Source organism: Scytonema sp. PCC 10023 (assembly GCF_963920835.1).
Lineage (GTDB): Bacteria > Cyanobacteriota > Cyanobacteriia > Cyanobacteriales > Nostocaceae > Kalymmatonema.
In genome coordinates, this window is sequence record NZ_CAWUDP010000035.1 from 1 (window position 1) to 57,671 (window position 57,671).

The 57,671-nt window shown below is 44.2% G+C and carries 49 protein-coding genes and 1 pseudogene (1 of these 50 running past the window's edge); 19 read left to right on the forward strand and 31 right to left on the reverse strand.

Annotated elements, in window-relative coordinates; genetic code table 11:
- From ACM0OZ_RS21195 to mnmH, 9 genes are all read right to left on the reverse strand, one after another.
- On the reverse strand, positions 1-745 hold a 745-nt coding region (locus ACM0OZ_RS21195), incomplete at its 3' end, for an AMIN domain-containing protein (protein ID WP_414584797.1).
- 191 nt (positions 746-936) lie between these two features.
- A complete protein-coding gene (locus ACM0OZ_RS21200; protein ID WP_414584798.1) occupies positions 937-1,512 on the reverse strand; it encodes a hypothetical protein in 576 nt (191 codons plus the stop codon).
- A gap of 72 nt (positions 1,513-1,584) precedes the next feature.
- Complete coding sequence (locus ACM0OZ_RS21205; RefSeq protein ID WP_414584799.1) at positions 1,585-3,765, reverse strand: cation:proton antiporter; 2,181 nt, start codon at positions 3,763-3,765, stop codon at positions 1,585-1,587.
- 248 nt (positions 3,766-4,013) lie between these two features.
- The gene (locus ACM0OZ_RS21210) at positions 4,014-4,460 is read right to left on the reverse strand and encodes a hypothetical protein (RefSeq protein WP_414584800.1); all 447 of its coding nucleotides are present in this window, start codon (positions 4,458-4,460) and stop codon (positions 4,014-4,016) included.
- Between the two features lie 554 nt (positions 4,461-5,014).
- Positions 5,015-5,527, reverse strand: a complete 513-nt coding sequence (locus tag ACM0OZ_RS21215; RefSeq protein WP_414584802.1) for a hypothetical protein — start codon at positions 5,525-5,527, stop codon at positions 5,015-5,017.
- Between the two features lie 120 nt (positions 5,528-5,647).
- Positions 5,648-6,373, reverse strand: coding sequence for a GDSL-type esterase/lipase family protein (locus ACM0OZ_RS21220; protein WP_414584803.1), 726 nt, complete (start codon positions 6,371-6,373; stop codon positions 5,648-5,650).
- A 76-nt stretch (positions 6,374-6,449) separates the two neighbouring features.
- Positions 6,450-7,337 carry a lysostaphin resistance A-like protein gene (locus tag ACM0OZ_RS21225; RefSeq protein ID WP_414584804.1) on the reverse strand — a complete coding sequence of 296 codons (888 nt, stop codon included), beginning with the start codon at positions 7,335-7,337 and terminating at the stop codon, positions 6,450-6,452.
- Positions 7,338-7,789: 452 nt separating this feature from the next.
- Positions 7,790-8,455, reverse strand: a complete 666-nt coding sequence (gene nfi, locus ACM0OZ_RS21230; protein WP_414584805.1) for a deoxyribonuclease V — start codon at positions 8,453-8,455, stop codon at positions 7,790-7,792.
- A 279-nt stretch (positions 8,456-8,734) separates the two neighbouring features.
- Positions 8,735-9,805, reverse strand: a complete 1,071-nt coding sequence (gene mnmH, locus ACM0OZ_RS21235; RefSeq protein WP_414584806.1) for a tRNA 2-selenouridine(34) synthase MnmH — start codon at positions 9,803-9,805, stop codon at positions 8,735-8,737.
- A gap of 408 nt (positions 9,806-10,213) precedes the next feature.
- Here mnmH and ACM0OZ_RS21240 point away from each other — a divergent pair, with 408 nt between their 5' ends.
- Positions 10,214-11,290, forward strand: coding sequence for a hypothetical protein (locus tag ACM0OZ_RS21240; RefSeq protein WP_414584807.1), 1,077 nt, complete (start codon positions 10,214-10,216; stop codon positions 11,288-11,290).
- 228 nt (positions 11,291-11,518) lie between these two features.
- A complete protein-coding gene (locus ACM0OZ_RS21245) occupies positions 11,519-12,484 on the forward strand; it encodes an aldo/keto reductase (RefSeq protein ID WP_414584808.1) in 966 nt (321 codons plus the stop codon).
- 126 nt (positions 12,485-12,610) lie between these two features.
- Here ACM0OZ_RS21245 and ACM0OZ_RS21250 read toward each other — a convergent pair whose 3' ends face one another.
- Positions 12,611-13,906: a DNA cytosine methyltransferase gene (locus tag ACM0OZ_RS21250; RefSeq protein ID WP_414584809.1), complete on the reverse strand. Its 1,296-nt coding sequence runs from the start codon at positions 13,904-13,906 to the stop codon at positions 12,611-12,613.
- Between the two features lie 616 nt (positions 13,907-14,522).
- Here ACM0OZ_RS21250 and ACM0OZ_RS21255 point away from each other — a divergent pair.
- Entirely contained in the window at positions 14,523-15,566 is a 1,044-nt protein-coding gene (locus ACM0OZ_RS21255; RefSeq protein WP_414584810.1) for a calcium-binding protein, read from the forward strand.
- A 315-nt stretch (positions 15,567-15,881) separates the two neighbouring features.
- Here ACM0OZ_RS21255 and ACM0OZ_RS21260 read toward each other — a convergent pair whose 3' ends face one another.
- Positions 15,882-16,580, reverse strand: a complete 699-nt coding sequence (locus ACM0OZ_RS21260; protein ID WP_414584811.1) for a response regulator transcription factor — start codon at positions 16,578-16,580, stop codon at positions 15,882-15,884.
- Between the two features lie 353 nt (positions 16,581-16,933).
- Positions 16,934-18,031, reverse strand: coding sequence for a response regulator (locus ACM0OZ_RS21265; RefSeq protein WP_414584812.1), 1,098 nt, complete (start codon positions 18,029-18,031; stop codon positions 16,934-16,936).
- A gap of 266 nt (positions 18,032-18,297) precedes the next feature.
- Here ACM0OZ_RS21265 and ACM0OZ_RS21270 point away from each other — a divergent pair, with 266 nt between their 5' ends.
- Together ACM0OZ_RS21270 and ACM0OZ_RS21275 are read left to right on the forward strand one after the other, a co-directional pair.
- Positions 18,298-18,645, forward strand: coding sequence for a PAS domain S-box protein (locus ACM0OZ_RS21270; RefSeq protein ID WP_414584813.1), 348 nt, complete (start codon positions 18,298-18,300; stop codon positions 18,643-18,645).
- A 137-nt stretch (positions 18,646-18,782) separates the two neighbouring features.
- Entirely contained in the window at positions 18,783-20,618 is a 1,836-nt protein-coding gene (locus ACM0OZ_RS21275; RefSeq protein WP_414584814.1) for an ATP-binding protein, read from the forward strand.
- A gap of 195 nt (positions 20,619-20,813) precedes the next feature.
- On the opposite strand, the gene lpxB is transcribed toward ACM0OZ_RS21275, so the two are convergent.
- The 6 genes from lpxB to purC form a co-directional block, all read right to left on the reverse strand.
- A complete protein-coding gene (gene lpxB / locus ACM0OZ_RS21280) occupies positions 20,814-21,983 on the reverse strand; it encodes a lipid-A-disaccharide synthase (RefSeq protein WP_414584815.1) in 1,170 nt (389 codons plus the stop codon).
- 184 nt (positions 21,984-22,167) lie between these two features.
- Positions 22,168-22,986 carry an acyl-ACP--UDP-N-acetylglucosamine O-acyltransferase gene (gene lpxA, locus ACM0OZ_RS21285; RefSeq protein WP_414584816.1) on the reverse strand — a complete coding sequence of 273 codons (819 nt, stop codon included), beginning with the start codon at positions 22,984-22,986 and terminating at the stop codon, positions 22,168-22,170.
- A 217-nt stretch (positions 22,987-23,203) separates the two neighbouring features.
- The gene (gene fabZ / locus ACM0OZ_RS21290; RefSeq protein WP_414584817.1) at positions 23,204-23,740 is read right to left on the reverse strand and encodes a 3-hydroxyacyl-ACP dehydratase FabZ; all 537 of its coding nucleotides are present in this window, start codon (positions 23,738-23,740) and stop codon (positions 23,204-23,206) included.
- 117 nt (positions 23,741-23,857) lie between these two features.
- A complete protein-coding gene (lpxC, locus tag ACM0OZ_RS21295; RefSeq protein ID WP_414584818.1) occupies positions 23,858-24,715 on the reverse strand; it encodes a UDP-3-O-acyl-N-acetylglucosamine deacetylase in 858 nt (285 codons plus the stop codon).
- A gap of 126 nt (positions 24,716-24,841) precedes the next feature.
- Positions 24,842-27,625 (reverse strand): BamA/TamA family outer membrane protein, encoded by a 2,784-nt coding sequence (locus tag ACM0OZ_RS21300; RefSeq protein ID WP_414584819.1) that lies wholly within the window; start codon positions 27,623-27,625, stop codon positions 24,842-24,844.
- 239 nt (positions 27,626-27,864) lie between these two features.
- Entirely contained in the window at positions 27,865-28,602 is a 738-nt protein-coding gene (gene purC, locus ACM0OZ_RS21305) for a phosphoribosylaminoimidazolesuccinocarboxamide synthase (protein WP_414584820.1), read from the reverse strand.
- A 409-nt stretch (positions 28,603-29,011) separates the two neighbouring features.
- Between purC and ACM0OZ_RS21310 the strand changes: the two genes are divergently transcribed.
- Positions 29,012-29,272 (forward strand): hypothetical protein, encoded by a 261-nt coding sequence (locus ACM0OZ_RS21310; RefSeq protein ID WP_414584821.1) that lies wholly within the window; start codon positions 29,012-29,014, stop codon positions 29,270-29,272.
- Positions 29,273-29,320: 48 nt separating this feature from the next.
- Here ACM0OZ_RS21310 and ACM0OZ_RS21315 read toward each other — a convergent pair whose 3' ends face one another.
- From ACM0OZ_RS21315 to ACM0OZ_RS21325, 3 genes are all read right to left on the reverse strand, one after another.
- Positions 29,321-31,969: a GAF domain-containing protein gene (locus tag ACM0OZ_RS21315; RefSeq protein ID WP_414584822.1), complete on the reverse strand. Its 2,649-nt coding sequence runs from the start codon at positions 31,967-31,969 to the stop codon at positions 29,321-29,323.
- Positions 31,970-32,052: 83 nt separating this feature from the next.
- Positions 32,053-33,186 (reverse strand): glycosyltransferase family 4 protein, encoded by a 1,134-nt coding sequence (locus tag ACM0OZ_RS21320; protein WP_414584823.1) that lies wholly within the window; start codon positions 33,184-33,186, stop codon positions 32,053-32,055.
- Positions 33,187-33,806: 620 nt separating this feature from the next.
- Positions 33,807-34,961 (reverse strand): NAD-dependent epimerase/dehydratase family protein, encoded by a 1,155-nt coding sequence (locus ACM0OZ_RS21325; protein ID WP_041036122.1) that lies wholly within the window; start codon positions 34,959-34,961, stop codon positions 33,807-33,809.
- Positions 34,962-35,329: 368 nt separating this feature from the next.
- Here ACM0OZ_RS21325 and ACM0OZ_RS21330 point away from each other — a divergent pair, with 368 nt between their 5' ends.
- The 3 genes from ACM0OZ_RS21330 (at position 35,330) to ACM0OZ_RS21340 (ending at position 37,788) form a co-directional block, all read left to right on the forward strand.
- Positions 35,330-35,680: a hypothetical protein gene (locus ACM0OZ_RS21330; protein WP_414584824.1), complete on the forward strand. Its 351-nt coding sequence runs from the start codon at positions 35,330-35,332 to the stop codon at positions 35,678-35,680.
- Positions 35,681-35,786: 106 nt separating this feature from the next.
- Positions 35,787-37,298: an AAA family ATPase gene (locus tag ACM0OZ_RS21335; RefSeq protein WP_073629683.1), complete on the forward strand. Its 1,512-nt coding sequence runs from the start codon at positions 35,787-35,789 to the stop codon at positions 37,296-37,298.
- A 139-nt stretch (positions 37,299-37,437) separates the two neighbouring features.
- Positions 37,438-37,788, forward strand: coding sequence for a DUF1257 domain-containing protein (locus tag ACM0OZ_RS21340; protein ID WP_015113818.1), 351 nt, complete (start codon positions 37,438-37,440; stop codon positions 37,786-37,788).
- Between the two features lie 215 nt (positions 37,789-38,003).
- On the opposite strand, the gene ACM0OZ_RS21345 is transcribed toward ACM0OZ_RS21340, so the two are convergent.
- Both ACM0OZ_RS21345 and ACM0OZ_RS21350 read right to left on the reverse strand, forming a co-directional pair.
- A complete protein-coding gene (locus ACM0OZ_RS21345; protein WP_414584825.1) occupies positions 38,004-38,816 on the reverse strand; it encodes a MerR family transcriptional regulator in 813 nt (270 codons plus the stop codon).
- Between the two features lie 19 nt (positions 38,817-38,835).
- Positions 38,836-39,249: a VOC family protein gene (locus ACM0OZ_RS21350; RefSeq protein ID WP_414584826.1), complete on the reverse strand. Its 414-nt coding sequence runs from the start codon at positions 39,247-39,249 to the stop codon at positions 38,836-38,838.
- 200 nt (positions 39,250-39,449) lie between these two features.
- On the opposite strand from ACM0OZ_RS21350, the gene thrB reads away from it, so the two are divergent.
- From thrB to ACM0OZ_RS21365, 3 genes are all read left to right on the forward strand, one after another.
- On the forward strand, positions 39,450-40,448 hold the full coding sequence (gene thrB, locus ACM0OZ_RS21355; RefSeq protein ID WP_414584827.1) for a homoserine kinase: 999 nt from the start codon (positions 39,450-39,452) through the stop codon (positions 40,446-40,448).
- 470 nt (positions 40,449-40,918) lie between these two features.
- Complete coding sequence (locus tag ACM0OZ_RS21360) at positions 40,919-42,532, forward strand: NAD(P)H-quinone oxidoreductase subunit 4 (RefSeq protein WP_414584828.1); 1,614 nt, start codon at positions 40,919-40,921, stop codon at positions 42,530-42,532.
- Between the two features lie 968 nt (positions 42,533-43,500).
- Complete coding sequence (locus ACM0OZ_RS21365) at positions 43,501-43,782, forward strand: hypothetical protein (protein WP_414584829.1); 282 nt, start codon at positions 43,501-43,503, stop codon at positions 43,780-43,782.
- Between the two features lie 388 nt (positions 43,783-44,170).
- On the opposite strand, the gene ACM0OZ_RS21370 is transcribed toward ACM0OZ_RS21365, so the two are convergent.
- The 7 genes from ACM0OZ_RS21370 to ACM0OZ_RS21400 all read right to left on the reverse strand — a co-directional run bounded on the left by ACM0OZ_RS21370 (position 44,171) and on the right by ACM0OZ_RS21400 (position 50,845).
- Entirely contained in the window at positions 44,171-45,577 is a 1,407-nt protein-coding gene (locus tag ACM0OZ_RS21370) for a hypothetical protein (RefSeq protein WP_414584830.1), read from the reverse strand.
- Positions 45,578-45,643: 66 nt separating this feature from the next.
- Complete coding sequence (locus ACM0OZ_RS21375) at positions 45,644-46,177, reverse strand: pentapeptide repeat-containing protein (protein ID WP_414584831.1); 534 nt, start codon at positions 46,175-46,177, stop codon at positions 45,644-45,646.
- Between the two features lie 362 nt (positions 46,178-46,539).
- Positions 46,540-46,773 carry a hypothetical protein gene (locus tag ACM0OZ_RS21380; RefSeq protein ID WP_414584832.1) on the reverse strand — a complete coding sequence of 78 codons (234 nt, stop codon included), beginning with the start codon at positions 46,771-46,773 and terminating at the stop codon, positions 46,540-46,542.
- 270 nt (positions 46,774-47,043) lie between these two features.
- A complete protein-coding gene (locus ACM0OZ_RS21385) occupies positions 47,044-47,298 on the reverse strand; it encodes a TIGR03643 family protein (protein ID WP_414584833.1) in 255 nt (84 codons plus the stop codon).
- A gap of 212 nt (positions 47,299-47,510) precedes the next feature.
- Complete coding sequence (ftsH3, locus tag ACM0OZ_RS21390; protein ID WP_041036156.1) at positions 47,511-49,352, reverse strand: ATP-dependent zinc metalloprotease FtsH3; 1,842 nt, start codon at positions 49,350-49,352, stop codon at positions 47,511-47,513.
- A gap of 107 nt (positions 49,353-49,459) precedes the next feature.
- Positions 49,460-50,251, reverse strand: a complete 792-nt coding sequence (locus tag ACM0OZ_RS21395; protein ID WP_414584873.1) for an aminotransferase class IV — start codon at positions 50,249-50,251, stop codon at positions 49,460-49,462.
- 366 nt (positions 50,252-50,617) lie between these two features.
- On the reverse strand, positions 50,618-50,845 hold the full coding sequence (locus ACM0OZ_RS21400) for a hypothetical protein (RefSeq protein WP_083630829.1): 228 nt from the start codon (positions 50,843-50,845) through the stop codon (positions 50,618-50,620).
- A gap of 61 nt (positions 50,846-50,906) precedes the next feature.
- On the opposite strand from ACM0OZ_RS21400, the gene ACM0OZ_RS21405 reads away from it, so the two are divergent.
- Entirely contained in the window at positions 50,907-51,056 is a 150-nt protein-coding gene (locus ACM0OZ_RS21405; RefSeq protein WP_143173019.1) for a DNA-binding protein, read from the forward strand.
- Between the two features lie 100 nt (positions 51,057-51,156).
- Here the strand turns inward: ACM0OZ_RS21405 and ACM0OZ_RS21410 are convergent, their stop codons facing one another.
- The gene (locus tag ACM0OZ_RS21410) at positions 51,157-51,948 is read right to left on the reverse strand and encodes a hypothetical protein (RefSeq protein WP_414584834.1); all 792 of its coding nucleotides are present in this window, start codon (positions 51,946-51,948) and stop codon (positions 51,157-51,159) included.
- A gap of 216 nt (positions 51,949-52,164) precedes the next feature.
- Between ACM0OZ_RS21410 and ACM0OZ_RS21415 the strand changes: the two genes are divergently transcribed.
- From ACM0OZ_RS21415 to dxs, 6 genes and pseudogenes are all read left to right on the forward strand, one after another.
- Entirely contained in the window at positions 52,165-52,296 is a 132-nt protein-coding gene (locus tag ACM0OZ_RS21415) for a hypothetical protein (protein ID WP_414584835.1), read from the forward strand.
- A gap of 756 nt (positions 52,297-53,052) precedes the next feature.
- Positions 53,053-53,796, forward strand: coding sequence for a polyprenyl diphosphate synthase (uppS, locus tag ACM0OZ_RS21420; RefSeq protein ID WP_414584836.1), 744 nt, complete (start codon positions 53,053-53,055; stop codon positions 53,794-53,796).
- A 42-nt stretch (positions 53,797-53,838) separates the two neighbouring features.
- Positions 53,839-55,041: a family 2 encapsulin nanocompartment cargo protein terpene cyclase gene (locus ACM0OZ_RS21425; RefSeq protein ID WP_414584837.1), complete on the forward strand. Its 1,203-nt coding sequence runs from the start codon at positions 53,839-53,841 to the stop codon at positions 55,039-55,041.
- Between the two features lie 112 nt (positions 55,042-55,153).
- Positions 55,154-55,871 (forward strand): annotated as a pseudogene (locus ACM0OZ_RS21430) (hypothetical protein).
- 100 nt (positions 55,872-55,971) lie between these two features.
- Positions 55,972-57,393, forward strand: a complete 1,422-nt coding sequence (locus ACM0OZ_RS21435; RefSeq protein ID WP_414584838.1) for a family 2B encapsulin nanocompartment shell protein — start codon at positions 55,972-55,974, stop codon at positions 57,391-57,393.
- Between the two features lie 67 nt (positions 57,394-57,460).
- Positions 57,461-57,671, forward strand: the start of a protein-coding gene (dxs, locus tag ACM0OZ_RS21440) for a 1-deoxy-D-xylulose-5-phosphate synthase (RefSeq protein WP_414584839.1). It continues 1,736 nt past the right edge of the window; the window shows 211 of its 1,947 coding nt (coding positions 1-211); the start codon lies at positions 57,461-57,463; its stop codon lies off the right edge, out of view.

Consider the following 57,671-nt stretch of genomic DNA (forward strand, 5'->3'; position numbering starts at 1 on the left):
AGTTACTTGGTGGCTGAGGCGGATTGTACACAGCAGATGGTAAGTTACCTGGTGGTTGAGGCGGATTGTACACAGCAGATGGTAAGTTACCTGGTGGCTGAGGCGGATTGTACACAGCAGATGGTAAGCTACCTGGTGGCTGAGGCGGATTGTACACAGCAGATGGTAAGTTACCTGGTAGAGATGGCAAGTTTCCTTGAGGTAAATAGGTACCGTTACTCGCAATTAAGGGACGTAATACCCAACGGTTGGGATTTTCTCTAGAAACGGGTTGCAGTTGCACTTGGTTTGGATTGATGACAGTTCCTGGTGCTAAATCCATGACAATACGAGTAACATCTGCGTTGAGTTGGGAAACGCGAATGGTTCGGATTGCTCCAGAAAAATTTTGCTGAGTGGGAATTCTACCCAACTTAGTACCAGGTAAATCTATAACAATGCGCGGGGGTTGAGCGAGGTAAAAGTGGCGGGGCTGTGAAGCTGCTGAGAGCGACATTTCTAGTTGTAACGCCTCTGGGTAAAAGCGCCAATCTTCCAGTCTGGCTACTGGCGCTACATAACGATTAGCTTTTTTAACTACTGGCGCTGCATTACGATTAGTTTTTTTGGTACTATTGCCAGTTTCAAGGGCGTACACGCTTAAAGTGTTGCCGTAAAGCATCGTTGCATACAAGCTAAACAAGCAAACCCGAAACAGATAGTTGCAAAACCGGAAAAAATGCTTATTCATTAATCGCTTATCCATACTCCTCACTGCTCCAGAAAACTCATCCACAATTGTCTATGAATGACAACTGTTTTTTTTGCTTGTCGCTTCTACCAGAGGTGTCGGATGGTAGTACGCTCAAATATAGGGCGAATGCCCTACTACTCCCGAACCGCCAGAAGAATACCTATTTTTTAACCGCACGAGGCGCAGAAATTAACGATTTATCGTTAATGACTGTTTGACTGCTCAGATTGTTCATTTTCCTTTTGTGATATTGCTGTTAATCCAATTGCTTTGGAAGTGCCACTCACATTTATTTCTCCTCTTAAATCTTCTTTATCCGTCAGTTGGATTTGTATATTAACTGGAATAGAGGAATTATCTTTATGGCTGATTTTTGCTTGTGTTTGAGAAGTTTGAAGATTACATAAGATGTACCTGGGAGCTTTTCCAGATAAACTCAATTGTCGATTTTCAAGTCTACCTGTTAGAGAAGAGGTAGTTTCAGATAAGTTAGAACTTTTGGTGTGAGAACTAGCTGGAAGTAAAAATCCATTTAAGTAAATTCCTGACTGTTGAAGATTTAATATTAGGACATTTGATTGATCGCATATTGGTAATTTTTCATTGAACACAAGACCATAACGACTTTTCATTGCAGGAGGTGCTTTGAGGTTGCTTTCTCCATAAGCAGTTACGACTTTAAACAAAAGTAAAACAGAACTGATGGCTACACCATAAAAGGTTAAATATTTCAAGTTGAAATGATGCATAATAATAGAAAAAGAGTGTGATTTCAACACAAAAAAAATGATGAATTATGAATGCTGAATAATGAAAAATAAAATTACCTTATTTCATAATTCATCATTTATCTAACTTTTGACTTCTGATTTATTGTTAGAAAGTACTGAGGCTAGGTGAGAGGTGAATTGACTGTAACGACGGGTAATAAGCAGTGAGGAGCGACACTTAATAGCTAGTTCATCTGTGTATCGTCCTAGGGTATGACGTTCGATACCCCAAGCGCGGCTAGTACCAGCAATGGTGAGGTCAACGGCTTCTGAGGCTGCGACTACGGCTTGAATTGGCTCTGTGGCTTCGACCGTTTTGATGTCAATGCGATCGCGTAAACTTTGAGGCATTTGCTCCATGATGGTGCGAAACTCGTAACTGAGTTCATTTTTGACTTGATTATCTTCCACCACGTGTAAAATCACTAAACGACAAGTTGGGCGGTTGACTAGCAATCTCAGAGCAAGTATGAGTGCTAAATCATCATGAATGTTTGCTGAATAAGGAACCAACAAGCTTTCTAAACGCTCTTCTCCCCGATCTATAAACACCGCTACATCCACTGGCGCAGTAGTGAGAATTTGACCAACTCGTCCACCTAAGCGATTTTGACTAAAAGCTGGGCGGTGCCATCCCATTAGAATTAAATTAACTTGTTTAAGTAAGGAAATCTGTGCTGTTTCCCGTGCAACATTGTTTGATATGCGAACAATTGGATGTACGTACGAGCCTGCTTCTGATGGTTCTAGACGTGAAATCAATTCTTCTAGCTGTTGGCGGCGCTCTGCAATCAGTCTATCTGCTTCTAGTGGGGTACTTTCAAAAGCATAGTCTTCTTCGAGTTCAATCAAACTCAGGGGATAAATAACGGCGGGTTGTTGGTAGTTTACAGCAATTGCTACAGCTAACTGCATCAAACCTTTTTGGCTACTGGGATTTGCCACTGGAACCAAAATTCTGTAAGGACGACTGTGAGGATCCTCATCAGTACAAGTGTCTATACCTGTTTCTTCTGGTTCTTGCTCAACCATATCTAACTTAATAAGCTTTTTCGGATAAGTTAGCTCTAGCAGTGGCGAGGTCATAAATGTTGTTACCAATGCCATAATCACCAGCATGGTAAACAGTAGCGGCGAAATGACTCCGAGACTCAGACCAATATTTAGTACGATAAGCTCAGTCAAGCCGCGAGTATTCATTAACCAACCAAGTGCTGAGGCTTCTCGGTTATCTATGCCACTGACGCGAGCTGCTACATACGTGCCAACGTATTTACCTATGATTGCTACTGCTAGCACAGCAAGGGACAGCGCCCATAATTCAGGACTATTTAGCAAACCAATTTGCGTCCGCAGACCACTATAAGCAAAGAATACTGGTAGCAGAAATATCAGTACAAAATCTTCAGTTTTGACTGCTATTTCCCGCACTAAACCTGCATCCTTGGGCATGGCTGCCCCTAGTAAAAACGCTCCAAATATCAGGTGAATGCCGATCAGTTCGGTAATGAGGGCAGAAGCGACTACTCCTACATAAATCAAAGCTAGGACAAATTGGCTGAGGCGTCTGATGCGGCGGTAGTACTTGGCAAGGCGTTGCAAGAAAGTTCGCCCCACTGTCACCATCAAACCGATGTATATCAGGGAATAGATGATCGTAGGGATAGCTTTAACAATGCTACCAGTATGTGCAACGGCGATCGCCACCGCCAACAAGCACCAAGCGGTCACATCATCCACTGCTGCACAAGTGAGCGCCAAAGTTCCCAAACGAGTTCCTTGCAAGTTGTTCTCAGTAATAATACGTGCCAATACCGGAAAAGCGGTAATCGACATTGCCGCACCCAAAAATAAAGCAAATGCGGTAAACGATACACTTGCATTGGAAACTAAAGGATACAGCAGTAGCGCTAGCAGCGTTCCCAGTGAAAACGGTACTAAAATACTGACGTGAGACGTTAATATTGCTACTTCTAAATTGCCACTCAGGTATTTGGGGTTTAACTCTAACCCAATCAAAAACATGAAAAATATCAGCCCTACCTGAGACAGCACATTGAGGAAGGGAATTGTTTCAGGTGGAAACAAGGTAGCTGCTAACCCCGGAGCAACCAAACCAAAAAGAGATGGTCCGAGCATAATCCCAGCAACAATCTCTCCAATAACGAGTGGTTGGTTAATCCACCGGAAGGCAAGCCCTACTAGGCGTGACAGTCCAATAACAATCACTACCTCAACCAGAACAAGAACAACTGTGTGCATGTTTTCCTTACAAGCGACTATCCGGTGTTCCTAAGATGATTCTTCATATCGCTGAAATATGTCAACCTTCTTAGGCTAAATTCGGATGTTTTAGTGCTTAGATTAAATGTTAATTGTTATTAACACACGGTTCAAAATATCATCGGTGATTTGCTGTTATTTTTATTTTTATATATATAAATTATTACGGATTGTATGAAGCAGTCAATAACTGTGTAGCTGTGCTGTTTAGGAACTACACTGAGAACTTAATTTTCTGCTTGGCTTGCCATCAGTTCAGATTTATCATAACTTGTGCCATGCAGTAACAACGCAACTAATGGCGAAGAGAATTGACATTGATCGGTTGGGAATTTTTGCTCCGGTTGCCAGTATGATTGGAGCTTTACCGAACTACCATTGTGTATCTTTGAACCTTGATACCCCGACTTATTGAGCCGATACGTTGCAAAGATGGTGCGATCGCTCGTATATGCCCACAGGGGTTTCTTGAAGCAAACCCCTCTCCCCAAATCGGAGATTTGCCCCAACCAAGCGAAGCGAAGCTTGGTTGAGGCATAAGGCATGGCGATCGCCCTATGTCCCTCACCGTGGGCACCAATCGCTCCAAACAGTGATACTTCTAAGATCACAATTGCTATCATTTCAAAAACGACATAAGTATCAGCCAGGTGAATTGTTTGAGTTGGCAGCAAATATTATTTAGCTTGTCCTAGTGCTGAAATCTCTTTTACCAATTTAACCGCTAACATCGCATAAACCTAATTCTCTAAATGAGATCCATCATCTGAAACTTCACTTCCTCCACTTCCATAACCTGGCAAATTTAGAGTCAAAATTTTCATTTTAGTTTCCGATGTATGAGAGGCAAGGTAAGTTTTTATAGCTGCCTCTGGTTGTATACCTAAGGTCTTTGGCGGGTGAATTAAGAAAATCATTGCATTAAAAGCAGCCAACCGTATATTAGCAAGTGTTTGGTGAACAGCTTCAGTATACTAAAAATAGAAGTAATTAAAGCTATAAAGGCGATGAAGTCACTTGTTTGCATCGATTTGTTTTATTAGGATACTAATCTTGAAATTTCAAGAATAAACCTAAAAACCTAATAAAATTTAAACATACCTTTATGAGATAATTTTTGTTAATTGCTGCTCCCTAAAATTTTGGCAATTGTTGACACCGCACCAAAGGGTACAGCAACGGTGTTGAGTGAATAAAATATCATCTAGGTATTGAGCCGACACCGAAATCAAGATTGTGAAATTGACTCGGAACCAACAAAGACCGTTGGAATGGCCATCACCATCAACATTACTAAGTTAGCAACCCAAAACAACACAACAACGCCAAAACCTACCAATGTCAAAGAGGAAAATGTTAATTGCGTGAATCCATCCAGCAGTTGCCATAACCGAAAAGCTGTGTAGAAAAAACCAATGGGTACAACAATACTTGGCACCAGCCAGCGACTAAAGACACTTTCACAGATAAGTTGCACGGCTACTATCAATAAGTAACTCCCCCAGAATACCCATGAAGATGGTTGCCTCCAAGCCAGAACTAACAAGCAGATAGGTAATAAAACTCCAACAACCAAGGCTAACTTGACCCACCACCGCAGAAATTGCCATTGCTTCTGACTAAACCCAATTTCTGCCGTAAAGGGTAAACGTCGAGCTTTCACGCCGAAACCATAGCCAATAGCTAGACTTGTTGCAATCAGAATAAAGAGCGTAAGAATCAATCCATTATTAACTGCCATCTGCTCTTACACCTAACACGCTTATTCTACGAGTCCCACAATCCTATTGGTGCATATTATACTGTTTTCCGCAATAAGCTGACATACAACAAAATGGACAACTTTAAAGCAGTGATATCCCTATGACGAAGTGAGTTGGTAGGAGGAACTGTAATTGTAGGAAGCAAAAGCTTCCCAATTCATCACATCCTCTAACAGAGTTTGATACCCTAGCGTATTAGGGTGTAGACCGTCGTTGCTTATGCGTTTGACTCTCCAAGCTTCACCGCGATTTATCCATTGCTGGAAAATATCGAGATAAGGAATCCCGCGTTCGGTGCAAGCGACTTTAATAGCTTCTTTGTAGCGGTACTGATCGGCATGATTGTAGTACAAACAATCCAGAAACGGCATCTTAGCTTCATCAACTGGGACCATTCCTACAAATAAAACTGGACATAGTTGCTGCGCCTGATCAAGCAAAGATGCAATTTGCGATTCAAAAACGGCAAAATCTGTATAGTTTCGTCCATTTGGACGACCTAACCGTGCTGAATCATTGACTCCTACCGACAGGATAATCAAGTCGGGAACCTGGTTTCGCAGTTCGCCCCGATGGCGAAATTCCACTTCTAGCCTTTGCGCTACTTGCAGGATGCGATCGCCCCGCACCCCCAAATTATAAAGAATATGACCTGCGCTGCCAGGTACCATCCAACACCGTCGTAGTCTCTCGACCCAGCCACCTCCTTCTGGATCGCCAAACCCATATATTAAACTATCTCCTAGCGCGACAATCTTTAGAGGCTGGGAACGTTTTGGCACAACTGACAGATGCATTGAGGAATTTGCTTCAAATGTCTGCATCTTTAAAATATATATTTTATATCTCTATAGAATTCTATACATATCTATACCATTGAGCATCACTTTTCTTGTTCTTTCATGACTCTTTTTGAAAAGAGTTGATGAAGTAAGGGACGGGTGCATTTTTGCGCGGCCAGTTTTGAGAGAGGAAGCGTACCAGCACAGGTAGTGAGAGAACTATAAACAGGATACCGAACCACAAGCTATAACGTAATTGTTCTAACCTGTTCACGGCTGAGACAGTTTTTGAGCCATTTGAGAACAGTTCCATTACCACTACAAAAGAATTATTCAAAGCATGGCAGGCGATCGGCACCATCAGTGAGCGTGTCTTGATATATAACAGCCCCAAAACCATTCCAACCATAGACAAACCCACGACATTCGCGTGCCCAATTCCGAACAACAGCGACGAACCCAGCAATCCTGCTCGAATACCCCACTTGCTTGCCCAGCGCTGCAAAATAATCCCCCTAAAAAGGAATTCTTCAGTAATTGGCGCAACCACCATCAACACGATAGCTCCCAGCAGGTTGAACAACACTGGCGCATTTCTGTAAGGTGTTGGGTTGTTGGCAATGTCGCGTAAGATTGCTTCTATAAACGATGGAGCCAGTAATGACAGTAGGTAAAACAGTACGAGGTAGGAACCCATGGAAAACAGGAGCAACAGAATAACTAAGCCTACCATCGGCAACCACCTATGGTTGCTTGGCAAACGACCGACTACATACCCCAGGTTAACTCCTAAGCGCTTAAAATCTGCCAATGTCCAAAGGCAAAGTAACCCGAACAGGAAGATGTAAAGGATTAAATTCAAAACTTGAGGGTTGAATTTTAAACCACTAGTCGCTTGAATCGCTCCTAGCCCAATCCCAAGAACGATAGATATGAGTAAAAGCCGCAGCAGCAAAGAGCGAACCTTGAGATGGAGAAATGGATGATTGATATTTTCAGAATTCATCTAAAAAACTCCAAGAGTGTGGAAACCTTGTGTCTTCAGACCAAGGAGAAAACACGACGCGGGAACTTTAGTTCCCATCAAAACGTCTAGGAGATTACGGTGAAATAAGCAACAGCAGAACAACGCACTCTTATCCAAAGCTCCGCTAGTAACCGAGTTAGGCAACGAGCGCCAACGAAGAATGAGTCTTGGGGTGTGGAGCGTAGTTCCGTTCTAGTTAACCGTAACCGCGCCTGAAGTTCCGCGAACAACATGAGTACGTACCTTTATTACGAGTAATGTTGGGAGGGGGACAAAGCCCCTAGCCTTTAGGCAGGGGAATGATTACAAATTATGAGGATACTATGCGTATGTGTAGCGATCGCCTGCAAGTTCTTGCATCTCACCTACTAGTGTGACTGATTTAGCACCCACTTCAACCATTGTCCACAAGAACTTCGCTACTTTTACCGTTATTTGTTAGACGCTAGTTTATCGGCGATGCGTGTTGTTTCTGGCAACCGATATTTTGTTGTGCAACGCAATACGTAATCAATTGCTGTTGGTAGACTGACTTTATGACCGCTAGAGACGTAGATTGGCTTGACTCCTACTCGCGTCCGTAAAACTGCTCCAATTGTTTCTCCTCTATGTATTAATGGTTGCCAGCTACCTCGTGTGTCTGGGATCTCCTCATGCTTACCAACTAATAACGATTTTGCTACACCAATTGTAGGCATATCCACAATTAATCCTAGATGACAAGCTATGCCAAATCTTCTAGGATGTGCGATTCCCTGTCCATCACATAAGATAATGTCTGGTATTGTTTTAATCTTTTCGAGTGCGTCTAAGACTGCGGGTATTTCTCGAAATGAAAGGAACCCAGGGATGTAGGGAAATGTTGTAGGACGGCGTGCGAGGCTGGTTTCTTGCAGCTGCAAATCAGGAAAACTTAGCACTGCTACAGCTGCACGACTAATCGTACCATCTGCTTCAAAACCCATATCTACCCCTGCTACGTACTGCACAGGTTCTTTGAGTTTGTCTTCAGTTATGACCTCATCTTTTAGCTTTTCTTGAATTTTGATAGCTTCATCTACTGTCAAAGACCAAGCATGACGTTGAGAAATTTTCATATTTATAGCTTGAGTTTAAATTTTGTGGCTGGCAAAATTGTGAGTAATAAGGGTATATTTACGGTTATGATGACATAATAAAAATAATTTCGCGCAAAGCCGCAAAGGCGCAAAATAGTATAGCAGTCCTAAATGATTCGTGAGATTCTCTGTTTATCTTTTCTTGGCGCTCTTGGCGTCTTGGCGGTTTATTCACGAAAAAATTCTCACAACTCAAATAGGATTGCTATATAAGACAGTATTACGCATTTCATACTATTTATATTTGGTAGATCTGCTTTACAAATTTGCTGTCACCTGATTTGGCAAAAGAGAATTTAACAAACTATTAAAACTGGGATTCGATAAATCAGGTATGGATAGCGATCGCTCTACTTTTGTAAAGTCCCGTTTCATGGATTTACTATACGTTGGATCGTAGTGGAACTGTAACATATCTTGTACGAATAATTCCCACTTCTGAGCATCAATCAACTGATACCATTCGCTTAATTTTTCTTTTCCATAGTAGGGTTTCAGTTTTCCTAGCTTGGCTTTTAAAATATCAGGATGAGTTGTTAAATGTGGGTATTCTTGTAAGAGAAACTGGACTCTTTGGGCAATAGGTAACTGAATTTCTACACAGCTAGCCTGTTTCATTTTCTCCCAAAAAGACTGAGGTAGATAAACTTTTCCAATTTTGTTGCTTTCTGATTCTAACCACACCGTTTCAGCAGGATTAAAGCTTTGCAGTTGTTGCAATAACAGGGATTCAAAATATTTTTGAGAAGGTTGGGGTGAAGGTTTCCCTTCCCATTCTTCGCCAAGCAAAGAACCGCGATGGTTAGCTAAAGCTTCCAAATCTAAAACTTGAGCACCATACTGGCGCATTCGGTGCAGAATATGGGTTTTACCACTGCCAGTGAGACCGCATAATATCTGGTAAGTGAATTTTTCTGGCAAATGTTTTAATTGCTCGCGGACATACGCGCGATAAGTCTTGTAACCGCCTTCAAGTAACGTTACCCGCCAACCAATTTGCGTCAGCACCAAAGCCATACTATTGGAACGTTGTCCACCCCGCCAGCAGTAAAGCAAAGGATGGTAGTCCTTTTGTTTTTCAGCAAAATGTTGAGTGAGATGTTGGGAGATGTTTTTTGAAACCAAAGCAGCACCGATTTTCCGAGCGGTGAAGGGGCATACTTGTTTGTATATCGTTCCAACCTGGGCGCGTTCTGCATCATCCAGCACTGGTAAATTAATCGCACCAGGGATGTGATCTTCCGCAAATTCGCTGCTTGAACGAACATCAATTATTTCACTGTATGTTTCTGTCCAAGGTTGCTGAGTGTATCTGGGTAAAGGTGGCATTAAGCAATTCTAAATTCAAAATTCATGCATTGAGAAAGCCTGTTTCTCTTCCTCATTGTCTTTAGATGCTGTGCAAATTAAATGTGCATCATCTTTCTCGATTTTGACACTTCCATAACTTGATGTGTGGAAAGGTATAATTTTGCTCTTTTCGGCAATTCTTTTTAAAATCAAACTTGAGACAGATGTAATTATCTTTAAAATTTACTATCACTCCCATTGGTTGCTTATTGGCAGCGTAGTATTATTGAATGCAATAACGAGGTTTTATGTTCGAGATGATACAGCAAAATCTGAAAATGGTAATGTCTGAGAAATTCATGTAATGAAAGTGCATGCACTTTCACTACCTGTCTTTTTCTAAAAGCGCAGAAATCAGTTCACTTAAGTAAATAAAGTAGGTGTGAGATGAGATTTGGATTACCCACATGGTTTCCTTACCCCAATGCTTGGTTAAACGCTTTGATACTATCGATGTTTATGACTGGGTTGTTAGCCTTGACGAGACGTAGCAACGGTTTGGACTCCTATTTCGCGAAATGGTCAGACAACCCAGAACTGTTGACTGTGCTCGTAATATTGTTACTAATATTACCAATACCTGCGATCGCCTTTTTCCATCACTTTTTTATCGGTCGCCTCATCCCCGCCATTCCAGGAGAACGGACAAACAACATCAAGGGATTAGTTCCTGGACTCATAAGTTGGTGGGAAAGTTTATATAGCTGGCTTGTGTTTGTCCTCTCTACTCTGATTGCAATATTGCTTTCAACTCCTTTTTTACCTCTATTTCAACTCAACTACGAAAAAATTTTTGACACCTACAACCAACCTCACAAAAATCTGCAAGCAATTTTTGCTATTTGCTGGATAATCAGCGCTGCTATTTTTTACCAAATCGAGTATTTATTTAAGTACCGTCTGATTTTTGCTGATGCTTTTAATAGTGAACCAGAAAGCACCCCGGAAAAAATTGATGAAGCAACAAGTGTAAAACCGGAAAATAATCAGCAGAGTGAAATCAATGTAACTGAAATTCAAACAAATGACCAAACATCGCCGAAAAAGCCAACTATGGTTGACTTGATTGTTAAATATCGCAAGTTACCCAAAAGAGTTTTCACACTTGTTTTGATTTCTTTAATATCTTTATGGATATACTTGTTTACTAATTTGCCAGAAGTTCAACAAAGTATGTCATATGTCAATCAATCTCTGGAAAAGCGATTAGAAGCAACTCCTGAACCTACTCCCAAAGATGATACTTTTGGGAAGGCAATTAACAAAGGTAAAATTGCAGCTCAACTAACAAAGTCAGCACAAACTACAGATGAGTGGAAAATAGTTGTCAAACGGTGGGAACAAGCAATTAGACTTTTGGAAGAAGTTCCAACTTCTAGCGACAATTATCCAATGGCGCAGCAAAAAATTTTGCAGTATCAACTTCATCGGGATTTTGCTATAAAAAATGCGACATTAAATTAGTAAATTTCAATAGACCTCTTGCATCTCTTTGATTCCATCTGTGTCCATCTGTGGTTAATTATTCTTTTTTTTGGAATGAATGCAAGAAGTCTAATGTCAGGAAGAAATTTCACAGAGACGCGAAATTTCGCGTCTTTATTTTGTGATAAAAACAGTGCGATCGCTTAACGTAGGGAATTCCTTAGGTAACATACAAAAAGAACACCGGATTTACTCTTGAAGCAAACTATGTCAGGAAACACGACGCGGCGTAACTTCCTCATCACTAGTGTTGCGGTTGCAGGCGGTGTAGTAGGAGCATCTGCTTTGCAACAACAAGCAGCTGACACTGCTACATCACCAGCGACGATGCTAGAACGAGTGCTGGGACGTACAGGAGTGAAAGTCCCCATTTTTGGGTTGGGAGGAGCTGGTCAAACGCCACTCTCCTGGCAAGGAAGAGAACGTGATGCTGTGGCAATTATTGAGAAAGCGCTTGACCTTGGCATTCGTTACTTTGATACTGCTGCTGGTTATGGACCAAGTGAAGATTATTTCGGGAAAGTACTACCACCCCATCGCTCAAAAATTTTTCTAGCAAGTAAAACAGATAAAAGAGACCGTGATGGTGCATGGCGGGAATTAGAAAGAAGTCTCAAACGTCTGAAAACAGATCATCTTGACTTGTGGCAATTGCATCACGTTTCTTTCCGCGAAGAACTCAACACCATTTTTAGTTCAACTGGTGCAGTGAAAGCTTTAGAAGAGGCGATGCAGCAAAAACTCGTCCGGTTTGTTGGCATAACCGGACATCATGATCCACAGGTGATTGCTGAAGGATTGCGTCGCTATCCCTTCCACACAACGCTTATCCCTGTTAATGCTGCCGACAAACACCACCCACGTCCATTTCTGCCAGTCGTTCTTCCTTTAGCACAACAAAAAAATGTCGGCGTGATTGCTATGAAAGTACCAGCTTATGGTCGGTTGTTCAAACCAGGCGGATTGGATGGTATGCAGCAAGCTATGGGATACAGTTTGTCCCAGCCTGGTGTTCACTCTTGCGTTATTGCGGCGGAAACGGTCAAGCAATTGGAAGAGAACGTGAATGTAGCCCGGGCTTTCCAACCTCTTAGCAATAAGGTATTAGCCGCAATTGAGCAGCGTACTGCCGCAGTTTGGGAGGATGGCACATTTTTCCGGGCTTGGACATAGTATTCACTTTGGGTGTGTTAGCGCGGTTCCTAAAGCACCCTACAGCTTACTCGTAAATCCTGTAGTTTTTTAAATCTGTTTCGGAAATTTGCTCTGCGAGGACTAGCCTGTAGTGTTTTTCTTGTACTACCTTGACTTTCTCGCTCTTGATTCTATAATTTGCGGATTTACCCCATAATATCTAGCTGCTTGAGACATATCAAACATTAGTAAATTTTCGTTTCCTAACTCTTGTATCATTCCAGGTTTAGATGGACATACACCAAGAACTTTAATAATTTCTGACGCTACTGCCTTAGCTAATAACGGAGGAACAGAATTTCCTATTTGTCGAAATCCATGCCATTTTGTTACATGAAATCTGAACCAGTCCGGATAAGAATGTAAACGCGCAGCTTCTCGCACAGTAATACATCTTGGGGTAAATGGGTGAATTGGTCTAGCAGAAGTAAAAGCTCCTCTATTACTAGCAGTTCCTGCTCTAAGTGTATTGCATATTCCTTCAGGAGCAAGTTTATAAAAGCGGCTGACAGGTTCTGTTTTCCCACCGGGAGTAGACTCAAACCTTTTGATAGAATCTAAAGTATGCTTTGTTCTTAAACTTGAGGTGAGCATTCTATAGTCATATTTACGCTCATATGAATAATCGTTATCTGTGGAGCAAAGACCACGAAGTTGTCTTCCGTAATCACTTGGCTTCCCAAAGTCTGCAATTACCCAATCTTTTTCAAAAAGCTCAATATAATCTTCGACTTCAGGTAAATCACCAATTGCATCCCAAACTGTTGGACTTAATGGGAGTTGGTTATTTAACGCTGCTTTCTTTGATTTTGCCAATCTAGTCATTGGCTCGGGATAATTTGGTAATTCCAAATCCTGACGACAACCTAGCAAAAATAATCTTTCCCGATTCTGCGGCACTCCATATTCAGCAGCATTTAAGACTTTATAATCTTTACGAACTTTATAACCAGTTTGCTCAAATTCCTGGATGATTACTGAAATAAACTCTTTGTGCTTTCCCAGAGTCATTCCTTTAACATTTTCTAAAATAAAAAACTTAGGCTGCAATTCTAAAACTAACCGAATAAAATGATTAACTAGGGAATTTCGAGGGTCGTCAAAAACACGTTTACCTATCAATGAAAAACCTTGACATGGTGGTCCACCAAACACCACATCGATTTCTCTATCACCAATAGATGAGCGACTTCTAATTTCTGCGCCTGTAATATCAACGACACTTTTACATAAAATAGTCCAAAAAGGAAAATTAAATTCATGTGTCGCACAATGAATTGGATCAATTTCAATAGATGCAAGCACGTCAAATCCTGCTTGCTCAAAACCAAGAGTCATGCCACCAGCACCAGCAAATAAATCAACAGCGATAGGTCTTTGTTTGTGGTTACTGTGAATCATCTTGGATTTTTAAGCTACGAATTGGGGATTTTAGATTAAAAATGCTGAAGGACGCTGTTAGTAACGCCTCTATCCTAGATTATTGACTTTAGCCTAATTTAACGTAAGTTCGACGGGTTGAAAAGACCACCAAAAAAGGCTGAAAGTGGAATTAGAACAAAAACAAAAGATAGACGAGAGTGATGGAAACTATTGTATCTCGGCTTGACTTGATACAGATTTTCTGCAATGTGGATGATTTCTGTAAGTACTAGGAATACCTGTGGCAACTTGACTTTTCATTGTATGTCGATTCATGTGATTTTGAGGGTTTCCTAAGCTCTGATTTTTCCGTTGCTCATTTTCATTAATCCTGAACTATTGAGAATAATCCTTCCGTTTAAACACTCATCATTACCAACGTGCGTACACCCCACCCCAACCCCTCCCCGATGTTTTGGGGAACTCGGGGTCCCCTCTGGGGATTAGGGGCAGGGCGGTTTTCGCGTAAGCCAAAGCCGGGGTGGGGTTCTGGGGGAATAGACACTAATCAACCGGACTTGATATCACATAAGTTTAATAAACATCTGCATGATGACAAATGTCATGGTGCGCTCGTGACATTTATTAGATGGTTGTGAAAAATTTTACGGATATCTTAAAACTATCGAGTGAAGGGACGAGAGCAAACCTCAAACAAAACCAGGCAGTCTCAGTCTCAAAGCTATTTTCTTCTACATTTATTGCACAAAAGGAAATTCATATGGCAGTCATTAACGGTACTCCTTTCAACGACAACGGCACATTTTTTCCTGTAATTCACGGTACTGCAGAAAACGACACCATCTACGGTTATGAAGGCAACGACATTATCTTCGCTCATGCAGGTGATGATCTTGTCTTTGGTGGTTTAGATCATGACACTATCAATGGAGGTGCTGGCAATGACAGTCTCTATGGAGGTGATGGCATTGATAGTCTCTATGGTGAACTAGGCAATGACACCCTATCTGGTGGCAAAGGTATAGACACACTTGTTGGCGGTGTCGGTAATGATATTTACTATGTAGATACTGTCGAGTCCGTCAAAACAGGCGATACACTTTTCCCCACTTATACTTATGACAAAGTCGTTGAGAAATCGGGAGAAGGAATCGATACAGTTAAGTCTTACGTGGATGGTTACACCTTAACCGCTAATGTTGAAAACTTGGAGTTAATTGGCAGCGCTGCGATCGCAGGTTACGGCAACGAACTCGATAATCAAATTACTGGTAACGCAGTCGACAACATCTTATCTGGTGGTAAAGGTAGCGATACCCTGTCTGGTATGAATGGCAATGATACGCTTGTCGGTTACGGCGGTGGAGTCAACGAACAGGACACCTTAATTGGTGGTATTGGAAAAGATACCTTCGTTTTGGGTTCCGCGATGGAAGTGTATTACTACAATCAAGGTAATAGCTATGCCAAAATTGTCGATTGGGAAGTAGGTGTAGATAAAATCCAACTCAGTGCAGCGAACTATACCTTTGCAGAAAGCAATTTCAGTCTTGGCAGTAGCAGTAAATTGGATACTGGAATTTACTATCAAAATGATCTCATTGCTGTGTTGCAAGATATCAGTAAGAGTCAGATTAACATACAACAAGATTTCGAGTTTTTGAAAGTTCCACACTAATGCTTAAACACAGATACTCAGGTGTTAGCTCAAGTATTAGCCAAGATGGTTTGACTGATGGTTTGACTACAGTACACCAAAATCTTAGGGGTGCCGCGACTTGATTCTGTTAGACAATGTAGAGACGCGCTCTCATGAAAGCGCGTCTCTACATAATAGACTTCTTGCAAAAGTCAAAAAAAAAAGAATAATTAACCACAGATGGACACAGATGGACACAGATGGAACTCACATTCCGCAATCTTGCCTAATCTTTTTGATTAAAACAGAGGTTTTACCTCCAATTTTCCAATAGTCCAATGCTTTTGTATTTATTTACACTCCACTTTTTGTTGGCAACTCAGAGTTCTTCAGCCAACATAGAAAGGTATTAGCAAAAATGGCGGCTTGAGTGCGATCGCGTAAATTGAGTCGAGTCAGAATATGAGTGATGTGGTTTCTGACTGTCCCTTCAGAAAGAAAGAGAGTTTGGGCAATTTCTCGATTGCTTAAACCCGTTGCAATTAAACACAAAACTTCTCGTTCTCTGATAGTGAGTTGCGCGAGTTCCTCTGGCGGCTCTTTTTGTGCTTCTGGCTCAGCAACTGGTACGACACTTAGCATTTTTTCCAGAATTCCGGGTCCGAAGTAAGTATACCCTTTGTGAATCGAACGAATTGCTGCAGCTAGTTCTTGTGCCGGTGTATCCTTCAATAAGTATCCTTTAGCTCCAAAGCGTAAGGCTCTCGAGACATATGGAGTATCATCAAAGGTTGTAAGAATCAGAATCTTTGTGTCTGGAAACTGCTTGCAAATCTGCTCGGTAGCAGCAACTCCATCCATTACGGGCATTCGGATGTCCATCAACACGACTTCGGGTTGAGAATTCCTACCATAAAGACTTTCCATCTGATGAATCGCTTTTTGACCGTTTTCTGCTTCAGCCACTATTTCTAAATCGGGCTGAATCTCTAATAGAGTTTTCAAGCCACGACGGACAATCTCTTGGTCTTCAACCAGCAATACCCGAATCATAAATGAGTTAGTTATAAGTGAGTGATAAGAAATAATTTAAGAACCCATCCGCTTTTAACGGTGGGACACAACAAGGCAAGTTTTTTAACAGCCGTAAAATTATTAAACTTGATGTTGCGCTAATAAAACGTAAATTTACGAAATTTTAGTAAATATTTTACATAAATGTTCGGTAATTGCCTCAAGGCTCAAATTTGCTCTTTGTTGGTTCTCAATCTTAGGACTCACGCATTTTAACGAAAAACTGTCATTCTGAGTGTAGCGAAGCGCGAAACGAAGAATCTCTGAGATACTTCGCTACACTCCGTTTCGCTCAGTATGACATTCTCCACTTTGCGTAAGTCCTGAATCTGCTATTGTGGGAATTTAGCTGCAATGAGACAACCTGCATTTGGTTCGCTGACAATCTCCAACTGACCCTTCAAGGCAGTGACTCGTTCCTGCATTCCCCTGAGTCCAAATCCCTTTGTGTTGCGCTCCACCTGAAAGCCTTTGCCATTATCCTGAAGTATTAGAAATACACTAGAAGCTGTAGACTCAAGCTGAATCTGGACTGCACTTGCCTCGGCATACTTGCAAATGTTGGTCAGTCCTTCCTGTAAAATTCGGTAAATAGCTGTGTTTATCGAATCGGGTAAGTTGGGCGTAACGTCAATATGGCACTCTGGCATCACACCAGTCAGCCGATGAAATTCATCTGTAAGACTTGCGATCGCCCTTTCTAAGGAATGACCTTGCAGTGGCTCAGACCTGATCAGCGCAACTGATTCGCGTACTGCTTTCAACGTCTCTGACCCCAGTTGTTTTGCCTCCAACAGAAATGCATGAGCTTTGTCCAAGTCCTCGTGCCATAGAGCCAAAGCAGCTTCAATTTCAATATTGAGTGCAACCAGCGAATGCCCCAGGGAGTCATGAATGTCACGGGCAATTCGATTGCGCTCTTCCACAGCCGTCATTTCCTGAATCCGCTGGTTAAGTTCCCGCTCTTGCTTTAAAGCTTTGAGGAGTTCTTTCTCTGCAAGCTGCAAACGGGAATTTTGAAGTTGAAGTTGTTCTCGCAATCTACGGCTTGTGAGTTGAGTTTCAACACGGGCGAAGACTTCCTCTAGTTGAAAAGGCTTGGTAATGTAATCTACACCTCCAACTGAGAACGCTTTTACCTTATCAAAGGCTTCACTTAAAGCGCTGAGGAAAATGACCGGAATCTCGGAAGTTTGGGCATTTGCTTTCAACTGCTGGCAAACTTCATAGCCATTGAGTCCCGGCATATTGATGTCGAGCAAAATCAAATCCGGTGGTTGAGCGGTGGCACCCATTAACGCCATTGAGCCGTTTGTCACCCCCCGCACCTCATACCCCTGCTCGATAAGTATGTTAGATAACAGGCGCAGGTTATCAAGGGTGTCGTCAACAATAAGGATATCTCCCTTGTGTAATTCACTACCATTCATCTTCAGCCTGAGTCAAAACCAACAAACAAGTATCTGTAAGAGCATCCGTCAACATTCATCCCATTTTTCCAGGCTTTTATCCTTATTATCAGACTTTTGAAGAAGAAAAATAGGAAAGTTTGAGGGCTGAGGAATTGCTAAATGCATGAGGCAAACACTAAGTCAATAGTTTTATATTTTACTCTACCTTAGGTCACAAAAGAACGTTTATAGTGTAAAAATACATATATCAATTTTTCCTTATTATAAAGAATCAAAGCTGTTGCATGAAAAGTATTAATGACATGAGGTTAGAAACTGAATTTCCAGTTGTTCTGACCGACCAAGAAGGATTTATCAGTTATGTCAATGATTCTTTTAAAACTGTTTTTGGCTGGAGTTCGGAGGAGATAGTTGGCTTACCCCTCGAAGTCATCATTCCCAGGAGTCTCCACGATTCCCATCGACTCAGTTTTTCCCGCTTTGTCATGACGGAAAAGTCTCATGTTCTCAATCACCCTCTCCTACTGAAAGCCGTAACCAAGGATGGAAAAGAAATCGAGAGCGAACATTTGATTACGGCACACAAGCAAGGAGAACATTGGTTGTTTGGAGCAATGATTCGTCCTTTGTAAAGCAATAATATAGCGTTTCTCGTTTGGATGAAGTAATTATTTATCTGTGTCCATCTGTGTCCATCTGTGGTTCATTATTTCTTTGGCGTACCTTACCCAATTGCTAACCGCTATAATTTCGCAATAAGGTTGTATTTATGGAGAACGATCTTGCCCTTCAGTTGAGCCGACTGCGTTCAACTTTAGGAAAGATGGAGGTTGCACTAGGAGCTATTGATAACGCGATCGTTTGGACGGGTGAAGACACTGTTGTCCAATGGTGCAACACCGTCTTTGATCGCCTGCTTGATAGACCTCATATCACTATTCTGGGAAGGCAACTGATCGAGCTACTGCCATTAACACAGCAGAGTCTAGAGATTTTACCCTCAGCACATCCAGTGGTGAACGCACTCCAAAATCAACTCAAAGCCACTGAATATGAATTTCAACGATACGAGCAAACCTTAATCCTGGAAATTTCTGGCAGCTGTATTCAATTGGTCGGAGGCGAGAAATGTGCTGTTTTAGTGATTCGCGATATCACGGTGCGCAAACAGATAGAAGTCGCACTCAACCAGGCTAAAGAAGCAGCGGATGTAGCAAACAATGCCAAAAGTCAGTTCTTGGCAAATATGAGCCACGAACTGCGAACTCCTCTCAATATTATCCTGGGCTTTACTCAATTGCTTGCTAGGAGTAGCACTGTTGATGCTCAGCAACAGGAGTACTTGGAGACGATCGCCCGCAGTGGCGAACACTTGTTGAATTTGATTGATGATGTTTTGGAAATGTCCAAAATTGAGGCGGGCAAAATTATATTTCATCAAACTAACTTCGACTTAAAGTATCTTTTGGACAGTTTGCAACAGATGTTCCGGTTAAAAGCCGAGTCTAAAGGATTGAAGCTGATCTTTGAACTAGCCCCCGACTTTCCTCAATATATTCGCAGCGATCAGAGCAAACTGCGCCAGGTTTTCATTAACTTGTTAGGCAATGCTATTAAGTTTACCCAAGCAGGCAAAGTTATTTTGCGAGGAAAGCGGGGGAATGAGGAACGGGACAGACGATTGCGCTTGTTTTTTGAAGTCGAAGATACCGGTCCCGGTATTGATTTAACTGAACTTGAGCGTTTATTTGAGCCGTTCGTGCAAACTCAGACCGGTCAAAACTCTCAAGAGGGGGGAACTGGGCTGGGCTTGCCGATCAGTCAGAAATTTGTCCGCTTGATGGGAGGAGAGATTACCGCAGACAGCACCTTGGGCATCGGAACCATTTTTAAGTTTGATATCCAAACTCAGGAGGTTCAAGCCTCGGAGGTACAGGTTCAAAAATCGGCTCAGCAGGTCAGTGCTTTGGCTCCGGGACAACCGCATTATCGCATTTTAGTCGTAGAGGACAAACAGGAAATTCGCCAACTTATGATCGAGTTGCTGCAACCTGTGGGTTTTGACGTGCGGGAAGCTCACAACGGGCAAGAAGCGATCGAGTTGTCTGCCACTTGGCGTCCCCATCTAGTCTGGATGGATATGCGAATGCCCTTGATGGATGGGTATGAAGCAACCAAACGGATAAAATCCACAGGGGATTATGCCCCTGTTGTGATTGCTTTGACGGGCAGTGCTTTTGAAGAGGATCGGCTCATAGCTTTATCTACAGGCTGTGACGATTTTGTCCGGAAGCCCTTTTCCGCTGAAACCATCTTTGAAAAGATGGCTGAATACTTGGGTGCCAAGTATATCTATGTCACGCACGAAACAAAACTGCACCAACAGCCGATTCTTTCGACAGACGAAATCGCAGATGCGATCGCACAAATGCCTGTTGAGTGGGTGGAACAATTGCGTCAGGCTGCAACGAGAGTTAATGCCAAGGACGTTCTCAATCTCGTTAAGGAGATTCCTCAGTCACACGCTTGTTTAGCTAAAGCCTTGACTAACCTAGTTCATGATTTTTCTTTTGAAGAAATTATTACTTTAACTAATGCACGGTAGTTGCCGATTTGTCAATCGTCCTGGGGATGTAAGCCGAGTTCGCAATACATCAAGAAATAAGAACCACAGATGGACACAGATGGACACAGATAAATAATTACTTCATCCTAACGAGAAGCGCTATAATTCTACGCAACCGATTCATACGTGTCGAGCCGTAACATACCCGAATAAGGTTTTCTTTATAAGCAGGCTCTAATGTTGAAAATTTGGTAGCATTTGCAAAATTTCTTTGGCAGCGCGATCGCACACTCCCACTTCTCCCAAACGCTGCTGCATTTCTTGATAGTCTGCCAACATTTGCTGTTTACGCTCGGAATTAAGTAATAATTCCAGCGCCGCTTGGGTAATGTTCTCTGGTGTCGCTTGCTCTTGTAACAATTCTGGCACAATTGGCTTCATCATCACTAAATTAGGCGGCGATGCGAAAGGTATAGAACCTTTGAGCACAGTACGCGCAATCCAAGCCGTGATGGGATGAAGTCGGTAGAGAACAACTTGAGGCACGTTCAACAGTGCCAGTTCCAGGTTAACTGTGCCAGATTTGGTGATTGCCATATCAGCGGCGGCGAGGACTTCCGGAGTTTTACCGGATACCACAGAACCTCGTAGACCGTACTGCTGTATTGCCTGTTCAATTGCTTCTCGGTAAATTTCCAGAGATAAAGGTATCCAAAAATGTACCTGAGGCAATTTGGCTTGAATCACTTGAGCTGCCTGGAACATCACAGGCAGAAGATGTTTAAGTTCTTGGCGACGAGAGGCGGGGAGAAGAGCGACACTTATGACATCCTCGGCAATTCCTAACTCTGTACGCGCCGTTTCCCGACTGGGAAAGCTTTGAACTCTATCTATTAAAGGATGCCCTACCCAGGTTACATTTGCTCCTTTTTCTTGAAAATACCGGGCTTCCCCAGGAAAGACTGCTAGCAGCTTGTCTGTTATGCCAACAATTAAGTTGGTATTACGTGAATTCAGTGACCAAACCCACTCTTGTGGTGCTATATAAAATACAACAGGTATTTGTGGCAGATTCCGGCGAAGATAGTTGCCTATGACAATATTTGGTGTCATATAGTCAATGAGCACCACCAAGTCAGGTGGATTTTGCTTGAGATAGGCGATCGCCCGTCGTTGGATCTGGAGTGTTGGTAACACATAAGGCAGTGATTCCAGAATACCTACTGAGCCAATTCTAGTAGTATTTTCTAAAAGGGTAGCTCCAACATTTGCCATTTTTTCGCCACCCAGCGCCACAATTTCTAATTCCAATCCAGCCAATGCCGCTTGACGCTTAAGTGCAGCAACTAGCAGCGATCCTTGTAGGTCGCCAGACACTTCGCCAGTACTGATAAATATTCGCATTTATAAATTTAGGAATAGGAAATTCAAGGAGATAGGGGAGATGAGGGAGATGGGGGAGATGAGGGAGATGGGGGAGACAAGGGAGATGGGGGAGATGAGGGAGATGGGGGAGACAAGGGAGAGGAAAGAAATAACTTTCTCATCCTCCTCATCCTCCTCATCCCCCTTATCCTCCTCATCTTCTTTATGATTCGTCACTCACGACAGCTTTCCCCTTTCCAGGAATCAAGCCGCGTCTTCCTGGCATTTGAGAAAGTAGCAAAAACCGACGCAGATGCTGTAACTGTTGGGTATCGCCTAGTAATTCCAACTGTTCCAAGGATTCCTTAAAGACCATTTCAGAACGGTAAAGAATACGAAAGGCTTTTTTCAGGATTTGAAACTCATCAGTGCTAAAACCAGCGCGTTTGAGTCCTACAAGGTTAAGTGAACGCACTCGCGATGGATTTCCTTCTACAAGCATATATGGAGGAACATCTCGCTCAATGCGGCTCATGCCCCCCACCATTGCCAAAGTTCCAATATGCACAAATTGATGAATTCCCAGAACCCCACTTATGACTGATCGTGACTCTATGTGGACGTGTCCGGCGATCGCTACAGAATTAGAAATAGTGACATTGTCTTCTATGACAGAATTATGACCTACATGGACATAAGCCATGAGTAGGTTACCGTTGCCAATGCGAGTTTCTTTACCCGTACCAGTGGCGCGGTTAATCGTGACGTACTCGCGAATGCGGTTATCATCTCCGATTTTGACCCAGCTAAATTCGCCATCGTATTTTCGATCTTGGGGTTCCATGCCAATTACGGCTCCCGGAAAAATTTGATTTCGTGCCCCAATCTCCAAAGGTCCCTCTAGTACGGCATGAGCGCCGATGGTGGTTTCAGGACCGACTTTGACATGCCCTCCAATCACAGCATAAGCACCGACTTGCACTGTAGGGTGCAATTCTGCATTAGGATGAATTACAGCAGTTTGATGAATTAGGGTTTTCAAGGGTGCATCTCCAGAAGAGTCTTGAATGCTGAGAGTTTAGTTATTTAGTAGCCGAAAGTGTCAGGTGAGCTACTTATGTGTGAGGGCGTCGAAAATATAAAACTAAAATAATAATGCTGTTGTGAGTTGTTTCTTTTACTGATATCCTTATTCAGAATTCAGTAAAAGGTTCAGGAAAGGCACGTCACGGTCGTGCCTCTACCACAAAAGCAAATTTTCAGGTTACTAGGGAAAACATCAGTTCGCCTTCAGTAGCGAGCTGACCGTCTACTTCGGCACGCGCTTGCATTTTACCGAAACGACGTTGTTTTACCCACAATAGTTCCACAGTCATAACCAGTTGATCCCCTGGTACGACTTGACGGCGGAAGCGAACTTTATCGATACCAGCAAATACAAAGAGTCCGCCTTCCATATCTGGAAGTTGAGTCAAAACAACACCGCCAACTTGTGCCATTGCTTCTACAATCAGCACTCCTGGCATAATTGGACGTCCTGGAAAATGCCCTTGAAAATGGGGTTCATTGATACTGACGTTCTTAATGCCAACAGCTCGTTTTCCCGGCACATATTCAATAATCCGGTCTACGAGCGCAAAGGGGTAGCGGTGAGGTAGCAGCTTTTGGATGTCTTCTATAGAGTAAATGACCTGATTGTCAGACTTGCTTGTGGTGGCATTATCTGGCTGGTCATTGGTAGATGCTGGTGTTGTGGGAATATCGATGGTATTGACTTGTTGGGTGACACTTGACATTAGACAGTGCGATTTATTTGCTATGTTTGTTTTTTGCGTAGGTGCTTGTTTGAACCTCCCCCTAAAAATGTGGATTTTGGATCGAGCTTTGGCTTGTAATCAGCGCTTAAATGCTTACTACATACCAATTTCCAAATCTAAAATCCTTTGCGCCAGTTGAATGTGTAAATTGTGGCTGGCTTTGTACGCCAAAAAATGAGCGCAAGGGAAAATTCCAAGCAAGCTTAAATCTCCTACTAAATCCAAGATTTTATGACGTACTGGCTCATTTGCAAATCTTAATGGCGGATTTACCCAACCGTCTGGTCCACAAACCAGAGCATTATCCAAGCTGCCACCTTTAATCAACCCCGACTGCTGCAAGTGTTCTATTTGATGCAGTAAACCAAAGGTACGGGCAGGAGCAATTTCTAGAGCGAAGGTATCATGAGGGTTTCCCTTATTGGGAGTGAACGACCAGCTGTGCCATTGATTACCAATCGCCGGGAAATCGAAATCAATACCGTAGGTAAAGCGAGTTTCTGGGGCTGGAATGGCACAGACAAAAGCATCACCCTGACGCACCCAAATTGGTTGGTCGATGACTGGAAGAACTTTTTCCTCACTCAGGCTTTGTGACACTAAACCAACTTGGGCGATCGCCTCTGTCCACACCTTCGCTGATCCATCCAAAAGTGGCACTTCTGGACCGTCAATTTCAATTCGGGCGTTATCCACTTTCATTGCAGCAAGGGCTGCTAGCAAATGCTCTACCGTGCGGACAGATGCTTCTCCTTTACCCAACTGAGTGGAAAGCACGGTTTGATTCACCGCTGCGACTTGCGCTGGAATGATTGGAGTATCGGGCAAATCCACGCGCACAAAGTAGCGTCCACTTCCCGCTTCGGCTGGTTTTACCCGAACTTGCGTACTGACTCCGCTGTGCAGTCCCACTCCTGTTTGGTTAATTTGCGCTGCTAATGTATGTTCTTGCATATTATTTTTTGTCCTTTGTCATTTGTCCTTTGTCCTTTGTCCTTGGTCATTAGTCATTTGTCGTGAAGAATGACTAATGACTAATGACTAATGACTAATAACGAATGACTAACGACTAATGACTACTTAGAACCTTTCGCCAATACCAAAGTTGATGCGGCTATCTCCATCATCGTTGATGCCGTAGTCAATGCGAATTGGTCCCAAAGGAGACTGCACGCGCACGCCAACACCGTAACCGTAACCAGTACCATTTTTGTTCAGCAACTGAGATGCTCTATTACCAGTTCCGAAATCGGAACCAACATCAAAAAATAGTGCGCCGCTGACGACGGAGAAAACTGGGAAGCGATACTCAACCGATGCTTGTACGAAACTACGTCCACTGGCTAAGCCTCCTTCGTCATATCCTCGAACGGAGTTGCTACCACCGAGAGAAAAAGCTTCGTAGGGAGGTAAGTCACCAAGGATTGTTCCCGCTTGAAGATTAAAAGCAAGGGTTTGCGGTCCTTTAGTGAAGTTAATAAAGCTTACAGGGAAGTATTGGCTGTAGCTACCCCGCAACCTGGTTAAGAGAATATTGCCCAGTCCTATCGGCACCGACTGGTCAAGACCAACGCGGAAGTAAGAACCACTGGTAGGTTGCAAGGGGTTATTTCTCAGATCGCGTGCAGCACCTAGTTGCAATAGCAACAAATCGTCTTCACCTTCCCCAGATTGGGTCAACTCAATGATCTCATTTGTGTTCTCGAGACGCCCCAGACTTCTAGTATCGCCATCAGCATCTTTGGTAGTCACTCGTTGATACTGTAAACCAGCTGAAGCTGTCCATTCTGACCTTTCGTAGGGATTGTTGGACAAGGGACGGGTGAAGTTAACACCGCCTCCCAAACGCACAATACGGGGGCGATCGCCATCCTCATTGGGGTCATTGGGGTTTCTAACAGTTTCAATGTTTTTATCGTCGCCTTCAAAAATCAATGAAATCGACTGACGGCGGAAGAGATTTGCCGTATAAGAAGTCCGGAAGGGGTCACCACCTATCCAGGGATCTGTGAAGCGCAGATCAAACAGAAACTCTCCCCTTGTTCCTACCTGCGCCTCTGCCCCTAATTTTTGATTTCTGCCATTGAGGTTTTGCTCCTGATAGCTGATTGAACCAAACAATCCACTGGCAGAACTCAAACCTGCACCCGCACCAATAGAACCACTGTTACGCTCAACCACGTTGACGACCACATTCACCTTGCTGGGGTCTGTACCAGGGTCAAGAGAAACATTCACATCTTCAAACAGCCCCAGTCCGAAGACCCTTTGCAAGTCTTTTTGCACTGTGTTGCGGTTGAAAACTGTTCCGGGCTTGAGCTGCAGTTCTCGCGTCACGATATAGGGTTGCGTCCGTCCCCGGATCGGTTGTCCCTTGTCGTTTGTCACCTGACCTTCTTTATTGCGGAACTGAACTCGGATATTTTCTACCACCCCTTCTGTCACTTGCAAAGTGACAACTCCGTTTTCAGAGACTTGCGGCGCTCCAATTACGTTTGCCAGCACATAACCTTGGTCTTGATAGCGCTTGCTTAATTGCTTGATGCCCTCTTGTAAATCACGCAAGTTGAGGATTTTCCCATACTGGTTTTTAAATATTTCATCTGCGGTAGTAGCAGGTAGTACAGAGGGAACATTTGCGCCGGGATTTGCCTGCACTTGCACCTTAGTTAGGACAGGGTTAGGTCGTACAACAAAGCTTACCCGTACTCCCACAGGTGTATCTTCTGGTACTGCTTGGACGTTGGAGAAGAAGCCTGTAGCAAAAATGGAGTTAATATCTTCTTGCAGTTGGGAACGGGTTGTTGTTCGTCCTGGTTGCGTGCGAATGGCTCTATACACTTGCTCTTCCAGTTCCGGCACGAGTTGCCCACTTTCAGATCTAATCAAGACTTCAGAGACTAGCACGCGGGGTTCAGCGGCTTCTGGGGATTGCTCTGGTTGGGGACTTCCTGGAGCTTGTGGAGATGTAGGTTCAGCCCCTGGTTGATTGGTACCATCCGGTGTAGTGGGAGTACCAGGAGCTTGGGGAGGTGTTTGTTGCTGTTGAGTGTTAGGAGCGGGTGTTTGTTGTTGAATGCTTGGAAAAGGTGTTTGCCCAGGATTTTGTCCCGGTTCCGCCCCTGGTTGATTGGTACCATTTGGTGTGGTGGGAGTACCAGGAGTCTGGGGAGGTGTTTGCTGCTGTTGAGTTTCCGGAGCGGGTGTTTGTTGCTGTTGAATGCTTGGAAAAGGTGTTTGCCCAGGATTTTGTTGTCCCGGTTCAGTTGCAGGTTGATTGGTACCACCTTGGGGAGGTGTTTGCTGCTGTTGAGTCTCAGGAGCGGGTGTTTGTTGTTGAATGCTTGGAAAAGGTGTTTGTCCAGGATTTTGTCCCGGTTCCGCCGCAGGCTGGTTGATATTTTCCGGTGCAGGAGTGGTATTGGGAGCTTGGGGAGATGTTTGCTGCTCTTCAGTGTCAGGCGCGGGCGTTTGCGGAGGATTTTGTGCAATTGGTGAAGATGTGGAGCTTCTTGGCAATATGACCTTTTTTGTCGCTGTTGATGCTGAAGCTGGGAAGACTCCGACTTTGTACTGTTGATTGGTTAAAGGTTTTAAACCCTCTGCTGTCTGTTTAGAACTGTTGGGGAACCCTGTCGTTGTTGAGTTTTCTATGGAACTTGGCACTATGACTTCCGGCTTCGCTATTGCTGCTGACGAAGCTGGGAAGACCCCGACTTTGTACTGTTGATTGCTTAAAGGTTTTAAAGCCTCTGCTGTCTGGTTTAAATTTGAAGTGTTGGGCGTTTGTGCATTTGCACTCAGCGAACTGCCAAAAGGGGCTGCAATCGCCACAACTGTGACTAAAACGGGAGATAAGCGCATTTTTTTTGGATTCCTCTTCACGTCCACACACCATCACTAGGCAATCATGCTCTCAACCAAAGGTTAATCTAAAAATTACATTCTTAATTTTTGCCTTTTACCTTTATAAGGCAAATTGCAAAAGGCAAAAGTGGATAAGAATCATTTGTTTTTCTTTTTTACCAAAGTATTAGCCATTGGGGATCAACAATTGGGAATTGGGAATGACTTAGTCCCCAGTCGCCAATTCCTTATCTGCTTCAATTGCTTTCCACAGCTTTGAGTACTCGTTGTAAAACCTCCTGGTAGGCATTCTCTACATTCCCCAAGTCTTGACGGAAGCGGTCTTTGTCCAGTACCCGGAGATTCGGATCACGTACAGCAGAATTGTCCCATAAACGACAAGTGTCCGGACTAATTTCATCTGCCAATAGCAATTGCTGTTGTGAGTCCAAGCCAAACTCCAGTTTGAAGTCCACTAAGGTAATGTCGCACCGCCGGAAAAAGTCACAAAGAAACTTGTTGATTTGTAATGCTAGATGGGTAATGGTATCTACTTGTTCCGGAGTCGCGAGTTCTAACAGGAAAAGGCGATCGCCTGTTAACAATGGATCTCCCAATTCATCGTTTTTGTAATAAAACTCGACCAATGGCTGTTTTAACACAGTCCCCAGTGGTAATCCTGTTTGTTTGCAAAGACTTCCAGCAGCAATATTCCTCACCACGACTTCCAATGGCAAAATCTTCAACGCCTTTACCCGCATTTGATTCGGAGCAGGGCTGTCTATATAGTGAGTCTTTATACCATGCGCTTCCAGTTGTTGAAATAGTTTACTAGAAATGCTATTATTTATATTTCCCTTACCCTGGATGCTACCCCGTTTTTGGGCGTTAAAGGCAGTCGCATCGTCTTTAAAATCAGCTAATAAGATTTCAGGATCATCCGTTGTGTAGAGGATTTTAGCTTTGCCTTCGTATACTTTTGTTTGAACAGACATGGCGAAAGGTAAAGTTATGGGCGATGAGCAGCTTTTATGCTTTTAGGCTTAACCATTTTATCTTTAGTCATCAGTTATTAGTCATAAGTCATAGGCAAATGATGTATGCACCCACAAGTTTTCTTACTTTAGGGTGAGAGGTTAGTCTTTGGTTACTAAGTAAATTGATAGATAAAAGTATAACTGTTTACAGTAGTTTGTAATAATTTTTCGGGAAATAAATTGGTATAATGAAATAAAAAAGTATATAAAAACACCTTTTTTTGTGGCAGTTTCCACTCAATTTGAATACAATCATCGTTTAAAGGCACAAAAAGTCAGTAAGCAACCAAAGGAAACTCAACCAAGATTGCCAACTATTGACTTCAAAGCCGAATACAGGGGGGGGATTGAGTAAATGGAGAGAACAATGGTAGATAAAGAAAATTTTCTCTATCCTCGTGGTCGCTACTACGGTCAAGTGAAGCCAGAAAACTTAGTTTTCAATGCTAACTTACAGGAATTTGCCCAAAGGATAAGTTACATTTGTAACTTAGAGACATCAGGGAAAATACCACCGGAGCAAGCCTATGAGCAAATCAAGGATCTTTGGAAAAACTTAAAACGCTCAAAACAAGAACTGGGAATCGGTGAAAACCCTTTCCAGACTGACGATGGAAAAAGTGAATAAATTATGAATCATTAATAGCGTGGGCGTTCCAGTTTCATAATTTTTTGATTACTTTGTCAGCCTACTGTAGACACCATCCCAAGAATCACTGGGAGCGTGATTAAGATAATGATGAGCGCGTTCTAAGTAGATAGCAACGGCTTGGTCTTTGGGTTGAATTTTTTTGGCGGCTTCAAAGCAGGCAATAGCACAGTGGAAATTGCGCGACAAATAAGCAGTACGTCCATTCTGGTAATAAAACAAAAATTCCTGAATGTTGGCATCTAAGGGAGTACGGCGATCGCCTATCAACTCATAGATACTAACTGCTTGATGTTTCCCTTTGACTCTAATTCTGTCTAACTCACGCACCCAAATGAGGTCACTACACAACTGGTACGTAAATTCACTTAAGATGATATCACAACCATATTCCTTAGTGACTCCTTCTAGGCGGGAACTCAAATTCACGCTATCCCCGATTACGGTGTAGTCCATCCGTTTTCGGGAACCAATATTGCCGGAAACGACTTCTCCGGAACTAATGCCAATGCCAACATGGATTTGTGGCTGTTTCAAGATAATTCGCCGCTGATTAAATTCTGCGAGTCGTTGTCGCATTTCCAATGCCGATTGTACTGCCCGCCAAGCGTGATTGTCGGTCAACGGGAGCGGTGCACCAAATACTGCCATTAAGGCATCACCAATAAACTTATCTAGGGTGCCTTCGTGGTTAAAAACAGCTTCAACCATTGTTTCAAAATACTGATTCAGCAAGGACACCACTTCGGCAGCACCGAGATTTTCTGTCAATGTGGTGTAACCTCTGATATCAGAAAACAAGATAGTCACGTCTTTGCGTTCACCCACCATCAAAGCATCTTCCCCTAGTGCCATGACTTGTTCTACGACGCGGGGAGTCAGGTAGCGGTACATGGTGGTTTTCATGCGTTTTTCCTGACTGATATCTTCCAATACCACCAAACCCCCCCGTACGCCTCCTTCTGGGTTAGTCAAGGGGTTGACAGTCAGATTGATACTGCGTTCGATTTTCTCGACACTACTCGCATCAAGCAACGTCAACCGAGGTGAAATAGGTAGATTCCAGGGAATGAAAAAATTTGGATTGGTGCGATCGCGTATTGCCAAAATATAAAGTTTTGATTCTTGAGGAGTCAAGCGTGTGGGCATATCCCTCAACTTGAAAGCACTGGCGTTATTTAGCCCTGAGTTTTTCGTTTCACTCAGCACTTGGCACTCAGCACTCGGTACTAATACCAGTCCTACCGTCAAACTTTGCTCTGGGACATAATGTTTTGCCCCAGTTTTTAAACTATCTTGGAGGCGGAATTGGAGATTATCAATTGGCACAACCTCCCACACGAAACGACCAATCAAGTTTTGTTCCCAAAGATGCTTGTTGTTCTTGGGGTTTGCTTCTTCCAAGGGACAACCCAAGAGCTGCAACGCTGCATCATTAATTGTAACAATTTTCCCTTCCATATCCGTAGATATTACTGCATCCGAAAGACTTTGCAGAATATCTTTTTGATACTGTTTTTCTAATAATACATTTTCAAACAAGCGGGCATTTTCTAAAGCAATTCCTGCCTGGATATTAAAAGCCCGCATAAATTCTTCATCAGAGGCGGTAAAACTTCCTTGATGCTTATTAATTAACTGCGTCACCCCAATCAATTCATTCGCGGAATTAAACACTGGCAAACACAGGATATTACGAGTGACATATCTCGTCTTTTGGTCTGTCGTGGGGTCAAAACGCGGATCTTTATAAGCATCGGCAATATTCAGCGCTTGACCAGTGGACGCTACATATCCTGCAATGCCTTTGTTATCCGGCATACGGATTTCCATCATGGTTTTATCATCCGCAGTTGCCACTTTAGTCCAGAGTTCCCCCATTTCTTTACGATATAAAAATAGAGTGCTGCGGTCTGCTTGCATGAGAATCCGGGCTTGCTCCATGACGATTTGCAAAGTGGCTTCTAAATCCAAACTTTGCCCCAAAGTCTGAGTCGCCCGTAAAAGAGCAGTTGCGCCTCGTTGATTGCGAGCTGCAACATAGAAAGATTGGCAACTTTCCAAAATAATGCCGATAGAAGAGGCAAAGTCTCGAAAGTGCGCTTCATCTTCGTGATTAAACGGAATACCTCCAGCTTTATTTGCCAGTTGCACAACTGCCACAACCTGGTTTTTGCTGCTCAAAACTGGCATACAAAGTATATTACGAAACTTGTACCCCATTTGTTTTTCTAGTTCTGGGCTAAAGAGGGGGTGAGTAGAGGTATCAGATATGTTCAAACATTGAGCTGTACTGGCAACATGACCAGGGATACCAACTGTAATCGGAGTACGAATTTCTATAGCTTTTTGTGTGTTATCTTGGGGAACTTTTGACCAAAGCTGACCTTTGTCATAGTCAACCAAAAAAATCGTGGTTTGCTCTGCCTGGAGAATTTGACCAATTTTGAGTGTAATCGCCTCCAGTACCTTCTCCAGCATGGTTTCTAGAGCTTCATTGTTAATCAGTTCAATTGCCCTAAGAAATTGCTGAAATTCGGCTGTGATAAAGTCGAGCAAGCAAACAAATTCGTTAACAGAAAGGTCTTTGACACGACGCAGTAACGAGTGAGTGCGATTAACTTGAGTCAGTTCAGTTAATGTAGCCAAGACGCTACCAGCATTTAGGAGGGACATGGGGATTTAGAATTTTAGATTTTAGATTTTAGATTGAGGAATGGGGAATGGGTTATGCCCTATTCCCGATTCCCTGATCATGCTTATGCCGCCCTTGGCAATTGAGAATAAATAACCTTTTGATAGTAGGTTTCTAGCTGGCGTGTAGCAGCAGCCCATCCCCAACGTTCTGCTTCCCGACGCGCGTTTTGACGGATAGTTTCTCGTTCTTGTTGCTGTTGTAAAAGACGAACAGTCGCTCTTATAGCACTTTGAACATCTGCTTGGGGCTCAAAAAGATATCCATTCACCCCGTCTGTCACAATATCAGGAATGCCGCCAGAACGAGCTGCAACTACCGGACACCCACCAGCCATAGCTTCTAGTAGAACTAATCCTAGTGTTTCCGTCCGAGAAGGAAAAATAAACGCATCAGCACTTGCAAAGGCAGAGGCTAATTCTGTACCGGCAAGATACCCAACAAAATGAGTATTTGTTCCAGCAAAGTGTTTTTCCAGTGCTTGGCGGTGGGGACCATCTCCTACTAACGCCAGCCGTGCTGAGGGAATGGCTTCTAAAATTGGTTTGATGCGCTCAATTTCTTTTTCAGCGGAAAGACGCCCGACGTACAGTAACAAGTGGCTCTCGGGATGATTTTGCGACAAGCGCGATCGCATTTCAAGACTTGCAAAGTCAGGATGGAACGATTCCGTATCCACCCCTCTTTGCCACAAATCTACCCTTTCAATACCGTGTGCTATCAATTCCTGCATCATTGCTGTGGAGGTACACAGATTTAAAGCTGCTTGATTGTGACCTGCTTTCAGTAGTTCCCACAATAACCCTTCGAGCATTCCTAAACCGTAATGCTGAAGATACTGTGGCAGGTGTGTATGATAAGATGCAACTAAGGGAACATTCAGGCTTTTGCTATAAAATATACCAGCTACGCCCAAGACAGCTGGGTTCACCACGTGAATAATATCTGGCTTAAACTCCTCCAGAGTATCACCAATTGCTGGACGAGGTAGTGCCATTTTTAACTCTGGATACAGTGGCAGGGGAAAACCCGAGACACCATATACTTTAGCTCCTTTGTATTCAGTAATGCCACCATCTGGGGCAATTACCAGGACTTGGTTAGCATTGCGCTGAAGATGGTCAATAGTATGACGTAGGCGTGTTACAATGCCATCAACCTTAGGCAAAAAGGTTTCGGTAAATAGGGCGATCCGCATAAAAAAATAGTCAATACCACCGAAATTTGTAATATAAAATAAAGGCAAAAATCAATGTGTAGACGCCACGTACACTTTGCTTTGGTCAGAGAGAACCTCCGCAAAACAGCTTTCCGTAGGGTAGTATAAATTTATCAAGTGAAGAATCGCGTATTTTACCGTTCATTCTTCTCATTCATCATTTTAAAAATACTGGTCGTCATACTGCGCGACAATATGACGACCAGATTTAGACAGGCGATAAACCAACGCTCTTGCTAAGCTAATACTCCCGCAGGCGACTGGTATTCGTCATTTATGTACCCTAAAAAAGCGCTTTGCGGTTTGCGATCAGCCATGACGCAGAATTTATCTTTTTCGCGTCAAGCTTGGAAAAAAGAGCCAGCCAACAGAGCAACTCTATTTCATAGCCGTTTGAGTAAACTAGTCAATAAAGGAAGGCTGGCTCATTTTTGACGCAATGCGATGAAACCCTGAAATCGTAGAACCTGCAATTTTGAAATAGATCAGCCCAAGGGCTGGCAATCTCGACTCTCCACTGTGTCGTACACAACTGATACTGAATTTGAATTCCAACAGTTGTGAGTTGTTTGTTTGTGATCAGCCCATTCAGGATTTACCTAATTTCTCCGCCAAGAGACTTTAGGCAAGATTTGATTTTGATCAACTCGATGCTGGTACTTAATAGCAAAGTTCAACAGAGAATCGAGAAGCGAATCAGAAAGATAATGGGGCTGCAAGCCAAGATCCAGCAATCTGGTGTTTTTGGCGTTGAAGTAATGTTCTTCTCTCTCGACTCTGGGATTATCTAAATGATTGATTTCCACATTCAGTCCCATTGCGTTACCAGCTTTTTTCACCATCAGCGCCAAGTCGCCGACGCTAAATTGTTCGGTAAACTGATTGAACACGCGGAATTCACCAGGTTGTGCTGGGTTAGCTACAGCTAGTTCAATACAGCGCACGGTATCTCGAATATCCAAAAATCCCCGAGTTTGTCCGCCTTTACCGTAAACAGTCAAGGGGTGACCAATGGCTGCTTGAATACAGAAACGGTTCAGCGCCGTTCCAAACACGCCATCGTAATCAAGGCGGTTAATCAACAGCTCGTCCATCCCTGTTTCTTCGGTTAAAACACCGTAAACAACGCCCTGATTTAAGTCTGTTGCTCTTAATCCCCAAATTCGGCAAGCAAAGTGGATATTGTGGCTGTCATGGACTTTGCTGAGATGATACATTGAACCGGGCTGCTTGGGATAAGGCAGGGTATCTTTACGCCCGTTGTGTTCTATCGTGATGTACCCTTCTTCAATATCAATGTTAGGTGTGCCGTATTCACCCATTGTCCCCAGCTTAACCAAGTGACAATTGGGAAAATCTTCCCGCATCGCATACAGCAAATTTAACGTACCAACTACGTTGTTCACTTGGGTGAGAACTGCGTGTTCGCGGTCAATCATCGAAAAAGGTGCTGAACGCTGTTCGCCAAAATGCACAAGTGCTTCTGGCTCAAATGTTTGCAGCGCCTTCTTCAGGAACTCGTAATTAGTGATGTCGCCAACAAAAAGGTCGATTGATTTACCAGTCAAATCGTGCCAGCGCTGTATACGTTGCTGAATGAGCGTAATTGGGGTAAGAGTTTGCACTCCCAACTCATTATCCCAGTGCCGCCGCACTAAACTATCTAAAATACCAACTTCATAACCGCGATTTGAAAGGTAAAGTGCGGTTGCCCAACCGCAATATCCATCTCCACCAATAACCAGGACTTTCATTTTGACCAGTTTTTACTCGCTGATAGCTAAATCTACCAGGTTTGTGTCCCCTCTCAACTATCTTTAGATGGGGGAATAAGCAAGCAGGGGAAATAAAAATTGCTCTTTATCTCCCGTTGTCTTGTTTCACTCAGGACTAATGGACGAGAAATGCGATAGTGCTGAGCAATCTCGTAAAACAAGAAGTTAACTTGGGTCTACATTTGCCGATTTTCAGTTTTGACGCAAAACTCTCAACTTATGGGTTATGACAGAGCTTAATTAAGAAATGTAACGATATTGCCGTCAAAACGTTTTGCTGTCTTGACAAGCAAAAGGGAAGCCGATATCGTAAGATACATACCCGGGTAAGACCGTTAAAGAGTAATATGCAAGCTAAGCAAAAGGTAACACTGTATCTGTCGCCAGAACTGCACAGGAAGTTGAAGGTTCGTTCAGCAATTGACTCCGAACCGATGTCAGAACTTGCTCAACGCGCCTTAGATTTCTATTTGGCAAACTCAGAATTAGTAGAAGAAGTAGAAGCATCATCATATGGAAGGACGCACAGAGTTCACTCCTGTCCAACTTGTGAAAGTTCATTAGTGCTACGCGATGGGGAATTAGTCACATTGGGTAAGCAGCCAGGAGTTGTAGCTCAAAAAGAGCGTTTTGCCATTGATGATATGGAAAGAGATGAAAGTAATCAGAAAAGTAAGGAAGAGTTAGTTCCTTGCTAAGTAAGTGCTAAATAGGAATTATGAATTTTAGATTCATAATAGCCTCATCTCTATGAAAAAAAGCGAAGTCTGTACTGTCTGTAAAGGTCTCAAGTAGGTCGATTGTATGAAAGAAGAGCTCAACATCCTCATTCAAGCTCAATACCCTCTAATCTACCTTGTGACCTCCGAGGAAGAGCGGGCTGAGCAGGCAATTTTTACAATCGCTCAATCCTCAAAGCCGCAGCGAAGAGTCTATGTGTGGACAGTAACGCACGGCATCGTGGAGTATGGTCAACCCCGGAATGTCACCCAACACAACACCGTTTCTCCAGAGGCGGCAATTGAATGGATCATCCGGCAGAGAGAACCAGGTATATTTATTCTTAAAGATTTACATCCATTTATTGATGCGCCCGCGACAACAAGGTCATTACGTGATGCGATCGCTGGGTTTAAAGGCACTCAGAAAAACATTATTTTGATGTCGCCTATGCAGCAAGTTCCCATTGAACTGGAAAAGGAAGTTGTCGTTCTCGATTTTCCGCTTCCAGACATGAGTGAATTAAATAAAGTTTTAACGAGCCATATAGAACAAAATCGTGGGCGACGCCTAGCAACAGAAGCGCGGGAAAAGCTTCTTAGAGCAGCGTTAGGATTGACTAAAGATGAATCTGAAAAAGTCTACCGTAAGGCACAGGTAACTAAGGGGCGTCTGACGGAAGATGAAGTAGATATCATTTTATCTGAGAAAAAGCAACTCATCAGGCGTAATGGTATATTAGAATACATAGAAGAAGACGCAACTATTGATGCTGTTGGTGGCTTGGATGAGTTAAAGAAGTGGCTCAAACAACGTTCTAACGCCTTTACAGAAAGAGCGCGTGAATACGGCTTGCCTCAACCCAAAGGAATGCTCATCTTGGGAGTTCCTGGATGCGGTAAATCTTTAATTGCCAAAACCACGTCTCGGCTATGGAGTTTGCCACTACTCCGGTTAGATATGGGGCGAGTGTACGATGGCTCTATGGTGGGTCGTTCGGAAGCAAACTTGCGTAATGCTCTAAAAACAGCAGAATCGATTTCCCCAGCAATTTTGTTTATCGATGAATTAGATAAATCATTTGCTGGTACGACAGGCTCTTCTGACTCAGATGGTGGTACTTCCAGCCGGATCTTTGGCTCTTTCCTCACCTGGATGCAAGAGAAAAAATCCCCAGTATTTGTTATGGCGACTGCTAACCGAGTTGAGCGCCTACCGGGTGAGTTCTTGAGGAAGGGTCGGTTTGATGAGATTTTCTTTGTGGATCTCCCCACACCTGAAGAGCGCCAGCATATTTTCAATATACACCTCTCCAGCCGTCGGGAAGACATCTCGCGATTTGACTTAGAACAGCTATCTAAGATGTCTGATGGATTTTCGGGAGCAGAAATTGAACAAGCGATTGTTGCGGCAATGTACGAAGCTTTTGCCCAAGATCGGGAGTTCACACAATTAGATATTATTGCGGCACTTAAAGCAACACTACCGCTGTCTCGTACGATGCAAGAACAGGTCACAGCTCTTCGAGACTGGGCTAGACAGCGCGCAAGACCAGCCGCATCCTCCGTTGCTGAGTATCAGCGAATGGAGTTCTAAAAGCTTTCTCCTGCTACCACAGGGGGAAAGGCTAGCGTCAAAAGCTAGCAGTTATGAAAAAACCGCGTCTTGGTAAACGCGGCTTCGCTTAAAACAAACCGTTGTCTTTTTCTCTACTTTCTCTTTGGAGGAAACCCAAATGTCTCACTTTAGCACTCTGCGTACCAAAATCACCGATGCAGAAATCCTCAAGGCTTCCCTGCGCGACTTGGGCATCACTGTAAAGACCGAAGCTGATGTTCGTGGCTACAACGGTCAACGTGTTCGTTCCGACATCGTTGCAGTTTTGGAAGGCGAATATGACCTCGGTTGGTCTCGCAACAGCGACGGTTCCTTCGATCTGATTGCAGACCTGTGGGGCGTTGCTAAGAAGCACAATCAAACCGAATTGATCAACTCGATCAACCAGAAGTATGCCGTTAACAAGACCCTGGCAGAAGTGAAGCAGCGCGGTCTACAAAATGCCAACGTTAAGTTGGTATTGCAATAGTAATTTCTCTGCGCGTTCCCAAAGCTGCACGGGTTAACCAGGTCTATAGCGGTTAACCCGCTTTTTTTACCGGACTGAGGGCAAACTCAGTCCGTTAATCTTTTTTTTCTTTTATGAATTTATCATAACAGAGACCGATTTTTCTTAACAAACTTTTTTTCGGGAGTAGGAACTAGGGAGCCGAATTCCCGATTCCCTACTCCTGAAAACCTTAATTAAGCCTTGGCCACAGGAAACTGCACTTCCGTTAGGTATGAGTCGTTGTCCTGTTCATTTCCACCAATAATATAAACCTCGCGGTTAGAACCGATTATTTTATATCCATTCGTTTCAATCCAAGTTGGTAAGGCAGCATACGCTTGGTTAATGGTGTTGTAACTGCCATGATGAACTACAGTTGCCATTTTTTCTACACCTGGTAATTCATAAATCAACACGCGGTCAGTACTGGATACCTCACCCTCAAATGAGATCACAGCTTCGCCATCCACATTAGACTCTTTGTATCCAGGGTCGTGCCATATCGCGCCGCAATAATCACTCTCTTTCACTCCGTGTTGCTTGAAATACTCTAATAACTTATCGTATAGTCGTCCTATACAGGGATAATTTGGTAATGTTTCCCTGATCGCTGCAACTTTTATCGGCTCCACGGTTTTAAGTACAACTTCGTAATTAGGCATAGTATCCTCCTGTTCAATTTGCTTAAGTCTTGCTTCCACACGTAATAGCCGCGCCTGTTCTTCCTCAACTAACCGTTGAAGTTCTGCTTGCTTGAGTCGCAACATCCCACGAATTTGTGCGGGTGGCAAATTCTCGTCTAGCAGCTTGGCAATTTGCTCTAGAGAAAAGCCCAAGTCTTTAAACGCCAAAATGCGATTAAGTTGAGGTAACTGGTCAGCCGAATAGTACCGATACCCAGTAAAGTCGTCTACATAACATGGTTTGAGCAGTCCCAGTTGGTCGTAAAGGCGCAGTGCTTTTACTGTTACATGGCTGAGTTTGGAAAAGTCGCCGATTTTGAGCATCTTTTCGCCTTTTGTCTGACTACAATTGAGGGGGCCAATTGGGAATGTGTGTTAGTTCAAGCTTGATGCCATCTGGGTCTAAAAAGTACAAGGCATAGTAACCAGGCAAATAATTATATTCACCGGGAGGATCAAGAATTTCTATCCCTTGTTCTAATAAATATTCATAAAGCCGATTCACGTCTTCTCGACTATCTGCACTAAAAGCAAGATGATGCAACCCTGGAGAATAGCGATCGTGCTTTTTATTGAGTGATTCAGGATTTGACGGAGAAATGGTTATAACACCATTAGAACTTGCCCAGAGTATAAACTGCGGTGTTTTTTCTCCCTGTTCATAACCAAGAAATCTCAGTAGTGCATTGTAAAAAGCCTCCGAACGATCTAGATTAGATACTGTCAGGGCTATGTGATTAATAGCTCCCAGTTTCATTGTTTCTCGCCTCATACCTGTGACTGTTTACAGTACACACCCTGCCATAAGGGCAGAGTCAAGCCTGACCTTTGTGTAAGAAAATAAGGACTTGGTATTTGCGATCGCCGAAAAGACTGCAATCTAAAATCAAAGATGACTGCTAAGCAAATGAATCAGTTACATGGGATGCTAATTGATTAATTAGTTTTTACGTGCTGATGTCTGTTATTTCTTCTGTATCTGTAACTGTTCCAGCGACAACTGCCAATTTAGGACCAGGTTTTGATTGTATTGGTGCGGCTTTAACGCTGTACAACGAGTTTAAGTTTACGAGCCTTGACATACCCACTTTTTCATCCCCCCCTTCCCAAGGGGGGGAAACAGGGGGGGTGAAAATTACTGTCTCGGGTGCGGAAGCTGAACGAGTTGTGACTGATGAAAGTAATTTGCTCTATCAAGCGTTTGTAAAGTTTTATGAACACATAGAGCAGACACCGCCACCCATACAAATCGATATTCATCTTGGTGTTCCGCTGGCGCGGGGTTTGGGGAGTTCGGCGACAGCTATAGTTGGTGGGTTGGTTGGTGCTAATTTGCTGGCGGGGGAACCTTTGAGTCAGTTGCAAGTGATGGAGTTGGCGATCGCTCTGGAAGGACACCCGGATAATGTGGTGCCGGCTTTGTTGGGAGGATGTCGTTTGGCGGCGACGGGGGTGGAAAATGAACCGCCAAGGCTCCAAGAGCGCCAAGAGTGGGAGATTTGTGAGATTCCTTGGAGTGAGGAGGTTGTGCCGGTGGTGGCAATTCCGGATTTTGAGCTTTCAACGAAGGAGGCGCGGCGGGTTTTGCCAACTGAGGTGAGTCGTGCAGATGCGATTTTTAATACGGCACATCTGGGGTTGTTGTTGCGTGGTTTGGAAACTGGCACGGGTAATTGGTTGCGAGCTGCTTTACAAGATAAGTTACATCAGCCTTATCGCAAAGCATTGATTCAAGGTTACGATACGGTGCATTCTGCTGCTGTTGCTGCTGGTGCTTATGGCATGGTAATTAGTGGTGCAGGTCCAACGCTGTTGGCTTTAACGAATAAGGCTCATTCTGAAGCTGTGGCGGGGGCGATGGCAGCTGCTTGGATCAAGGAGGGAATTAAGGCAGAGGTGCGATCGCTTTCTGTTGATACTCAAGGGGCAAAAGCAATTCAAAATTCAAAATTATAGATTCAAAAAGTAATTTTGAATTTTTCTACACCTCTTTTTTAGGAACTTGCAACACTAAGTATATGTCTTTTAGGTTTGTGCGATATCCTGAAACCACCTCTAAATGGATTCAAAACGATTTCGGTTCCTAACGTTTTCTGATATGGAAATGTTTAGATATTTGTCAACCGTATCATTTGAATTCCTATTGGGTAACTTTATCTATCATTTGGCTTCAGTAGCGAGAAGTCGCATTGCCAAATATCCTTCCTAAAACAGAGCTAGTATTACAATTTTTGACGGTGGCTCCAGCCACCGTTTTTTGTTGACTTAGTAAATCTTTACAATTACAATGAAAATCAACTAACTAATTAAGTATTTATTCCTATCGATGCTAAAGATTTGATTTTTTTGAAGAAATACAGTTCACAAAACTAAGCATTGCTTAATATAATGTAATTAAAAAGAAAAACGTAAAACGATTGTCAGTGATGAATGCTATTGAGTTTCCTTGGATAACAACCATAATTCTGTTGCCGATAGTGGCTGCTATAGCCATTCCCTTAATCCCAGATAAGGAAGGCACAACTGTTCGCTGGTACGGTTTGGGAGTTGCGCTCACGAACTTTGCGTTGATGATTTACGCCTTTTGGCAGGACTACGATTTTCACAGTTCCGCATACCAACTGATTGAGAAATATGCTTGGGTTCCTCAGTTGGGTTTAAACTGGTCTGTTGCAGTTGATGGTTTGTCGATGCCTTTGATACTGCTGACAGGGTTGATAAACACACTTGCAATATTCGCGGCTTGGAAAGTGACGAACAAGCCGCGTTTGTTTTATGGTTTGATGCTGGTGATGTACAGCGCTCAAATTGGTGTGTTTGTCGCCCAGGATTTGTTGCTGTTCTTCCTGATGTGGGAAATTGAGTTGGTGCCAGTGTACCTGCTGATTTCGATTTGGGGAGGAGAAAAGCGCCGCTACGCAGCTACCAAATTCATTCTCTACACTGCTGCAGCATCAATATTCATCTTGGTAGCAGGCTTTGCAATGGCATTCTCTGGAGATACTGTCAGCTTCGACATGGCAACTCTGGGAATGAAGGAATATCCCAAAGCTTTTGAACTTCTGGTTTATGCTTGCTTCTTGATTGCCTTTGGTGTCAAGCTGCCGATTTTCCCTCTACACACCTGGCTACCCGATGCTCATGGTGAAGCGTCAGCACCTGGTTCGATGGTTTTGGCTGGTGTGTTGTTGAAGATGGGCGGTTATGCACTCATCCGGATCAACATGGAGATGTTGCCCAACGCTCATGCTTCCTTTGCTCCAGTCCTAGCAATTTTGGGTGTGGTGAACATTGTTTACGGTGCTTGCTGTGCCTTTGCTCAAACTAACCTCAAGCGCCGCTTGGCTTACTCATCAGTTGCCCACATGGGGTTTGTGCTGATTGGGATTGCCTCCTATACAGAGTTGGGCATCAGCGGTGCAATGCTACAGATGGTTTCCCACGGTTTGATTGCTGCTAGTTTGTTCTTCCTCTCTGGAGTCACTTACGAGCGTACCCACACCTTGATGATGGACAAAATGGGTGGTATCGCAAAAGTCATGCCCAAAAGCTTTGCTTTGTTCACAGCCGGTGCAATGGCTTCTCTGGCGTTACCCGGGATGAGTGGTTTTGTCGGAGAGTTGATGGTATTCATCGGTATTGCCACAAGCGATGTCTACAGTTCTAGCTTCAAAGTCGTCGTCGTGCTGCTATCAGCTGTTGGCGTGATTCTGACTCCGATTTACTTACTGTCGATGCTGCGCGAAGTGTTCTACGGTAAGCAAAACGAAGAGTTAGTGCTAGATGCAGTAGTAGCGGATGTCAAACCCCGCGAACTGTTCATTACCGCTTGTCTGTTGCTTCCCATCATCGGTATCGGCTTGTATCCCAAATTGGCGACACAAACATACGATGTGAAGACTATGCAAGTCGCAAGTCATGCCCGTCAAGTTCTACCAATTGTTGCCGAGCAGCAACCATCAAGTTTATATTCCCGTATATTTACAGCGCCAACATTGGCTAATTCACAAGTTCAAGGTTTGGTTAACATTGCTGAGTAATATCTGTTCACAGAAGGCTGGTGCTATTAAAGAATCCTAGGAAGATAATATGGGGGTGATTCTGAAATCACCCCCTAAAATTTTTAGTACTTTTGTCACATCGGGTTCATGACTTTTGTCTCATGAAATTGCTCAGTAGAATCTTTATTATTAACACGGCATTAACATCAAGCACTCTAAACCTGACTCGTATCCGACACGGGTTAGGTTTTTTTTAGTTCGATAAAAGAGTCTTGTCGGTTTTGGTGATGAGTAGCAGGTGCGTTAAGGCACCTATGCTGAGGGAACTTTGGGCAAGCGATGCTCCGGAGGAGCCGCTGAGCCCTCCGGGCACGCTACGCGTTGGCGGAGCCTGCGCTTTGCGCTTACGCGAACGCCCATCACCAAACAAAAACCACAAGTCTAAAATCATCTTAAACGTCACAATCGTATCTCGAACTGCCCTAATGAAATATCTAGCTTCCGTCAGTCTTTTAATGACCGCTTTACCGAAAAATTGGGTCTAAAGCCCCGTCCTTCGCTTGACGGCTTTTTCAATTGGGAATAAAAACGCCACCGAAGTGCGACAATATAATTAGCCTACAGGTTGAAATACCGCGCCCCACGTGCCCGACAAATATGGCTCAGCTAGGAAAGATGCGATCGCTTTGCCACACGACAGATCGGAAAATAGTAAGGGCAAGAGCAGCGAAAACTCTATAAAACCGGCAGTAACTGTTAAACAGCAGTGAATGATTCCAAGAAACAATTTGGAGTAATCCGCGTACCCTGGGGCACAGGGAAACGTATCCTGAAATGGGTAAACGCGCAGGCGTGTTGTCCATAAGTGGGTCATAGCCTAAAAAACTGTGATATGCGCTTAGGCGCACGCTACGCGAACGGACAAGTATGAACCGTAAGACCTATAAGAAGGGAAACCTGAAAAAGGCAAGTTCAGCCCAAGAATCCTCGCGTCTTTAGACCGAGGAGTGTCAATAGGCGCGTTAGTTTCCCAAACAGCGTCAGCCGCCCCGCAGCTGGCTGGAATCTCCTCTACTGACCTAACCAATCAGGCACAAACTAGCACTCAAAACCCTACAAATCGGCAGATTCATATTGCTGTTATTGGAGAAGTGACGATTCCGGGGGCATACTTTCTGTCGGACTCTGTAGCATCGGATGAGCGTTTTACAGAGTCCGGGTCATTGGCTACTGTGACTAAAGCGCTTCAGGCGGCTGGCAGAATTACTGTTCATGCTGATGTCCGTTGAGTTCAAATCCGTCGCCAGGCTGCTGACGGGTCGAAACAAACAATTGATGTAGATCTGTGGAAGTACTTGTCAAAAGAAGACTTGAGTCAAGATATAAGGTTGTACAACGGCGACGTCGTCGTTGTACCACCTGTGGAATAGAGGAACTTCCAAATGACACAATGATTTTATACAATCGCACTCTGTGTCCGCTTGTGGCGATTGCGCGGAGCGCAGTGCCGAAGGCAATCGCACTTGATTTTTACCTAAACTCTAACAATTTTTCTACTGTTAACAAGGAGGAGGCTGTAGCCTCCCAGCCCTCGTTCCCACGCTCAGCCTGGGAACGAGAATATAGAGGCTCCGCCTCTCATTGATATTGGTGCAAGATGTCAGATATATAAAAACCTTAATGTTTACGGTCTTGTGGTTGTAAAGTATAAAACCCGTACCAATGACGAACCGCAAGCCAGATGGCTGAAAGCAAACCTGCAAGGCTGAGAGTGAGACCACTAAATGATACTAATAATCCAAAGACTGGTAGCACAGCGCCAGCAATTGTGCAGATGACAGCAGCTAGGGAAACGCTGCGGTTTTTTGACCCCAAACCCCATGTCAATGCTAGTAAGATAAGCGAAATGAGAGTCCAAGCGAACTGAGGATTTATAAAGCGGCTGAGATAAGTTAAAGTCAGCAAACAAGCAAAAAAGATGCTACCTGCAATTGCCAAATTTCTCAGGTTCATGGGGAGCGACAAATAGAGTAGCAATATCCACCACAAAAATATTGTCGGTGCTAGCAATAGCAGTCGAGGAAGGACACCAGTGTGACGAATGGGGTTAGTGTAGGTATACACCCCAAATGGGTTTTTGACTGAAACATTATCATCAAATACCCAAGTAAATTGAGTCCCTTGTCTGTCATTTTTAATTTCACTGGGTATAATACCACTGGCAAAATCAGCTCCAGCGAAGTTGGCGATCGCCCTTAAGCGAAAATTAGAAAGCAACTGCCCGTTAGAATTATAAACCCAACGCGGCCCGCCTTGAGCTTTATAAGTGACTCTTAAACTCGTTTCTTCTCCTGGTTGTAATTGAAGCGGAAAGCCATAGTCACCCGGATTTCTTTGTTGAAGTCTAGTACCGTTACGCTCTACTTTATAGCTTTGTAATAAAGAGTAACCCACGGGCGGCGGTGCTTCAAAGAAAAAACTATTAATATCCTTGAGTTGGTTAACAATTTTGTAGTCAGCAGTATAGTCTATTTTATAAATGGCGCGGCGACCTTGAATATCAGGGCTTTGGTCAATCTTTACTTGAATTTGCGATCCACTTAATGTTAAGAAGCGGCTAACCTTCTGTTTATCATTTATCTTGACTATCTTATTATTAACTTGAGTCGTGTATGTGTATGGCTCTTCAGTAACGTAGCGTATTTGAGGCGCTATTTGTTCTAACTTTTCACCTGCGACACTCTCGGCAACTTGAGCCACCTTTGCCTGTTCCCAATGATGGTATCGATTGCTCAAAGTTGAACAAAGAAAAAATCCTCCCACCACCAGAATTAACACCAAGGTTAAATGCTGTAATCCCCGCAATAGTTGGGAGTAACTAACAGCCCATTCACCAATGAAAATCTCTTGCTGCTGTTGATTTCGACGAAGGGCAAAGCTCAACAAAGCAATTGCAATTCCCAAGGCAACAACCAGGAATACCAATAACAGTGAAGCTTTCAGTAAATGGGTTCCGAATTGGATAAGCTCGGTAGGATGCGTTAAGTCGGGCAATCCTGGAATGCCTTGGGCAGATTCAGACATTGGCAAATTTTTGCAGAATTTGGAGATTCAGACTCAGAAAATCTACCAAAAGTTTCTTGCCAAAAATCAAGCTTTATTTTCATCCAGAATTGTGCCTTCTAGATTTGCCTCATTCAAGTTGGCTTGGTTCAAATTAGTCTCGTTCAATTGGGCGTGACTCAGATCTGCTTGCGTGAGATCTGCTTTCGCTAAGTCAGCATGAGTAAGATCTGCTTCATTGAGAGAAACTGCATTCAAGTTAGCTTCTTGTAGCTCAGCATCGCGAAATTGAGCGCCAACCAACTTTGCGATCGTCAAGTCGGCTTGATTCAAATTAGCACCATCCAAAATGGCTCCTTCTAGAATTGCTCCATCCAGGATAGCTCCACTCAGATTAGCTTCGGTGAGATTTGCCTGATTTAAATTAGCTCCATTTAAGTCAGCTTCAATGAGGCTTGCTTGAGTGAGATTCACCTTGCTTAAATCAGCTCCATCGAGAATGGCTCTGTCTAAAATTGCTCCACTCAGGTTAGCTCCTTCTAAGAAGGCTTCGCTCAGGTTTACCTCAGTAAAATCTCTCTTACCTGCAGCGTATTCTGCCAATAGTTCATTTGCTTTCATTGCTTCGCCTCCGACAAGTTTTTGCTTCTTTTGTCAGCTACGCTAGCAATTTTTTGGGAGGATGCCAAATTTGCAAAAATAGCTGACAATGATAAATCGTGGCTATACAAACGCGCATCCCTTCGGGTTCGCCAGTTGCCTACGGCGGGAAACCCGCCTAAGCCCTGCGGGCAGGCTGCGCCAACAGCACTGGTCTCACCGCAAGGCAAGGACTAATGATATCCTGCTAGTCACGGCTTTGTTTTTGTAGTCTTAGACTTCTAATTTGGAGCGCGAAGCGGCACGAAGTGCGGGCAATTTACAAAAATCGCTGCCAATTTTTTGAGGGCAGAGTATCCTCTGACCTCGAAATATGAAACTAGTTAATTTTCAGGCTGCTCCATTCCTCCAACCAGAAAATTTATATCTTCCCTTGGCAGTTTGGCAGACACATCCTTCCCTCCTGGAAGAGGAAAATGAACATCAAAGGCATCTTCATCGCATTCTACAACCTTTCCTACTAAACCTTCTGGCAGGTTATCATCAACATCGCGAGCCAGTCCAACTAAATCGTTCTTCTCAATAGGCGTTGAATCGCTCTTCTCAATAGGCGTCATATTTGCGACCTCCAGTTACTAGTAAGTATTAGAGTGGGCTGCCAATGCTTTCGCAAAGTATTTTGTTAAAGTATTCTGTTAATCATGACGCATCACTTTCTCATCCACGTCCTACCTTGGCAGGAACTTGGACGCTTAGTACCATGCCTATGGAGGTAGCGACAAAGAAAGAGTTGATCTGTAGGATGCTACATTACCTATCTGAAATTCTTGTCCTCCAAAGCCTTTTAATTCTACTATTGTGTTATTTATTAGTTTTATCGAGCAGATTCAAGTCTTTTGATTGTCTGACTTAAATCGACCTGCAACAAACTCTCGCCTTTGTAAATGCTTGCTGTTGCGTCCACTAACACGTTCCCGCCACATCTGAAAACTGGATGCTTTCATTTCACGGCGCATCAGGGCAATAACCTGCTTTTCTTGCAAGCCGAATTGTTCTTCAATTGCCTCAAATGGTGTTCGGTCTTCCCATGCCATTTCAATGATACGGTCGATACTTTCGGAACCAAGTTCAGGTAACTTCATACGATTTTAGATTTTAGATTTTAAATTTTGAATTGACGACCTGCAGGTATTTGATAGTGAAACTCAACATACCGTAACAAAAAAATCAGGGCAACAATGGAAGATTCCAGAATTACCCTGACTTTAAAGAGTGAAGAATCAAGAGTGAAGAATGAAGAAATTATTTAATCTTTTCTCTTTTGTCTTTTCTCTTCTATCTTCTTTCTTATTTATTAAGCAAACGTTGCGGTTTTCACATCGTTGTTTGCCAACAGTTCTTGCAACTCCTCGGCATCCACTGTTTCTTTTTCAACCAGTATTTGCGCGAGTTGGTCGAGAATGTGGCGGTTACCTACCAACACTTCTTTGGAGCGTTGGTAAGCTGTTTCTACTAGCTTGCGGACTTCTTCATCAATAGCAGCAGCAGTTTCTTCAGAGAAGTCGCGTTCTGCCATGATGTCTCGACCGAGGAACATATTGCCTTGCTGACGACCGAGAGCAACAGGACCTAAGCGATCGCTCATTCCAAAGCGTGTTACCATCTGACGAGCAACACGAGCAACTTGTTGCAAGTCTTGAGCTGCACCAGTGGTCACTTCTTCTTCACCAAAGATGAGTTCTTCAGCAATGCGACCACCTAAGGCAACTGCCATTTGATTTTCCAGATAAGCACGGCTGTACAAACCAGTGTCCATCCGGTCTTCACTGGGGGTAAACCAAGTTAAACCACCAGCTCTACCGCGAGGAATAATGCTAATTTTTTGTACTGGGTCGTAGTCTGGCATCAGCGCACCAACAAGAGCGTGACCTGCTTCGTGGTATGCTACAAGAGTTTTGCGCTTTTCGCTCATCACTCGGTCTTTCTTCTCTGGACCTGCTAGCACGCGATCGATGGCGTCGTTAATTTCATCCATCGAAATTTCGGTTAAATTGCGACGTGCAGCCAGAATTGCAGCTTCATTGAGCAGGTTGGAAAGGTCTGCACCAGTGAACCCAGGGGTACGACGGGCAATTCTATCCAAGTCCACATCTTTTGCCAAGGTCTTACCACGGGCGTGAACTTTGAGAATTTCCCCACGTCCGGCATAATCTGGGCGATCCACGACGACTTGACGGTCGAAACGACCAGGACGCAACAATGCTGCATCCAGAACGTCGGGACGGTTGGTGGCGGCAATAATGATGATGCCTGTGTTGCCTTCAAAGCCGTCCATTTCTGTGAGCAACTGGTTGAGGGTTTGTTCCCGCTCATCGTTACCACCGCCTAAACCTGCACCCCGCTGACGACCTACGGCGTCAATTTCATCAATGAACACGATGCAGGGAGCATTTGTCTTTGCTTGCTCGAACAAGTCGCGGACGCGGGATGCACCCACACCCACAAACATTTCTACAAACTCAGAACCAGAGATAGAGAAGAAGGGGACACCAGCCTCGCCTGCTACTGCACGAGCGAGCAGAGTTTTACCTGTTCCTGGAGGACCAACGAGCAGCACGCCTTTGGGAATTTTTGCTCCAACAGCGGTGAAGCGATCGGCATTTTTCAGAAAGTCTACGACTTCGTTGAGTTCTAGCTTTGCCTGGTCAATACCAGCGACATCGTTAAATGTCACTTGGGTTTGCGGCTCCATTTGGACTCTAGCTCTGGATTTGCCAAAGTTCATTGCTTGGCTACCAGGACCATTTTGAGCGCGGCGTAGCAAGAAGAATAAGCCTACCAGAAGTAATACAGGGAAAAATAAGCTACTTAGTGCCTTAAACCAAAATCCTTCATCGGTTTGCGGCAAAACACTAATATCTACGCCATGTTGGGTGAGAGTGTTGATCAAGTCAGGGTCGTTGACCAAGGTCACGAGCTTCTTACTGCCGTCGCCTGGCGTCACAAGAGCTGTAGACCGATCTGCACTTAAACTGACTTTTGCTACTCTGCCATTTTGAACTTCTTGAATAAACTGACTGTACCGCCATGTATCTCTACTTTGTGGTTGTTTGTCAAAAAACGCTGTCCCCAGCGCAATGACAACAATAAACAGCAGTGCGTACAGCCCCGCATTTCTCCATCGTTTGTTATTCACCCAGGTCAATCCTCCTAGATCTCTTGTGCTTTCCCGTAGCGTCTCTGTAAAGAGAAGGCTTTTTAAGAATTATGTTAACTTATCTTAACGTATACCAAATTTTGCACCTACAATGCTATAAAAAACATCCGCAGTTGTTGAAAACAGGGATGGTGGGGATTATATTCTAGCTTTCCTGTAGGCTCTATAACGGTATGAATCGGGACGGTTTCCACTACACTATTGCTGTAGGCAATAGCTTCAAATCCTTTGACTAGCTCTGGTGTCCAAGGTTCCTCTCGAACAATGTGCTGTTTCAATAGCCAGTCTCGAAGCTGTCCTCGCACGACGCCTGGCAAAATTCCTGCTGTTAAAGGCGGCGTCCACCAACTGCCATCCCGCCATCCCCAGAGGTTGCCTGTACTGGTTTCTAGCCAATTTCCGGCCGCATCCACTAATATCGCTTCTTGGATATTTAACTTTTGGGCGTTAGCCTTTGCCAACCATGCGCTAAGGTAGTTTCCGGTTTTATGAGCGGGTAGACAGCGAACAAATTCTGACGCAGCAAGAGTTGCTATCATACCATTTTTATGTAGTTCTGTCAAGTTTTTTGGCAGCAACCTACCCGTTATCCACTCCCGTCCATCAGGAAAGATGGTGATTCTGAGGACGGGAAAGTGTGCCATCATAAGTTGTGCCCCTTGACGCAATCGCTCTTCATCTGGTAAGAGCCAATCAAAGGTTTGCAAGCTCAATTTTAGGCGATCGCAGTGGGAGCGCCAGTAAGTTAACCGACTATCAAGCGAGTTATCATAAACCCGCAGCGTAGTAAAAACGGTTGCTCCATAGAGTAACCCTGGGTCGTCAATTTCTAATTCTAGAGTTTGAGACTCAACCAATTTGCCGTTGTACCAGAAAATAACCGTAACCTCACTGAGGATGGGTTAATAGTAAACGCTTAAGCGCCTACTATAAGCCTATCAATTCAATCCTTTTCAGATAATTTAATTTTTTGACGCACCCACCCCTTGAAGGGGTGGGATTCATGCGTAGAACCGCATGGGTTGCGTCAAGCAACCCCTACCTATCCGACTAAGGTCCCAGTGGAATCTCTAACCATTTCGCGCCATCTTCTTCAACCACTTTTATAGCTTGACCAGGATAGACTACTTGATACATCCCTCATGCATGAACGGTAATAGGGTAGCTTTGGTTTTTGGCTCAACTCTCTTTTTTTTGCTTTCTTCTCCAATGCTTGAAAGGACTTGAATGCTTCAGCGACACTCTTAAGTGTTTGTTGACCAGCAAGGGAAGTGCATAACCTTATAATTCTCATCAACTTTGAGGTCTTTGCACAACTGGGCATAACTGATAGTTTTGCTGTTTTCAAAATATTGTTGACGGCTCAGGTATACGCCAGTGTTATATAAGCTATTAGAAGCCATGCCTAACACATTTAATATGACTTGTACTATTGCGTCTGGCTTGGTTGCATTCTTCTGGGTCAAAAGCATATCTACCACCTCTTTGTTATACTATTCGCATGACGAATAGTATAACATTAAGGTTTTGAGAATGGCTAGAGATTATAGAATGGTAGTCAGACTGACTGATAAAGAACGGAAGAAAGTTGAGGCACAAGCCAGGAAGTTAGGCGTATCCATGTCTGAAATTGTGCAAGACTGGATAAAAACGTTACCCGACCCAGAGACTGACGGCAACTAAAGTTGCCACGCATTCATGAGCCAGCGCTGTAGACGGAGAAGCCAGTGCAGGCGACTGGCGTCCCATGCCGTCGATGACGGATGTGTACGACAAGAGTCGGTCACATCCTCATGGGCTTTCTGCTTTCAATACTGTAAATACCGTCAGGATTGGTGATAACTTTTCCTCCCAAAGCTTCAATTTCATTGATTGCTCGCTGACGAGTTGTTTTATCAACTTGATTATTTAATATCATTGTCCAACTAGCAATTCGAGCCAATTTACTGTTAGGATTTTTCTTGAGGAATTCAGCGGTTTTCTGCGAAACCGATGCCGCTTGTTTGCTTTCTTGATCTGTATGCTGGCTAGCCCAATCTGCTGCTATTTCAAAGGAGTCTTGAGCGGTTGATGATTTTCCTAAAAATAATAACTCATCAATACCTTTATACCGCCACACATAATAAGACTTTTCCGGAACCCAAGGAGATAGTGACTTTAAAGCTTTCTCTGTTAATTTTATAGAACGTTCTGGCATACCTGCATACATGGAAGTACTGGTAGAAAGGCTTAGATAGGCAGGTATAAATCGCGGATCGCGTCCCAAAATGACTTCAAAGTATTCTGGGCTTAGACTGTAACCTGTTTTGGCACGAGCTTCATCATCGCCAAAGTATTGCACAAAATTGAGATAAACCCAATTGGCAATGATGTTATTGTAACCAAAAGTTGGCATTCTTTTTAAGAAATTTAGGCGCACCTTTTCTGAGTCAATTGTTCTTTGTATTTCTAATGAAGCAGTTTTGTTACTATGAAGTAGTTTTTGCATTTTTGGAAATTGGAGCCAGCCAACTCCTAACATACACAAACCGGCTGCAAAAGATGCAGTGAAACTTTGACGAGATAGGGCAAACATCTTAGTTTACTGGTACAGTATCAGACTACAGGTATATAATTCCCTTTCATCTCGTCAAATTAACAGTGGTTCGCTCTATATTTAGCAAAAGATAAAAAAGCTTTTATGCAATTATTTTAATTATTTTAATACTTACGTCAAAATCAACCCGTACTGAGCCAGCAGCGCAAGCGCATCTAATTTTGTGCTGAACAATACAGACTATAGAGCGAAATTATGAATGTCACTTTCAATGAAGATGCTTGCCGTGTTCGTAGCGGACATGCACCACAAAACCTTGGTCTGCTGCGACGGATTGCTCTGAATGCTCTGAATTTTTCTTTCAAGCATCTTCTCAAATCCCCTTGACAGCTATTTCACAACCTTAACTTGTGACAAATGGTCGCGCCGTGCTTGTAGCAACTGGCGTCAAAGTGGCGTTTGAGTTATTTATTACAAAAGCTTAACAATTAGTACTTTTTCTTTAAGATCTGTCTTAAATGTTTTAACTATCTGCTTAAGTGTCTTAACTGTCTTAACTGTCCTCTCATTCTTCAATTTTTTGCTGCTTAAGTGTCTTAACTGTCTTAACTGTCCTCTCATTCTTCCATTTTTGATTGAGATATCTGCTTAGCTGCTTTACTCTACCTATTGTTTTTTTTTCTAACTATGAAAAAGTTTGATAGTGCAAACAACGCAGCAAAAATATTCGAGAGATATAGAAGAGATATAGATATGAAATATGCAGTCCTTTGAATTACCGGATTTTTATATGCCTTGGCCCGCGCGGCTGAACCCTAACCTAGAGGGTGCGCGCAAACAATCCAAGATGTGGGCATATATGGTGGGGATACTCGGATCGGGCGAGGACTCAGTAGCTTAAATTGATAGGTTTAAATGAACAATGACTTCAAGTAAGCAACCTTTTGAGTTGCCGAGTTTTAATGTACCTTGGCCGGCACGGCTGAACCCTAACCTGGAAGCGGCACGGGTACATTCTAAAGCCTGGACTTATGAAATGGGGATTTTGGGTGGGGCAGAGGGTTCAGAAGATTATGGGATTTGGGATGAGCGCAAGTTTGATGCCCATGACTATGCATTATTGTCTTCCTATATAAGGGTACTATGGACGCTACGATCTCCATGTTTGACCAAAACAGACCTCCTGAGCATGGCGCTTATGGGCACGTGCCGCGTCATGTTGCGATCATCCTCGACGGGAACCGTCGCTGGGCACGCGCTCAGAAACTAGCAGACGTCAGTGAAGGACATCGCATCGGTTTCGATAAGATTCCCGAGGTTCTGTCCTGGTGTGAGGATTTGGGAATCCGAATCGTGACGCTGTGGATGCTGTCCACGGACAATATCAGGAACCGTCCGAGTAGGGAACTTGCAGCTCTGTACGAGATTGACGAGAATGTGGTGCGACGCCTGGTCGATGGCAAGCGCTTCAAGCTAAACCCTATCGGATCGCTGAAACTGTTGCCGGACAGGCTTGCAGGGGTGTTGCGAGCCGCTGCGGAGAAGACACGCGACGTCTCGGGGATGCTGGTCAACCTCGGGATCGCCTACGGCGGACGAGAGGATCTCCTGGAGGCGATCCAATCCGTGATTGCTGATGTTGTTGCCTCGGGCGAGATCCAGATCACGGAGGAGCTTTTGACCGCCCATCTGTCTACGGCGGGCCAGCCAGATCCGGATCTGGTCATTCGTACATCCGGAGAGTACCGAACCTCAGGTTTTCTGCTGTGGCAGGCGGCGCTCTCTGAGCTGTATTTCTGCGACTGCCATTGGCCCGACTTCACTAGGGCCCATCTCCTGCAAGCCGTCCAAGCCTACAGCGTGCGCGATCGCCGTTTCGGCTGTTAGCTGGGCTGCGTGAATCATATTTCTAGGCAAGCGAGGAGCCAAGTGCACAAATTCACCATAAATCCTACGGGACTAGGCACTTCAGCCGTCCGGCTCGTTGAAGCGCTCAAGAGCAACCGTGGGCAAACCGCAGCGGATTCGACACCCGATGCCGTGACATGCCCCCCGACGCCGCCTCTAACACCCCTCTCCGGCGGATCTGTAACCGCGCCGATCACGCCCACCACCTTTCTCGGTCCGAGCACATCCGTCTACCAGCCACCGTTCGACTCTGCAGCAGGGGTTACCGTCCCCTCACTGTACTGCCCAGATCCAATTCGCATTGACGAGGATCTGGCGAACGATGTCAACGAAAGGCTGATGGCCTGGGTCGAGAAGATCGGGATCTTCGCCGAACACCTCGACCACGTTCGGGCTTGCCACTACGGCCGCTACGCCATGCTCATTCATCCGGACACGAATGACCCCGACCGGATCCTGCTGGCCGCGCAGTGCATGGCTGCGCTGTTTGCAGTTGATGACCATTACTGCGATGACGAACGTACCGGGTCTGACCCCGCTATTCTAGGCCGCCGCCTCGCCCTCACCCAATCGGCGCTGGACCCAGTCTATATTCTTGACCCGGAGTACGACGCTCAATTCAAGGCAGCAATGAAGTCCGACCCGGTCCGCGTCGGGCTCACCGCATATATCGACCGCGTCGCCGAGTATGGTACGCCCGAGCAGGTCGACCGGGTCCGCCTCGGCACTGTCACCATGTTTATTCCGATGAATTGGGAGGCGGCCTGGCGGATCACTGGCGGTCTGCCTCCTGTGTGGGAATACTTAGCCGTTCGCCAAGCCAACAGCTTCGGACCGTGCATGACGCTAATCGATATCATCGGCGGCTACGAAGTGCCGGGCGCGCTCTACTCCCTTCCCGCAGTCCGCCGAGCCACCATGATTGCCGGTACCGCAAGCATTATTCTTAATGACCTTTACTCGATGGCTAAGGAGACTCAGCCAGGTATCGGTGACGGGGGACTGCCCGCCATTATCGCTGCCGAAAGTGGCTGCTCGTTGCAGGAAGGGACCGACCGCACTGCGACGATCCACAATGACCTGGTGCGCGAATTCGAGACCGCACAGCGGCAGATTATGTCTAAGGTTCCCTCGGTGGAGCTTTGGCGGTATCTGGCAGGCCTGCACGCGTGGCTCGGCGGCAGCCGCGAATGGCACAGCAAGAGTGGACGCTACCAGGTCTAACTGAACGGACACCACGGCTATACGGGTCGGGTTGTTGTCCAGTCCAGGAAGGTTGGGTTTGTAATCCAGTTAATCAGATCAGTTTTTTGTTGTTAATCAGTAAGGATATTTTATGACCAGTTCTGCGAATTTACCGAACTCAGAAATTGAGCGTCTGCACCAGCAAATGAGCTTGAGTACAGAAGGTGCACGTAACCTAGCAATGACCACCAAGACCAAGCCGCAGATGCAAGGCATCAGCTCACGGTGGCTGTTAAAACTGCTGCCTTGGGTAGAAACAGTGGGTGGTAGCTTTCGAGTCAACCGCCGCTTAACCTATACAGTTGGAGATGGACGGGTCAGCTTTACCAATACAGGATCTCAAATACAGGTCATTCCTCAAGAACTCACTGAGTTACCTTTATTACGGGGATTTGAAGATGTCGAGGTCTTAAACGCCTTGGCTAGTCAATTTGTGCAACGAGAATATGCTGCGGGTTCTGTCATCATACAAGCAGGTCAAAACGCTGATCAAGTATTGCTGATTGCCCATGGTAAGGTAAATAAAATTGGCCCAGGCAAGTATTCCCATCTATCCTTGCAATAAGATTCCCGTTACAACAGAGCGTACTAGCTCCATCATGTTAATGCGTGTGGGAGCAGCCAACCAGGGTGTCATTGGTCTGCACAAAACAAATATTCCTGATGAATATCAACCTAGTTTGTCTGTGCGCTTCATGGGTATTAACGAAAAGGCCGTGATTTCCTACCTGGTTAGTGCTTACTACTCTACAGCCGTTCTCGTTCCTGACGCACTAGGCATCCTTGAAGATGTAGAAATTGGTCTCTAAGTAGTCAGACATCGTCTTTAAAATAGGGGCGAACAGATGTTCGCCTCTACCCTCGATGCTTTCTTAGGAATGTAAATCTAGTACATGAAAAGTTAAAACTATGACAGCGACAGATGCTTTGAATCCGTCGAATTTGGGGCTTGAGAACGCGCAACCGCAAATGAGCTTAAGCACGAAAGCAGCGCGGAATTTAGCTGAAACCACGAAAACTCCGCCCCAGATGCAGGGCATTACCCCAAGGTGGTTGTTACAAATGTTGCCTTGGGTAGAAGTCACGGGTGGAGCTTATCGGGTTAACCGTCGCTTGACTTATAATGTTGGCGATGGACGTGTCAGCTTTACCAATACAGGAGCCGAAGTGCGGGTTATTCCCCAAACACTTTGTGAACTACCTTTACTGCGTGGGTTTGAGGATATTGAGGTACTCAACGCCTTGGCAGCCCGCTTTGTGCAACAAGAATTTTCCAGTGGTCAGGTCATTGTACAGGAAGGTCAACCAGCCGACCGGGTGTTATTAATTGCCCATGGTAAAGTTAATAAGTTTAAGGCAGGAAAGTATGAGGCGGAAGCTTTACAGGATGCCTATATCTTATCTGACGGCGCTCATTTTGGCGATCAAGCTATAGTTCTGTCTCAGGATACTTGGGATGTTAGCCTCAGAGCCATTACGCGCTGCATAGTTTTGTCTTTGCCAATACAGGCGTTTCGGGAGTTGATGAATCAGTCTGAAGCGTTGCAGACTCAGGTTGATCGCTTTAGAGCTATATTGAGACAACCCCGGGATAAGCACAATCAAGCGGCGATCGCCATGAGCGCAGGTCATAGTCAGGAAACTGAGTTACCCAGGACATTTGTTAATTACGACTTGAATCCACGGGAGTATGAGTTAAGCGTCGCTCAAACCATTTTACAGGTGAATACGCGAGTTGCTGACCTCTACAACGAACCCATGAACCAGACTGAGCAACAATTACGGTTGACTATTGAAGCGTTGCGGGAACGGCAAGAATACGAAATGCTTAATAATCCTGATTTCGGGTTGTTGCACAATGCTGATCTCAAGCAACGCATCTTTACCCGCACCGGTCCACCGACTCCAGACGATTTTGATGAATTGCTGTCTCGGCGGCGCAAATCCCGTTTTTTCCTGGCTCACCCTCGCGCGATCGCTGCTTTTGGTCGAGAGTGTAATCGTCGTGGAGTCGATTCCCCAAGCATCGAGGTCAACGGAAAGATTGTACCTGCTTGGCGGAATTATCCAATTTTTCCTTGTAACAAAATTCCTATCACCAAGGAGGGTACTACCTCTATTTTGGTACTCCGTGTCGGAGAAGAAAACCAAGGGGTGGTAGGTCTACACAAAACGGGTATCCCTGATGAATACCAACCCAGTTTGTCTGTCCGATTGATGGGCATCAACGAAAAAGCCATCATGTCTTACCTTGTTACTGCCTATTACTCCGCAGCCATACTTATCCCTGACGCACTCGGCGTTCTCGAAAATGTAGAAGTCGGGCGTTGAGGCAAGGGGTCGGACATCTCAACGCCAAGGAGATAACATTTCACGTTGGACTAGTGAAAAGTCAGATATGAATCTAAATCGAATAACTCATCCAAATCAGTTGCATGGACTATCAATTGTGCAACTGCAAGATATCGCACGCCAGATACGAGAAAAACACTTACAAACAGTCGCCACTAGTGGTGGTCACTTGGGTTCTGGTTTAGGTGTAGTTGAACTTACTTTAGGGCTTTACCAGACTTTAGACCTTGACTATGATAAGGTAATTTGGGATGTCG

Bases quoted from the DNA above. Each gene is read 5' to 3' on its own strand.
- ACM0OZ_RS21260 (WP_414584811.1), bottom strand. From the start codon at position 16,580: ATGATTCGGGTATTGCTGGTTGAAGACCAAGAGATTGTCCGTCGTGGC.
- thrB (WP_414584827.1), top strand. From the start codon at position 39,450: ATGTCTGTTATTTCTTCTGTATCTGTAACTGTTCCAGCGACAACTGCC.
- ACM0OZ_RS21300 (WP_414584819.1), bottom strand. From the start codon at position 27,625: ATGCGCTTATCTCCCGTTTTAGTCACAGTTGTGGCGATTGCAGCCCCT.
- ACM0OZ_RS21315 (WP_414584822.1), bottom strand. From the start codon at position 31,969: ATGTCCCTCCTAAATGCTGGTAGCGTCTTGGCTACATTAACTGAACTG.
- ACM0OZ_RS21410 (WP_414584834.1), bottom strand. From the start codon at position 51,948: ATGTTTGCCCTATCTCGTCAAAGTTTCACTGCATCTTTTGCAGCCGGT.
- ACM0OZ_RS21380 (WP_414584832.1), bottom strand. From the start codon at position 46,773: ATGACGCCTATTGAGAAGAGCGATTCAACGCCTATTGAGAAGAACGAT.
- ACM0OZ_RS21265 (WP_414584812.1), bottom strand. From the start codon at position 18,031: ATGAATGGTAGTGAATTACACAAGGGAGATATCCTTATTGTTGACGAC.
- ACM0OZ_RS21335 (WP_073629683.1), top strand. From the start codon at position 35,787: ATGAAAGAAGAGCTCAACATCCTCATTCAAGCTCAATACCCTCTAATC.
- ACM0OZ_RS21330 (WP_414584824.1), top strand. From the start codon at position 35,330: ATGCAAGCTAAGCAAAAGGTAACACTGTATCTGTCGCCAGAACTGCAC.
- ACM0OZ_RS21350 (WP_414584826.1), bottom strand. From the start codon at position 39,249: ATGAAACTGGGAGCTATTAATCACATAGCCCTGACAGTATCTAATCTA.
- lpxB (WP_414584815.1), bottom strand. From the start codon at position 21,983: ATGCGAATATTTATCAGTACTGGCGAAGTGTCTGGCGACCTACAAGGA.
- nfi (WP_414584805.1), bottom strand. From the start codon at position 8,455: ATGAAAATTTCTCAACGTCATGCTTGGTCTTTGACAGTAGATGAAGCT.
- ACM0OZ_RS21405 (WP_143173019.1), top strand. From the start codon at position 50,907: ATGGCTAGAGATTATAGAATGGTAGTCAGACTGACTGATAAAGAACGG.
- ACM0OZ_RS21270 (WP_414584813.1), top strand. From the start codon at position 18,298: ATGAAAAGTATTAATGACATGAGGTTAGAAACTGAATTTCCAGTTGTT.
- ACM0OZ_RS21340 (WP_015113818.1), top strand. From the start codon at position 37,438: ATGTCTCACTTTAGCACTCTGCGTACCAAAATCACCGATGCAGAAATC.
- ACM0OZ_RS21275 (WP_414584814.1), top strand. From the start codon at position 18,783: ATGGAGAACGATCTTGCCCTTCAGTTGAGCCGACTGCGTTCAACTTTA.
- lpxC (WP_414584818.1), bottom strand. From the start codon at position 24,715: ATGCAAGAACATACATTAGCAGCGCAAATTAACCAAACAGGAGTGGGA.
- purC (WP_414584820.1), bottom strand. From the start codon at position 28,602: ATGTCTGTTCAAACAAAAGTATACGAAGGCAAAGCTAAAATCCTCTAC.
- ACM0OZ_RS21250 (WP_414584809.1), bottom strand. From the start codon at position 13,906: ATGATTCACAGTAACCACAAACAAAGACCTATCGCTGTTGATTTATTT.
- ACM0OZ_RS21435 (WP_414584838.1), top strand. From the start codon at position 55,972: ATGACAGCGACAGATGCTTTGAATCCGTCGAATTTGGGGCTTGAGAAC.
- fabZ (WP_414584817.1), bottom strand. From the start codon at position 23,740: ATGTCAAGTGTCACCCAACAAGTCAATACCATCGATATTCCCACAACA.
- ACM0OZ_RS21375 (WP_414584831.1), bottom strand. From the start codon at position 46,177: ATGAAAGCAAATGAACTATTGGCAGAATACGCTGCAGGTAAGAGAGAT.
- ACM0OZ_RS21245 (WP_414584808.1), top strand. From the start codon at position 11,519: ATGTCAGGAAACACGACGCGGCGTAACTTCCTCATCACTAGTGTTGCG.
- ACM0OZ_RS21205 (WP_414584799.1), bottom strand. From the start codon at position 3,765: ATGCACACAGTTGTTCTTGTTCTGGTTGAGGTAGTGATTGTTATTGGA.
- ACM0OZ_RS21240 (WP_414584807.1), top strand. From the start codon at position 10,214: ATGAGATTTGGATTACCCACATGGTTTCCTTACCCCAATGCTTGGTTA.
- mnmH (WP_414584806.1), bottom strand. From the start codon at position 9,805: ATGCCACCTTTACCCAGATACACTCAGCAACCTTGGACAGAAACATAC.
- ACM0OZ_RS21385 (WP_414584833.1), bottom strand. From the start codon at position 47,298: ATGAAGTTACCTGAACTTGGTTCCGAAAGTATCGACCGTATCATTGAA.
- ACM0OZ_RS21360 (WP_414584828.1), top strand. From the start codon at position 40,919: ATGAATGCTATTGAGTTTCCTTGGATAACAACCATAATTCTGTTGCCG.
- ACM0OZ_RS21225 (WP_414584804.1), bottom strand. From the start codon at position 7,337: ATGAATTCTGAAAATATCAATCATCCATTTCTCCATCTCAAGGTTCGC.
- ACM0OZ_RS21215 (WP_414584802.1), bottom strand. From the start codon at position 5,527: ATGGCAGTTAATAATGGATTGATTCTTACGCTCTTTATTCTGATTGCA.
- ACM0OZ_RS21345 (WP_414584825.1), bottom strand. From the start codon at position 38,816: ATGCTCAAAATCGGCGACTTTTCCAAACTCAGCCATGTAACAGTAAAA.
- ACM0OZ_RS21370 (WP_414584830.1), bottom strand. From the start codon at position 45,577: ATGTCTGAATCTGCCCAAGGCATTCCAGGATTGCCCGACTTAACGCAT.
- ACM0OZ_RS21220 (WP_414584803.1), bottom strand. From the start codon at position 6,373: ATGCAGACATTTGAAGCAAATTCCTCAATGCATCTGTCAGTTGTGCCA.
- ACM0OZ_RS21310 (WP_414584821.1), top strand. From the start codon at position 29,012: ATGGTAGATAAAGAAAATTTTCTCTATCCTCGTGGTCGCTACTACGGT.
- uppS (WP_414584836.1), top strand. From the start codon at position 53,053: ATGGACGCTACGATCTCCATGTTTGACCAAAACAGACCTCCTGAGCAT.
- ACM0OZ_RS21415 (WP_414584835.1), top strand. From the start codon at position 52,165: ATGAATGTCACTTTCAATGAAGATGCTTGCCGTGTTCGTAGCGGACAT.
- ACM0OZ_RS21325 (WP_041036122.1), bottom strand. From the start codon at position 34,961: ATGAAAGTCCTGGTTATTGGTGGAGATGGATATTGCGGTTGGGCAACC.
- ACM0OZ_RS21320 (WP_414584823.1), bottom strand. From the start codon at position 33,186: ATGCGGATCGCCCTATTTACCGAAACCTTTTTGCCTAAGGTTGATGGC.
- ACM0OZ_RS21400 (WP_083630829.1), bottom strand. From the start codon at position 50,845: ATGCTTTTGACCCAGAAGAATGCAACCAAGCCAGACGCAATAGTACAA.